Origin of the sequence: Halorubrum sp. GN12_10-3_MGM (assembly GCF_005435235.1) — an archaeon.
Classification (GTDB): Archaea; Halobacteriota; Halobacteria; order Halobacteriales; family Haloferacaceae; genus Halorubrum; species Halorubrum ezzemoulense.
On the sequence record NZ_SGUB01000028.1, the window covers coordinates 1 to 41871 of the forward strand.

Genomic DNA, 41871 nt, shown 5'->3' on the forward strand with positions numbered 1-41871 from the left:
TCGGCGGTTCGGTTCGCGCAGTACAGGTATTGCTGGGCGGTTCGGTGGAGTGCGTCGCGTTGCTCGTCGGAAACGGCGAGTTTCACGACGGCGGTTCGACGCACGCCCATAGTTTCAGAGAGTACCCGACGGTACTTATGTGGTCGGGAGTCAGTCGGTCGAGGTGTGGTGGTTGTGTCGTCCCATGTCGGTTTCCTCCCCGACCTACTCGCTCACTCCGTTCGCTCCTTGAGGTCGGGGGCTCCACCTCGAAAATGCTGAACGGCATCTCTGTGTCTGTGGGCAACCGGGTCGGCCCCTTCAGAAATAGGTGTCGTCTCTCCCTGGTTCGAAGACGCTTCTTCAATGAGTTGTTCCATCTTGTCGAGAATTTCGTCGGGGCTGTCCTCTGGCTCAACAACTGCTTTCCCGTCTTTTTCGCGGATATCAACCTCTGTTCCCGGAGTAATACCAAGTCGGTCTCGCACTTCTTGCGGGAGGACGATTAGCCCTTTTGAATCCACTTTGGTCATATTCCCACTCAGAGTGGGAAGAAGTATATCGTTTTGATTATTACTATAATTCCAACATCATCTCTGAATAAATAAATTGTATTACCAACTACTGGTAAGAGATGCGAACAGCAAACACATTATGTCAGAAAAACGATCATTCGCGAAACCCGAAAACGGCCTGTTAATCTGATGAGAAGTATCTATCTATCTTTATTGTCAATTAGAAGTAATTTATAGCTGGCACCCAGGGAAGCAACAGCGTGTTTTCTTGCGGTGTCCCCAACAGAATGTCAAAGAAAAAACCAGAACGGACGGGTTCCGATAGACAATCTACCGGAACCGGTAGCGGTTTTCGTCCATCGGTCAAACTGTGGCATCGCATACGAAAAGCCTGTATTTTCCTCCAACTCGATATTGTAGGCATGGGGATCGCGGGAACACTTGTCACGATGGTGATCTTGTCGCTCGAGCCATCCCTGGCACCCGTCGTCGTTGGATTGGTCGCTTACGGTGTCTACGTCGGTGACAGAATCAGCGATGTGCGATACGACCCACAAGCGACGTCCGAGCGAAGTGCGTTCATCGGGCGACACAGGCGTCTTCTTTCGATCACGTCTGCTGGAGCATACGGACTTGCAATTACTCTCTCGGCGCTTGGTGGCCCACTTGCGCTTGCGGTCACCCTCATTCCAGGCGTTACTTGGATCTTGTATGTAGCAGATCTGTCTGAACGATCGCTTGTGCCGGTCCAGCGACTGAAGACCATCTTTGTGCTTAATTCTACGCTTGTGGCACTGGCGTGGGCGACAGCAATGGTAGTCCTGCCAATTGTGTTTGCCGATGCCGCAATCACGCCACTTGCCATTGTGTTGGCGGTTTACTTTTTTGCCGATATTTTCGTCAACACTGAAATTCCGAACGTCCGCGACATCGAAGATGATGTCAAAAATAATGTCTCAACGTTCCCGACTGTCGTCGGCGTCAAGCGGACACGGCATCTATTGTACATCATCAACATGCTCTCAGTTCTCGTCGTCATTGGCGCGTTTCTTAGCGGATTCCTCCCAGCACTTTTTGCGTTGGTCCTTCTTGCTGGACGAGTGCTGGCGGTTTTCCTCAATAGTCGAATTGGGCGTAGTAACGACTACCGTCGCCTGGAGTTGCTCGGTGAGATGAACTACGTGTTCGTGGCGTGCGGACTGTTCATCGCTATCATCGGGTAATCCACGGCACTCTCTTTTTTATTGACCGTGGAAAGTTAAATTTCTTAGACATAAAGTTAGTATACATAGATGTCCTTGTAAGACTGTGTCAAATACTATCTTTCTGCTGTCTGTGTTACACATCTCCGTCGTTCTTGGCTCAGCTTCGGCTATTTTAGCGTGGAGAGAGGGGCAATCTCCGGGGGCGAGACCTCTCGTACTGTTGCTGGCCGGGCAGGTGTTCTGGTCGCTTATGCTTATTTTTCGACTCCGAGCACCTGGTGTGGAGGCAAAGCTATTCTGGATGTACCTGATGTGGATAGGCGTCGTTGCAATCCCACTCGGGTGGATGCTGTTTGCGTTATCATACACTGGTCACGATCGTTTTTTGAACTGGAGATATGTATCGGCACTTACGGTCGTCCCGGTGGTGACCGTGATTTTAGCCATTCTCGGGCCGACTCAGGGACTTCTACAGATCAGTATCGCACAAACACCAGATCTCAGCGTCGCCCAGAACGACAGCGGAGGCATCTGGTATTGGATTGTTGCCGCTTATACGTATTTACTGGGTGGCGTGGGTAGTGCCCTGTTAGTCCGGTTGGCCCTGAGCCAGATGGCTGCGTTTCGGAAGCAGGCGTATACGCTGATTGGGGCGTTGATCATTCCCTGGGGTATAAACCTATGCTACCTCACAAACGTGCTTAGCACGCCTATTGACCCGACACCAGTCGCATTTTCAGTTTCTGGCGTCATCTACCTGACCGCCATTCGACGGTACAGTTTACTGCGAACGAATCCGGCACCGAACACTACCGCTCGAAGACTCGTATTTGATAGTACCCAAGAGGGGATACTTGTTCTTGATTTGAATGACAACGTGATTAACGTCAATGGTCCAGCACTAGAGATGCTTAATGTACAAAGAGACGAACTGCTCGGATCATCTGCGCCAGAGACGATTCCTAAGTACGAGGCATTTCCAGATTCTGGAGTATTTGAAGACTTCCTTACGATACAAACCCACTCAGGTAAGCGGGACTTCAAGATCAAAACTGTCGAGATTACTACCCAGCGAGGGCAGGTCATCGGGAGCATGGTGACGTTACAGGACGTGACTGAGTTCTTGCGCCAAGAACAGCGTCTACAGGTTCTCAATCGCGTGCTTCGCCACAACATCAAGACAGAAACTAACCTGATACTTGGGTATAGCGAGGACCTGCCGACGGAAGCAGCCGAGCGCGTAAAACAAAGCGCACTTCAAATCGATGAGTTAGGACAGAAAGGTCGCGAGGCAATCCGGCTTTTCAGTCGCGCTCGAGAAGAATCCGACGTCAGATCGATAGAGATGATACTTGAAGAGCGGCTGAGAGAGGTTAGATCACGCTTTTCCGACGTTACATTCGAGCTTCAGTGTCCTGACCAAGATGTACCCGCCGATGTGCTTGTTAGTCCAGTGCTTTCGAACGCTATCGAAAACGCTGCTGAACACAATACCAGTGACAGTCCACATGTTGAGATTGTCGCCAGCGTAGGCGAACAGGTACAGATCGAAATCCGCGATAATGGGCCGGGGATACCCGAGCACGAACTATCCGTACTTTCTGAAGGAACCGAATCTGTGCTTCACCATGGAAGTGGGCTCGGGCTCTGGATCATCAAGTGGGGAACCGATCTCCTCGGCGGTCGTGTCCAGTTTGGCGAAAATGAGGTGACCGGAACTGTCGTCAGCATCTCACTCCCACGGAAGGAGCCGTCAGCGAACTAGAGCGGAAACGTGGGATGAGACTGTTCGTCTGTCCGATCACGAGACATCTACCTCAGACAGACGTGTTCATGACCTCTGCGAGTTCGCGGTCAATTTGTTTGACCTGCCGGGTTAGCCCCGCGACCATCTCTGTTTGATTGTCGTTTTCGTCAGCAATCTCTGTGACTTCTTCACTCACGAGGGCAGCCCGTTCAGAGACATCGTCGACAGCGCTCGATATCCCTTCGGCCACGCTCGCCTGCTCATCCGTTGCGTCTGCGATCTCGGTGATCCCGCTTTCGGTTTGCTCAACCACCGTTAGAATCTGTTTCTGGTTTTCGAGGAGGCCTTGGATGTCGTTTCTCGCGGACTGGATCTCGGCGTTTCCTGCTCTTACTTCGGTAGTCGCCGTCGCAGCCTTCTCTTTGATCCTTGCGACGATTTCTTCGATCTCGTCAGCTTGATCTTGTGAGCGATTGGCGAGGTTCTTCACTTCGTCGGCGACGACCGCGAACCCATCACTGTCGCTGCGTGCCGCTTCGATGTTGGCGTTCAACGCGAGCATGTTCGTCTGTTCGGCGATATCGTTGATCACGCCGACGAGCTCTTCGACTTGTTCGATCTCGTTTTTCAACTCAGCGACGTCGTCTGCGACCGAAGCTGACTTCTCGGCTGTGTCGTCCACTTGGTCGATAACCTCCCCCGCGGTGTCGACGGACTCTTCGGCGAGGGTTCTCGATTCCGCGCTTTGGTTGCTGACTTCCTCGGCACTGGACGCAATCTCTTCGATAGTGGCGCTGAATCCGGAGATCTCGCCTTGGGTACTCTCGAGCTCGGCTGCCTGCTCGTCGACGAGCTGGCTGATTTCATTCGAGCGATTCGCAACTTCGGTTGTCGACTCGCTCAGCTGTTCCATCGATGTCTCGACATTGTCCGAGAGCTCTTCTTGGAGGTCGGCGAGCGTCTCCCGCTGTTCGACGACGGTGGTGACATCGAAGAGCAACTCGACAGCCCCAACGACCTTGCCAGTGGGTGTCTGTATCGGGGTTCCAATCGCGCGCGCATGTGCTTTCGTGCCGTCCGGTCGTTCTGCGGATCGGAACTGGTCTTCACGGATGGGGGTTCCAGTACGGAGGACTTCTTCGGCGAGGGTTTCATCTTCGCCTTCAGTGCCGAAGACATCGTATGCGTTCATGCCGACGGCTTTGCTTGCGGGAAGGCCGATGAGGCCGGCTATTGCGGTGTTCCACTGGGTGATGTCACCATCGGCGTCGACGACGAATGCTGCTTCAGGAAGGTCCTCGATGAACTGCTCGAACGACTGTCGCCAGAAGTCCCCGCCAGATTCGGCGCTACTCTCTTGTAGCTGGTCGTTGTCTGTGGCTGCGGCCATATCGGGAGGCGTCTATCGGGGTTAATATGGGTTTTGACTGTATTACTATATTTGATAGAGATGTGTAACAAATCCGCCTCATACGATGATCATGAGTCTTATATCACCGGCTATTTTACCAGCTGGTAATGTCTGAAACAGACACCGACAGCACAGAAAAACCAGCTCTTCTTGGCCGAGTACTGTTTGGATCTGGCCTTGTAGCGCTTGCCGTGCGGAATCTCACGAATCTTGATGGACGGGTTGCATACGCCGATGCAAAAGGGGTGCCTGAGGCAGAGACACTTGTGCCGGCAGGTAGTGGTCTTCTTCTCGGCGGTGGTCTCGGAATTAGCGTGTGGAAGGCTCCAAAACTCTCTGCGAGCGCTGTAGCTGCGTTTTTGATAGGTGTGACGCCACTCATACACGACTTCTGGGCAGTCGACGAGGAAGAGCGCGGTGGGGAACTCACATCGTTCCTTCAAAATATCACACTCCTTGGCGCAGCACTCGCTTTCTTCGGTCGTGCCAGAGAAGAATGAACTACCCTACTTCACCTGAAGATAGGCGCTAAGGCCCTTTCCCCAGCGAGCGACCGAAGGGAGCGAGCAGGGAGGGGATACAGCGCCGTCATCACCTTGACACCCTCCCCGCGCTGAATTCGGCACGTCTCCGAGAGACCACCACTCAGTAACCGACCCCATCCTACTTCGCTCGCACTGACAAGCTCGCTCGTTGAGGGTGGAGCTTTGATGTGGTCCTCGCCGTCAGTTGACGCGACGGGGCGTTTTGTGCGCTCCGCCCACCGAACGCCCTTCGGGGTCGGTGAACCCACCATTTGGGGCCGGGCTACTGCGGCCCGTACTGCGCGGGACTTGTGCCAGCACAGCACTAGTTGCCAGTACGGTGGGATGTAAATTAACACTTGCTCAGTAGTATGTCGGTTTCCTCTCCGGCCTACTCGCTCCCTCCGGTCGCTCCTTGAGGTCGGAGGCTCCACCTCAAAGTATGCTAGGTATTTCAATAGAATGACAAAAAAGAATGAGCGAAATTAACGCGGCCGACTACAGGTAGGACAGCCGTCGTTTCGCAGATACACCGACATCTCGGTGTTGGTCCCGCATGTCTCACAAATACATTCCGTCGTAACCTCTATTTGAGGCTCTGCTCCGTATACTTGGTTGTGGGATACAGACCGTGAGATAATCCCCGTAGCAATCGTCTCTGTCTTTGTTTCGATCTGTCCTAAACTCGCAACTCGCGAGTGAATATCATCGACCTCACGCTCATACTCAGTATCACGATACTCTGTCAGATACGTATATATCGATTGATATGAAACCATGTCTCCGCCGACTTCGTCGGTGTCTACTCCCCTACTATCGAGATCATATCCTGTCAGCGATTTATCCTTATTTTTGATGATCGCGGCACACTCCTCAACAAGTGGTCTATCCCAGATAATACCCGCTTCGCGGAGTGCTGCATCGAGTACACGGATGTTGAAGAATTCCGCGAGTTCACGACAAGAGCGCCGGGTACTCTCGGGCTTTGTCCACTCCGCAACCATTTCGTCGCCAATGCCGTCGAGGTCGTACTTGTCGATTACTCGAACAATCTTCGGTCGTGTACTTGTGGCGTTACGCATCGTTAGTGGACACGGTGAGACACAGGCGCTGATTCCGCTGTTCGACGCTAGACGTGAGTTGAGATGAGGCCTCTTCACAGCGGGCGACGCGGATGTGTGTCTCCTCTTTGGTGGGCGAGCGCTCGCAGATGGCGTCGGTTGTACGATCGCTTGCTGAGTGTCTCATTGGGACACACCCCGTGGTAAGAGGAGACGTCGGTGGTTGAGAAGCGATACGGTCGGTGCGTAGTATTGTGGTGTCATGCGTGGTTCATCGGTGATGGTTTCGAGCGCTGCGGCTGGTCGGTGGCTGTGATGAGTTGGTGCGTCGGTGATTGCGGTACAGTCCTCCCGGTGCGGTCCCCACTGGTTCACCGGAAGGGCGGTGTCAAGGGAGGTGACAGTCGGGGCGTGTTGATCCCACGTGGGGATTCGATGTGGGTGTCGCCAGCCGACTCGGAGTGGAACCCACAGGGTGGGGGCGAGAGCGATTGAATGTGTTCGTGAGCGATGCGTCAACAGCGGGAGCCAGGAATGGGGGTGACCGAGGCACGGCGACGGCTGTGGTGACGGGTGACTGGGTTCGTCGGTGGTGACCCAGCGTCGGTGGCCATCTATCTGGACGGCCTGTACTCGGTCAAGCGCTTGGACAGTGCCAATCCGGCGATCATAGCTACTGGCCGCAATGTCGGCCCGCTCGAGTAACGCTGAGCGGCCGAGCGGCTCGTCGGCTCTGAGTAGGGTCGCATACAGCGCCGTCGCCGTTGGTACGAGATCGGGACGGAACCGCGCGACAGAGAGCGTCGCCGCCGCGCGTTCAACCGCAGCCACGGTCGGGGAGTGAGACTCGTTCAGCGCGCGCAGGAGGCTTACCACGACATCGTACGGGCACGCACGCCGCGTGGTGTCCGACAGGCCGAACGAGCGGAGACAGAGCCGCACGAGCCGCTGTCGCTCGTGGGGTGTCCACTGGGCGTCGTGGGTCATCGCGATCTCGTCAATCACCCGCCGGATGGCGGGGTAGGTCGTCCCGTCGACGACCGGGATCGAGAGCGTGGGGGCAGGTTCGGTGCCATCTGCGATCGCCTCTCGCACCGCGGTGAGCTCTGTGGTGAGTGCCTCTTGGATCGCATCGCGGAGATCGGTGATCGTCGGGCCCGCAAGTACCCACGACATCGTCAGATCCATCGTCGCGTCAGGCTCGACGTCGTAGGGAAGCCGCCGCCGCAGTTTGGGCGGGCGCTCTTCGAACAACATGCGGTAGCCCGAGTGAACTCCGTAGACGGATTGTTTGGGCACCGTCTTCGCGAGGAACGTACAGAGCTGCCGGCGTTGCGTCGAGTTTCTGATGAGCGCCTCGGTGTCCGGGAGTCTGATTGTGGTCGTCAAATCAACGCCGATCGCGTGATACAGGTGGGTAGCCGAGGCGACTAACCCGTGGAGGTCTTCGAAGAGTTCGCTTCGGGCGGCACCGTTGGTACTGCTCGTGTGTTTGGCGACACGAGCGAGGAGCGTATCGCGAACAGTCGTGATGCGCTCACGCCACGCCGCATACGTGTGCTCGTCCTCGCTGTACCAGCCAACCTGGTGACCACGACACAGCACTCGTGGGGCGTCTTGTTCGAGATCACCACGGTGGATTGCCTCGAATGCGCGGCCGAACCGCGACGGCGTCAGGACCTTCGAGAGCGCCTTATGGCTGAGTAAGACAGCCGCGAGACGTCCCAGGGTGGCTAAGGGCCCACCCCACTGGAGGACGACCTGCGCCTCGCCGGGGGTGTGGCTCAGATACCCAACCCGGCCGTCATCGAACGGGGTTGGGGTGTCATCGACGAGCGTGACGCTATCGTCTTGGGCGGGGGTTGTGAACCGGTCGTGTAGGTGGGTTTCATCGACAGTGTCGGGTCCCCTGAGCCACTGGACAAACTCTCCGTCGGCGTCGGGGTCACCCGTCGCCGCCAGCCACTCCTCGAGTGGGGGTGGGGTGTCACCTGTGGGATCCCCCCGGCGGGGCGACACTGTACTTGTGACATCGTGAGTGGTCGCAGTAAGATCGTCAGTCAGTCGGCGTTGTTCGGGATGGACGAGGTCGCCGGCAGCGTCGAGATACCCAGCCACGGCCGTCTGACCGCGTTCAGAGAGTGTGACGCTGTGGTGAGTGCCTCGACGGTCGACGTCGACGAGCCCACGCGTCTCGAGATCAAGGACGTACCGGCTGACCGTCCCTGCCTCAATGTCGATCGCATGATCGTGTTCGAGATCCTGGTAGGTTCGCCCAGTGGTAGCGTCGAGATTGGTGAGGAGGCGTCGTTTCCCCGGTGTGTGTTTGAGCCCATCGAGCGCTTGCCAGGCGGGGTGGCGCTCGTCGGTGGTCGGCTCGTGGGACTGCCCGCGGTGGGGATGCGGGTGGGACCGATCCCGGCCATGGGTAAGATCGAGGTGGATTTCACACCACTGTGGGTACCGCTGGGTGAGGTGGCGTTTGAGCGCCGGAGAGACGACAACGCGAACGTCGAACCCGGCTGCGAGCACGGCGATGGTCGCGAGCGCGCGAACGCCAGTTCGGCGGTCGGTGAGGTCGGTCCAGGCTGGGCCATCGAGCGCGAGGGTGATCGCTCGGGGAGTCGCGTCGAACTCGCGGTGGAGCGCGACTGGTCCCTTTGCGAGTGCGCCAAGCCCGGCGTTGACCGCGCCGCGGCCGGTGCCGACTGTATGAACCGTGTCGCGTAATTCGTCGTGGCGTTGCGTGTGATATGACGACTCGGTGTCGCCGTCGACGAGCGCCAACTCGGTAATTGCCTGCGTGTACGCGACGGCCTCGGCGGTCGCATCATCCCACGTGTCATCGAGGGAGTTCCACTCCGGAAGGGTGGTATCGAGGAGTGACGTACTCGCCCGCCACGGGTTGGTGTGGGGTGTCTGGGTTCGGACTGTTTCTGTACTCGCCTCACGAAGCTGGTCGAGGAGTTCGGGTATCCACTCGGTCAGCCGGGGCGAGACGCTTCCACAGTGGCTGCCGGCGGCGTCATACTGTGTGGTTGGACCCACAAGATGGACGCCACGCTTGTGGCCCTGGTTGGCGGGCTGTGCGTGCCCGCAGCGGGCCTGCTTGTCTGCTGGCATCACTTGGATGGCTCCCAGTAGTTGACCACCGCGACGAGCCGCCGGAGCAGCTCTCGGATGTACTGGCGGACTGTTCGCGAGACAGGATCGACACTGCGGGCGGTTCGGATCGCGGCCGCGATGTCTGGATGGTATGTCTCGTCGATAGTCCGCGTCGCTCGGAAGAGCGCCGCCTTCACGCCGGCTGCGTCACTGGCGGTACTCGCGGTGAGCGCCCGCCGAAGGTGTGCGATCGTCGCGAGGGTGATGTCCGAGTCAGTCGTTGGTGGTCGGGTGGACGGACGCGTTCGGTAGTGCTTGGGCCGTCGTTGTTGAGCGGCCTCGGTGCGGGATGGTAACCGCATTAGTCATCACCCTCCGTTGCCGCTGGGTTACTGACAGTCACCTGCGCCCGGGCCTCGCGCCGTCGCTGCCGGTGAGTCGCTGTCGGCGTGACCCGCTCGGCGAGGGGTGTCTCGGGCGGGAGCCAGCGGATCGTCGTCGTCGCTGGTACGCTCACGCCTAGCGGGACTGGCTCGACGAGAATCGGCCACGTGGATTGGGTCGCGGCGTCTGAGGCCATCCCGATACGCCCGGCGACGAGGAGTTCGTGGACGCCGAGCGTGAACACCTCCTGCTGGCGGTGTTCGGTATGTGCGCACACGCAGTGGCCGACCTCGTGGGTGCGCTGGTCTGCCGGCTTGTAGACGTACGCGACGACATTATCGCCCTCGGTGAACGTGCGCCCGCAGTGTTGACAAGCCCCCGACGTGGACGCAAGCGACAGCTGATCGAGGCTTGCGATGGTGTCGTTCGTGAGGGTGCCTGTTAGCGTTGCGTCGGCGGACTGCTGGTTGTCTCGACTCATGGCCCCCGATTCACGCTCGCGATCGATTGGCCACAGTACCACCCACACCGCGGGCAGACCCACCCGTTCACGAATCGGTTGACGAGTCGGTCACACTGGCGGCACCGCCAGAGCTTCTTCATCATACGCGGCCCTCGACCGCTTGTTGAACGGTGAGATCGTCGAGTTCGCCGGTGAGGGTCTCGCGAGCGTCGAAGCGGAGATGCGGTGGCTGGGTGTGATTCACGCGGCATCACCCTCCGCCTGCCACGCGCGGCGCGCTTCGAGGGCGCGGCGGGCCGCCTCGGTGAGGCTGTACTCGTTGGTGCGCCGATCGCGTGCCCGCTTGGCAACGAGGTCACACTCGACGAGCGTGTCGAGGTTCTGGTAGAGGCGGCTGTGGTTGATCGCCTCGCCGTAGTAGTCAGAGAGGTCCGCCTTCAGGGCCGTCCCTTTCCGAGCATTCTCGTGGGAGAGCGCCCAGAGGAGATCGCGCTGGAAGGCGGTGAGGTCGGCGAGCGCGTCGCGGTCCGGGGCGCACTCTGCGCTCATGCGTCGACCTCCGCACAGGAGTAACAGACGGGAATGTCGCGCTCGGCGTCGAAGCCGTCAGCCGGCGCTGGGCAGCACGCGCAGCCGCCATCGGTTTCGCTCGATTCTCTGGTCGTCGCGCAGGGCTTAAACCCCGCAGTTGCTATCGTCAGCATGGTTCTGTGTCACGACACAGAACCCGACCCGGCCGGGTGCTGATGACACCGCGACCGGGATTCCTACATTCTCTCACTAGCCGAGGGTTCGTCGCTCGGGCTCCGTAGTCGTTTCAAAACACCGCAGTCTTATCAATGTAACGCTGGTACTTTGAAAGTCAGAAGACTATCTCAAGAGATAAGCGACCGTAATATAGGCAAAGGCACACCAGTGTTGGATATGAGATATGCAGGAGAATGGATGACTGCGGCTGATGATCGGATTCTAGAGTATCTCTCTGAACACGAGGCTGGTTCTCCAACGAAGATGAAGCGTGAAGGACCGATCCGATATTCGCGTCAGCAAGTCCACCGTCGGTGTAAGAAATTGGATGAAAATGGTCTAATCAAACATCTCGGAAACGGCGTCTATGTGATTACTGACGACGGTGAAGCGTACCTCGACGGTCGGCTCGACACCGAGAATTGGACCTACATCGACGACGACAGCGATGCCGTTGAGGCACACGATCCGGCAGACAGTGAAGCCTCGAACGGGGGAGCGACCTGAATGCGCAACTCCGTCCCGTGGATGGGCGGTCTCGGCGAGAGAATTTTAGAGCGGCTCGCTGACGGCGGTGACGCTGGTGCGTGGGAGATCGCGTTCGATATTCGCGGGCGTGTCAGTCAGAGTCGGGTGAGTGATCGGTGTGAGGTTCTGGCGGATGCTGAACTCGTTGAGCAGTACGAACGGGAGATCGTTGACGGGCGCTACGAGACTTACTGGCCAATCACGACGTGGGGTGAGCTCTGAGTGAAGATGTCGACCCGAGTCTTGATGTGCCCGTGCTGAGTCCGCGGCCACCGCATGCGACTAGATCAGATTGGTGGGCTGGTTTCTAGATTATTCTCATCTCGCTGCTGACTTTTGATCCCGGAAGAGTATCTGAACTAATTCTGGTCAGCCAACTTCATGATGAGAGTCAGATATTTGTATTCTGACTATTGATTAGAAATTAATCAATATGGCCAACGTTCAAGACGGAGTCAGTTACCCCGACAACGAACCGGACCCAGTGATGCGAATCGGAATGGAAGTTCTCGAACATCTCGGTATGAACATGTATAGCTCTCTTCCTGCTGTCATTGCCGAATATGTAGCAAACGGGTGGGACGCAGGTGCTACGGAGGTTTACGTTAATATTCCAGAAGAGACGATGAGTGAATCTTATGAGATTACTATTAGAGATAATGGGATTGGCATGTCCCCAGAAGAACTCAATGAAAAATTTCTCATGGTCGCGCGAAAGAGAAGAAAGAACGACGAGCCAGGTGGTATTGCTACTGTTTTAGGAAAAGAGCGTCGGGTTATGGGCAGAAAGGGTATTGGAAAACTAGCTGGCTTTGGGGTGGCAAAATCGGTTGAAGTTGAAACCATTCGGGAAGGAACTCGGGTCGCTATCCGGATGGATTATCAACAGATCCAGAGCGAAGCAGAAGACGCAGATATTGAGGAAAAAGGGACTTATGAACCAACTATCACCGCTTATGAGGAAGGTGTAGATGAGGAAAAACACGGCACCCAAGTCAAACTCACTCGGTTAGATCGAAAGCAAAGACCAGCGGTATCCAGGGTCAGAAGAAAGTTATCTAGAAAATTCGGAGTTCTGGACCGTGATGACTTTGACCTCTACGTAAACGGAGATGAGATTTCACCTGAAGAGCGAGATCTCAAACGGACATGCCAAGATGATTTTATTTGGACTATTGGTACTGAGGAGGACGATGACATAGATGGTACGGTTGATGCTGAAGAGGGCTACTTTGTTGATGGATGGATCGGTACCAGAAAGTCAACTGTTGATGATCTCGAAAACGGCGTTGCTGTCATGGCTAGGGGGAAACTAGCGCAGGAGCCAGCGTTCTATGGAGTAGAAGGCCAAGGGGTTACTGGCCAGCACGCTCTTTCCTATATGCTTGGAGAGGTTCATGCCGAGTTCATTGACGAAGATGTTGACCTAATTGCGACGGACAGAGGAAGTGTCAGGTTAGAATCTGGAAGGGGGAAAAAGCTACAAGAATGGCTATACAGTGGCATTAAACAGGTTTGTAGCGAGTGGGCTAAAAAGCGTCAAAAAGAACAGATGGAGGAGGTAAAGCAGTTCGATGTCTACGAAGAGCGAATTCAGGACTTGTCTTCACGTGAGAAACGACTCGCAGACGATTTCTTAACCGAAATTGCGAAGATCGATGGGTATGGTGAGGAGGCACTCAAAGACACCGCTGATTACGTCGCAACAGCTGTAGAGCGGAAAGCCTTCGCTGATCTATTGGAAGATATCGAAGAAAGAGATTATGAAGACCCTCGGAAAGTAATTGAGCTGTTCGAAGAGCTGGAAGTTCTTGATGCGGTAGAAACCTTCCGCAGAGCGGAAAATCGACTCCAAGTCATCCGTGAACTCGATCTTCTCATAGATATTGAGGTCGGGGAAAAGGACCTACAGCGATTTCTTGGTAGAAATCCCTGGCTTCTTGACCCACGATGGGATTCTTACGAAAGAGAGGTCCGATTTTCAGAAGCACTAGAAGAAAGATTTGGTGACGACGAGGAACGTGAGAGTAGTGATAAACGCATAGACTTCGTGGCACTTGGCGATAGCTCCTCAATCAAAGTGATCGAATTAAAACGGCCAGAAGCGTCCGTCGGATTTAGTGAACTCTCTCAACTAGAGAGATATGTCTCTTACATCCGGGATCTTGAGTCAAGCGATACCGAAAATGGACGTTCTGTCAGTGGCTATATTATTGGAGGGAAGATATCCGATACTAGGGAGGCACGCGACAAGGTACAAAGTATGGAGTCGGGCCCTCACGAACACATGACGTATGAAGACCTGCATCGAAGAGCGAAGAGGGCATACAGCGAATTTATAGAGGTTGTTCAGGAAAAGTATGAGGTAACGGGAGATAACCGGCTTAAACAGCGAATGGAGAGTCTTAAGCAAAAAGCTCACGAGGGAGAGAAATTGTATCCAAAAGAAGGTGGGGCAGAGGCCATTACCGACTGATTGGCTCGCTAATTATTCATACGCCTATCTGATTTCTCCTATAACAAACTCCCACTCCAACGTCTCTGAATCAATGCGTGCCACGCCAACTGTTGTCGTTTCGTCGATCGTGTTGATATCAATTTGATCCCGAACGTACGACTCCAAGGAGAGCTCTTCGAGTCGCCACTCCTGCGTATCTAACTCCGGCGGAATATCCTCTCCAGACACCACATGTACCGATCGAAGTGTTCCGTACCGTTCCGGTGTGACCTCTACTTCGACCGGGAACTCAACGAGGTCACGGCTCATACGTCGACTTCAACGCCCCACGATATGAAATTTGCTCAGGTACATCCGGCTCCGTGGCGAGGCTCTCCCAGACAAGTCGCCTCTCCAACGGTTCTCCCAGTACCAACGATTAAATACGGTTGAGCGGCACTCTCCGATAGATGAGTCAGCAGGACCTGACCTACGTCGATCTGTTCGCGGGAGCTGGCGGCCTCTCCGTCGGCCTCGAACGCGCCGGCTTCGAACTCGTCCACGCCGTCGAGGTCGACGACGACGCCCGCGCCTCGTTCGCGAACAATCGCGAGGGTCTGGAACCGGACGAGCTGACGCAGGATATCCGCGAGGTCGACAACCAGGATGTCACCGAGGTCGTCGGCCGCGACACCGTCGACCTCGTCGCCGGCGGCCCGCCTTGTCAGGGATTCTCCGAAGTGGTCAGCCCCGACGGCAGCGACGACCGGAACCACCTCTTCGTGAATTTCATCTCGTGGGTCAACGAGCTCGATCCGAAGGCGGCGCTGTTCGAGAACGTCCGCGGGATGCAAAACACCGCCGACGGGAAGTTCCTCGACGCCGTCGAGGAGTCGTTCGGCGAGATGGGCTACGACGTCAGCTACCGCGTCGTGAAGGCGTCCGACTTCGGCGTCCCGCAGCAGCGCCACCGCCTGCTGGTGCTCGCGACGAAGCGCTCGACGACCGAGTTCCCCTTCGACGGCTTCGAGTTGGACCCGATCGAGACGCCCGGCGTGATCGCCGGGATCGGCGACCTCCCAGAGGTCGGGCCTGGTGAGGAAAAGACCGAGTACGACGCCGAGCCGACCACGGTGATTCAGGACGACCTTCGCGGCGACAACACGGAACTCACCCACCACCAGGCCGCAAACCACACCGAGGATATGGTGGAGATGATATCGCACATCTCCGACGGCGGAAACCGGACCGAGATCCCGGACGAGCTCCAGCCGTCGTCGGGCTATCACAACTCCTACTCCCGACTCGACTCGCAGGAGCCGGCCGTCGCGATCACGTCAAATATGTCGAAGCCCTCCAGCGCCCGATGTATCCACCCGTTCCAGCACCGTGGACTCACGCCGCGTGAGGGAGCGCGGCTACAGACGTTCCCCGACTGGTACCGCTTCGACGGCGGGCTTGTCTCGGTCCGGAAGCAGATTGGGAACGCGGTGCCGCCGTACCTCGCGGAGTCCGTCGGCTACTACCTCAAGCAGAGCGTCTACAGCCAGACGCTGACCGACGAGGAACGAGAACGTATCTACAAACTTCGGTGCGGCGGGATGGAACTCTCGGAGTTCGAGGAGGAGAAGTCCGATATCGGTGGCCACGCGCAACAGGTCACGCTCGACTTCGCTGATTAGCGCGATAGATCTCCCGGTCCTGCTACTCTGTTGTCCGACGCTTCCCACGAGGTACTGTAATATGAGCATCGCGAGCACGATCTGAAATGCCTCTGAGAACAACTTAGACAACCACCTGAGCGCAATTACAGCAAGAGATGTCGATAGCGTGTATTCGTAGTTGATGAGGAAGATACAGAAGCAAGGTACCGGGAACCGCGTCACAATCTTCAAAAGACCGAATACGACCAGATTTTTGTGAGGGTTTTATATGCCGCGTTCACCGTTTTGCGCCGACTCCTTCCTTTCAGGCCTGCTCGTGCCGTCCTGGATTAGGCAGGACGACACGGGTTGTGGAGAGATGACGCATGCTACTTCTTCCCACTTTCACGTTATGGTTTCATCATAATACGAATACTGACGGGACATCCGCAATGCGAACTTTTCTAAGAGTGTCTGCTAAGTGGACAGTATATCCAGATGAGCAGATGGAGCGACGATCGCGCTGATCACGAACACGAGGCGATCGAGGCGTTTCTGCTGGGTCACTTCCCGAGCACTTACTTCGAAAATCAGTCGGACCTGTCCGAATACGACGACTCAGACGAGGAAATCTCTGACGCGGAGCGTGCGATAATCGAGGCGCTCGTATCGGAGGCGGAGACGCAGTTCGCGTCCTCCAAGGGAACGCTCGGGCTTGCGATCGACTTTGTCGTTCTTGCCGAGGAGCTGGCGAAACACGACGATTGGCTCGCCGGCTTCGACCCGGACATCACCGTCAACGACATCCTCGACCGATACAAGAGTACAGCGAAGTCGTCGCTGACACTGAAACGCGGCAGTACTCGAGAAGGGATTCGAACGTACCACAACGAACTGATCGAATTGTTCCGGGAGGACCTGAACCGGACCAATTTCCCGAGTTCGCCCGGCCACCACACCGGCGAGTGGGAGCGGTACGACGACATGCTCGAACTCGCGTTCCGGCTCTCCCGCGACAGTCGCTTCGTCGCCGCACAGGAGCTCTTCGACCTCGGGCTGGATCGGTTGGAATCGAGCGAGTACGAGCGACGTGACCCACCGTTCGAAGAGCCGTTCCTGAAGGTACTCCGAGACTACACGCGCAAGGCGCCCAACGAGCAGGGCGGATCGGCGTACCAGGCTCTCTGTTACGGGTACGTCAAAGCGGAGTGGCCGCACCTGTCTCTCCGCGCCAGCAAGGTTCGGACCGGTTCCTCGCGCCAGCAGCGGTACGGCGACATCGACGGGTACCACGGTCCCGACCTCATGATCTCGGTCGAGGTCAAGGACCGCGTCATCGACGAGTCGAACGTCAGTGCCGAGCTCGGCACGATGATGAAGGTCGCACAGAACACGACCGCCATCGCCATCGCGATCTGTACGGAAGTGGGTCCGGAGGCCCGCGAGACGCTCGAAGAAGCAGATGTTCGTGTTCTGGATGATGAAGATCTCGCCCGGCAGCTCCGCTTCTGGGACTACCACAAGCAGAACCGCGCCCTTCACGGGATGGTCCACTTCTTCGCGAACATCGAGGAGAACCCCGATGGCGTTCAGCGACTCCTACGATTCGTTTCGAGCATCGACTCGGACAACCGCGTCCTCGACCATCTCGCGGATTCAGACGTACAAATGGGGCTCGACGAAACATGAAGCGGCCGGAAGTTCAGGAGCGATTCGTCAACCATGATGCGGAGCTCCCCTACGGACTCGAAGTCCCACAGGTCGTGAACGCGATCGAGAGCTTCTACGAGTACTGGCACGAGGTGAACGAGTGGCACCTCGAAGAGGGGTACGGACGGTTCCACGAGCAGTTCCGCGCGAACAACGCGATTGGTGGGTTCGTCAGCCATCGTCTAACGACCCGTTTCGCAGAGGAGTCTCCGGACTTTGTTCTCAACCGTCTCGATGACGGGTACCCCGACTTGCTCTATGATGGGACCGACCACGAGTGGCCCGATAACTACGCCGTCAAGGACTCGGACAACGGTCCCGGGTTGGAGGTCAAGGCGTCGATGGGGAACACGTTCTACGCGCACCACAACGTCGAAGGCTGGCTTCTCGGGATCCATTATCGAATAAACGCGCGAAGTGATTCTCCCACCGAAGATGCTCCCGCCCCGGACGACACGCCGCCCATCGAGGTCACGCAAGTCCTGTGCGCGAGTATGGACCACGAGGACTGGGAGTACCGAGACGCGGAGGGCTCGAACCGGACGAATACCAGCGAATTAAAAGCGAAAGTCGGGCTCCACGAGATGCGGAAGAACCCAGTAATTGAGATGGAGTCTGCGATCACCGGAGTAGGGGACCTACTTCAAGAGTACAAGCGGACCCACGCTGAGTTCGACCCAGGCTACTCGGTGTATTGACCTCCTCCTCCGCGTAAACGGGGAGGAATCCGACCATCGGATTCGGGCGGTCGTCGCCGTCTGGTTCCAACCCGCACTCGGAGGGAACCTGCGACACACCGGGGGAACTCTCGTTTGTTTTCCTCGTAGGGCTGTGGCCCGGCCAATGAGGCCCCGTCGGAATCCGTGTCATTGCCGTGTGAACCACCGCTGGTTCGCCACCCCTTGTGGTTCGGGGACGGCCTCTCACCGATTCCGTAACACCCGTGATTACTGGAGGCCACGGAGTTCAAACTGCCGGGACAAACGAGCCGAGTGTCGCTCGACCTCCGCCTGAAGACGGAGGTATGCGCTTGTATCTCTAACACGCCGATGGATTTGATCGAGACGATCAGCGTCGGTTGCGGGACGCGGCTATTGAGCTCACAGAATAGAACGTCTCAGTTCTCATTTCGAATTCACCACCGGTCACAGAGTTGTATGAGGAGCATGACGCGTTCTCAGTGACGTACGTCGATGCGACGCGAGCGATTAACAGCGACGCAAGTAATCGTGGCGAGGTTGCTGAAATCCTGATAACGAACGTCCAACCTGAGAACCGGCGGCGGAAGACGCTCGCAGATTTCACTGAGTGACGACCTCTTCTAATCACTTTCACGCCGCTCTTCGAAGATTAATATGCTCCCGGGTCAACGTATCAGTTGAGATGACCGACGAGCCGGATTCTGCTCGGCACTCCGACTCCACCCGTCCACCACGGTTGAGTACTGACGGTGGGGAGACGGGGCCGCAACTGCCGGTGTTGCCGCCTCCGGATGAGTCGCCGACTCGAATCCTTGCGCTTTCTGGGGCCGCTGTGAGCAGCTCTCACCGCGATACCATCACCGCGATGGTCGATAGCTTGGATCCTGATGTGCTTGTTGCGACGGAGCCGCAGGCGAGCATCGTTGGCCCGGCTCTCAATCGAGAGTTCGATTTCGATATGCTTGAAGTTGGCACCGGGATGCGGCCGGACGTGGCGGTTACAGACGAGGATCGGTGTGTTGTCATAGCGTTGCCGATGGGTGAGGAGTCGCTCGACCCGGAGCGGATTGCGAGCAGAGTCGGGATATCTTCAGTGGGAGAAGATCTGGCTGATGTAGCGACGACTTCTCAGATCTGTCTGATTGACCAGTCTGTTTCGTTATCTGTGGATCCGTATGCCCGGTCAGCAACACTTGAGGGGCTCCGTACCTATCGCGGTCGCGTTCCGGACAACTGGTGGACGGCGCGTACGGTTCATCTTTCGACGGCGTTACGAGCTGGGTTCACGACGACACGGAGTCATGGAGACGATGGTGACTCGCAGTTTGTTGGTGTCGGGACGTCGAACGCCGATCTCGGTGTTGGTACGACGGCGGATACGACACAGGCAACGCTCGTTGCCCTCTGTTCGAATGGAGCAGTTGATGTCTCCGAGATTGATCCGCAGAAATTCGGCTTGCGCGGTGTTCCGGAGATCGGTCCGACGCGGTTTGAGACGTTGCGTGAGGCTGGCATCACTACTGTCGATGGGCTTGCCGACACTCCGCTCCGGCAACTCACCGAATTATCTGGGTTGGGGCGAACCTCTGCGAGCACGATCCAGACCGCTGCGGAGGCACAGTCCACGAACACTGTCCGCCCGACGGGTGATGATTCGCTACCGAATCAGGAGCCGGTGTTCATCGACATTGAGACGGATGGGCTGAATCCATCGGCGGCGTGGCTAATCGGGGTGCTCGACGGCGGCCCTGAGGATGGGCACTACATGAGTTTCCGTGAGCAGGCGGTCGGTGACGGGTCCCATTTGAAGGCGTTTATGACCTGGCTCACTGGTGCCGCAGCGAGGCGGCCGGTCGTCGCATGGAACGGGTTCCGATTCGACTTTCCGGTCATCACCGAACAACTCCAGCAGCACCACCCCGATCTCGTGGAGGCTTGGACCGATCGCTATCAGTTCGATGCGTTGTGGTGGGCTACGAAGAAGAACGGCGGCAACGCAGCGCTTCCTGGGCGAACGAACAAGCTGGAACACGTCGCTGACGCGCTCGGCTGGGAGCCGTCGACGAACGGGATCGACGGGGCCACCGTTGCCAAGCTGTACACGGCGTATCGAAGCCAGGTTGCTGGGGAGGCGAACGCGGGAACCGTTGTTGAACCGGACTGGGACCGGTTGGAACGGTACTGTGAAGACGACGTGCGAGCGCTCGCTACGATCTATGAGCATCTCGAAGCTGCTGCGCGACGGGACTCGGAAACGAAGACGCCGACCGGTGAAAACAGCTCACAAGGCTCGCTCGCCGATTTCTCCTGACCATGACTGACAACCATTCACCTCGATCCGAAAACGGGAATTCAACCGACACGCGGATGCTGATGCCTGACGGAGGGACTGCTCGTCACCGCGAGGTACTCTCTGAGTCGGAGCTGAAAGAGTCGTTCCCGGACTGGCGTGAACAGATCCGGCATAGCGAGCGCCTCAACGCGCAGTCTGCTGAGACTGTCGCTCCCGAGGACGTGCTTCAGGATCGGCTTGCGTCACGGCTCGGCCATGATCTGTACTCACATCAGGCTGAGGCACTAGAGTTGCTTGCGGCCGATGAGAACGTGGTGATTACGACGTCGACCTCATCGGGGAAGACGCTGATCTACCAGCTTCAGATCGCACGGAATCACCTCGCTAACGATGATGCGACCGCACTTTGTCTGTTCCCGACGAAAGCGCTCACAAACGATCAAGAACAAGCGCTGAACGATGGGTTGCGCGGTGAGTTGGATCTCGATACTCACATCGGGACGTATGATGGTGACACCAAAGATGAGCGGAAGCGGACTGTTCGTGAGAATGCGAACGTTATCCTCACGAACCCGGCCGGGTTGAACGTCTACTTACCGCGCCACAACAAGGATCGCGGCTGGCATCGCTTCTACAGTAATCTTGAGCTCGTGGTGATTGACGAGGGCCACGAGTACGGCGGCGTCATGGGGACTCACGTTGCGTGGATCTTGCGCCGGCTTCGGCGCGTACTCGCCCACTACGGTGCGGATCCGCAGTTCGTGATCACGACTGCGACGATCGGTAATCCGGCTGCTCACGCCTCCACATTGACCGGGGCCGAGTTCAGCGTCGTCAGCGAGGATGGGTCGCCGCGTGGGAATCGTGATATCGTGTTGTGGGAGCCACCGCTCGATGACGAGGCGCTCGAAGGGTATGATGATGGCAGCGGCGACCTGATGGAGGGGTTCGAACAGGCGCGTCGGTCCAGTGCGCGTGAAGCGTCCTCCGTGACGGCGCACTTGGCGGTCAACGGGATCCAGACGCTACAGTTCACGACAGCCCGTCAAGGAACCGAGATCGGCGCAAAACAAACGGTACAGGCCGTTCGTGACCACCCGCGTGATGGGTACATCGACGTTGAACCTTACCACGCGGGCCTTGGCAAGCGGAAGCGTCGATCCGTCGAAAACCAGTTGAAAAGCGCTGACCTCGATGCGGTCATCTCGACGAACGCGTTGGAGCTGGGGATTGACATCGGGTCGGTGGACGCAACGGTGACGGACTCATATCCGGGGACCAAACAGTCCTTCTGGCAACAGATTGGGCGGGCGGGCCGCGGGACGAGTGACGCGCTCTCAGTGCTTGTTGGGGGGACAGACGCGATGGATGCCTATATTCTCGATAATCCAGGGTATCTATTCGATGACGACACCGTGGAGGATGCGGTGGTCTCTATCGATAACGACCGCGTCTTCGCAGACCACCTGCTCGCGGCGGCCGCCGAACGTCCGCTCACGGCTGAGGACGCGCCGTATCTCGGTGGTGAAGACCGGTTCCGAGAGATGACAGCCATGTGGCAAGACGCCGGGTTACTTGAACAAGCGGGGGATCTCGACGCTGGCGGTATTACCTACGCCGGCGACCGACGCCCGCAGAGCCGGATCTCGCTGTACGGGACGACGGGCATCGATTACGAGGTGGTCTGTACCAACGGCGAGATTGAGCACGACCCGGTCGCTACGGAACGAGCTTACCGTGACTACCATGAGGGGGCGTTGTTCCTCCATGCGGGCCAACAGTACGAAGTGACAGAGGTGGACCACGACCAGCCGCACCCGCGAATCCACGTCGAGGAGGTGGCTACCACGCACTACACGCAGACGCTGTCAACCAAGCAGGTTCAGGATCTCGACGTCAAAGACCACACTTCGCTGGCAGGTGACTATGATATCTACTTCGGGACAGGGACGGTGCGGATCACCTACGGGAGCTACATGGTCCGTGACTACCGAACGGGCGAACTCATTGACGGACCGCTTCCGACCGAGACACCACCGCTTGATTTACAGACCGAGCTCCTGTGGGTCTCGCTGCCCGAGGACCATCTACGGACGACGATCAATGCCCTTGATGCGCCGCTCTTGGAACCGACGGAACGCGCAGGCGATGATCCGCGAGTGCCGATGGAACAAGCGCGGTACACGTACGCTGGCGGGCTCCACGCCGCTGAACACGGGATCATCCAGCTCGCACCGCTGGAGCTGATGATCGACAATCACGATATTGGCGGGCTCTCAACGCCGTCGTACCCACACGAGACGATCCCAGGGCCGACATGGTTTGTTCATGATGGAATCGACGGTGGGATCGGCTTCTCAAAGGCGATATACGAGCACATCGAGACACTAGCGGACCGGACACGCGAACACATTGCTGACTGTGAGTGTGGCCGTCGCCGGGGCTGCCCGCTCTGTGTCATGAGCGAAGACTGTGGGAACAACAACGACCCACTCGACACTGCGACTGGGACGATGATTCTTGATGACTTGTTGGCAGCGTTCGATACACAGTCAGAGAGGTAGCGAGGTATTCGACGCGGAACAATCCGTTCACAGACGGACCTAAGCCGGTGGGTGCGTACAGTTCTCCGTTGAAACTCTCTCCTGGGTCACCGTGGTCCGGATGCGCTACCAACCGCTTGCTCTAACCGCCACGTGTTGCTCAACACGGTCTTCTTGTCGTCGGTGCCGCCGGTGGTGAGGATTCCGACGTGGTAGAGTTGGTATTTGAATTGGAAGTGAATGCCAGACTTGTACACCGTCGGATCAGTCAGCACGGCTTCATTGATGTCGCCGTCTGCGGTGAGGACATCGTCCCGTCGATGCTGGGTGAAGAACACTTCGACGGCGAGTGGTTGGTTGATGCGTGCGGCTTCGAGTGCGACGTCGGCGAGCGTTGCGTCTCGCGTCCCGCTCTGATGGAGCCGTTCGAGTGCGCTGATGATGAGTCGAGTCGGCTCGTATTGGATGGCGACGGAGCGTGCGAGCTGTGCCCATCGTGGGGCGAGCTCGGTGAACCTCGTTGATCTGCCTGTCCACGTGTCGAACTCGGCGAGCGCCGCTGTTACACTGCCGTGCTGGTCGCGGCCGAAGCGGACGACTTCTGCGCCGAGGTGCGTGAGTGAGTCGCCGTTTGGCTGGTCGTTGACGAGGTTCAACAGAATCGCGCCGCGCCGCCCACCAGAAATAGCGTTGATGACGTTGTCGACGTACACGGTCTCGGTGTCGCCGTCGACAGCAACCGCAAGCGCGTATCCGAGGTAGTTTTTCGGGTGATTCACCGGGAAGCTTCCGTCGGTTAGTCGATGCGTAGTCGCCTGAAGCCGGACCGCATCGATTGTCGTCGAGAACTCACCAGCCCCCGTGACGCGAGCGGGTTCGATGACACGTGCCGAATCCGAATCATCGACGGCGATGACACCAACGTTGAGATTCCGCGCCTGGGCACGTGCTGTGTCGGTGATACTGGGCGCCGGCGCAGCGACGTAGCCAAGGTTGACTTCAGGGAGATGGTTGTGCGCTTGGGTGATACCGCGAGCGACGTCCGCAGCGGCCGGGTCCGAGTTGTGGCCTTTCGCCTCGATCACTGTGACTGGTGTCGTGGCCGCATCACCGTTGAGCACCTCAGTGGCCGGCATCCCAACGCCGAGAAGATCTGGTTCCCCAGCAGCGAGTCGAATCGTGTTGTACGGCGCAAGCCGCTCTCGTAGCGCCTGCGGAATAGTCCACCCGCCCCACGTGGATTGCGTGAACTGCGTTTCTGTGACCGCGTACTGATCGGGGCTCGTCTCAATATCAGGATACAGCGTATCTTTCGCAGCAGCAAGCACCGTAGGTTCAGCGAGCGAGGCTGCCATTACACTGGCTATCACTCGTGGGAAACATAATTGGGGGGTTTAGAGATCCCGAATCAGAGGCGTGGTGTATCTATTTGCCATGAGTTCTAAATTTACCGTTGACACTCTTTGATGGCTTCCGTCGATCGTACAGCCTGAGGCATCGGCAGGACGACCAAATCTCAACGCTTATCCCTCACACAAGTATTCTTCAAGTATGTCCCAGAGCATATCGAAAGATGACTCTAAGCCGATCGATCTCGCTGAGGCAGGCCAACGAACACTCCAAATCGGAGCCGACAACCCCATCCGAATCAGCTCGGGCCATCGAATCCTCCATCACGATGGGAAGTGCTCGCGGCCACATGGCCACAACTACGAGATCACCGTGGAAGTGACGGGGGAACTCACCGAAGAAGGCTGGGTCGTCGACAAAGGCGACGTCACGGACGTCATCGACGCGTGGGACCACCGGTTCCTCGTTGAGGAGGGCGACCCACTTGTCGATGCCTTCGAAGCGTCGGGCGACGGCGACGCCCTCGTCGTCCTCGATCACCCACCGACAGCCGAGGTCATGAGCGTCCTCCTCGAACAACGCATGCTCGATGCGTTCCCGGACACCATCTCGGACGTGTCGGTGTCGGTGAGCGAAACCGGTGAGCTCTGTGCGAGTTACTGATGCCGGTCGCTAGCGATATCGAGGAACCCGCAACGGACGCTGACGTGACTAGTGAGGGCCTCCCGATCAACGAGGTGTTCTACTCGTTACAGGGTGAGGGAACGCTCGCAGGTGTCCCTTCTGTCTTCGTGCGGACGTCTGGGTGTAACCTCCGGTGTTGGTTCTGTGATTCCTACCATACGTCGTGGGAGCCGACCGGGGCGTGGCGCGACGTCGATTCGATCGTCGAGGAAATACAGTCCCACGAACAGGCTGGCCACGTCGTGCTCACAGGTGGGGAACCACTCATCCACGAGGAGTCCGTCGAGCTCTTAGAACGGCTTGACGCAGAGGGGTATCACACGACGGTGGAGACGAACGGGACGATCCATCGGGACGCGCCGATCGATCTGGCGAGTATCAGCCCGAAGCTGGCGAACAGCACGCCGACACCGGAGCGTGACCCGAAGGGGGAGGGAGAGTGGGAACAGAAACACGAACAGAACCGGATCGACATGGATGCGTTGTCCCAGATGGTCGATGCGTACGAGACCCAACTCAAGTTCGTCGTGACCGACGAGTCGGACCTCCCGGAGATCACGGGCCTGGTTGACCGAGTGCGAGAAGCGACGGCGACGACCGTCGCCGATGATGACGTCCTGTTGATGCCGGAGGGCATGACGCGCGAGCAACTCGACGGGACGCGAAGCGAGGTCGCCGAGCTGGCGATGGAGTACGGCTACCGGTACACGCCACGACTCCACGTGGACCTATGGAACGACGCACCGGGTACATGAGTACGTCACTCTCAGAGACCGGTCGGAAGAGCGCAGTGCCGCGAGTGCGGTGTGGTGAACAGAGTGACAATCGATTCGACACAACTGGGCAGACATGAGCAACAAAAGCGCGGTGATTCTGGTGTCCGGCGGGATGGATAGTGCGACGGCTGTCTACGAGGCGATCGAGCAGGGGTACGAGCCGTACTTCCTCCACACGTCGTACGGGCAGCGAACTGAAGACAAGGAGTACGAGTGTGCGAAAGCGCTTGCTGAGGAGGTCGACGCGGCCGACTTCCTCCATATCGAAACGGGGCACCTCTCGCAGATCGGTACATCGAGTTTGACGGACGAAGAGATGGACGTGGCTGACGCCGACATGGAGAGTGACGAGATCCCGACGTCGTACGTGCCCTTCCGAAACGCGAATCTGTTGTCGATGGCGACGTCGTACGCGGAGGCGACTGATTCAGAGGCGCTGTTCATTGGGGCGCACTCCGAGGACTTCTCCGGGTATCCCGATTGTCGCCCCGCCTTCTTCGACGCCTTTCAGAACGTGATCGACGTCGGGACGAAACCAGAGACGGAGATCGAGCTGAAAGCGCCGTTCGTCGAGTGGTCGAAGACGGAGATTGCGGAGCGGGGGTTGGAGCTCGGGGTGCCGTACGAGATGACGTGGTCGTGTTACCGCGACGAGGAACCGGCGTGTGGGACGTGTGATGCGTGTGCGTTCCGGCTTGAGGCGTTTCGGAATGCCGGGTCACGTGACCCGATTGCGTATGCTGAGCGGCCGGAGTTCTCGTAACTCGCCGGTCGTTACGCTTTGTCCGCGGCAGACGACCGGTTATCGCTCCGCTACATACATCACACGTATTCGGCGAACCCGAATGAATGTTTCAGTCTTAGAAGATTCCAAGACGACCTGTCGTAATCACAGCATGATCTGAGATAGATTGTGACTCCGGATGCCGAGACGACGTAGGTGAGGCTCCAATCTAGCAACTGGGGTGCTGTGCGATACGCTGAAGAGATTCCTCTGCGAATACGAGCGTATGCCGAAGGTCAGCGTTGAGATCCCCCAAGAACTGCTTGATGACCTCAACGAACACGTCGGTGACGAGGGAAAATTCGTCAATCGAAGCGACGCGGTTCGGGCATCAATCCGAAAGACGCTCGATATGCTTGATGAGATAGATAGACGGCACGGACGAGCCGAGAGTGGGGAAAAGGGCCAGCCACGTTAACCAACAAAAAGGTCGTTTTTGGAGTGGGTTTGTTGGTTAACTACAATCCACGCGAGATCGTACCCCCACACCCCGTGTGCGATATAAAATGGTGAAGGCGATGGGAGGAGTCAAAGAGGGGGCAACGAAACTGATTCACAATCCTCAGCGTCACTAAATATTCCATCAATTGCGGACACACCGGGGGGTGTGCGTATCGGACTACTGCCGCCGCGACTGGGGCTAGTTCAGTGTCTGCTGTTCGTTGAGCCAGCTTTTCGCAAGTTCATTGAACTCAACCGATTCGAATCGAGAAACGGCCTCCAGTACCTCAATCGCTGTCGAGGGCTCAACGCGGAGTTCAAACGTATAGGCTTCACCACCAACCGACCCCGAGGCAGATTTTCGTGCTCGAATGATACTCAACATATCGAGCTCGATAAGATGATCACGCATTCGACGTTGAGCCAAACGGTCAGCACCGATGTGGTCTGAAAGGGAGGTGTAGACATCATAGACATCGCGGGTCCGGATCCCGGAGGAGCCTCCGAGCTCAAGAATTGTCACCGCTGCGAGCGCGAGGTGCCCCTGAGTCGTGAGCTGCTCCATCCCTTCAATGATGAGCTCGCGCTCAGCTTCGCTTTGAGCGGCTCGGACGTGTTCTTCCCCAACTCGCGTATCACCCTCAGATTCAGCAATCGCTGCGGCTTTCCGGAGGTACTTGATTGCTTGGCGGGCACTGCCTTTGTCCTGAGCAGCGTACGCAGCACAGAGCGGAATCACGTCATCAGACAGAATCGCTGAATCAATACGAAGCAGTGTACACTCGGATCGGTCGACATCTATCTGTTCGAAGGCTTTGGCAAGCGAGCCATCGTCATCATCCAAGTCGACATCGGCCTCAAACTCTTCGCCGGCGGGAGTCTCATATACAAGTGAAGTGTCACGGAATGCTTTGCTCGCACGGCGAGAAAGGATATCACGGAGTTCATGTGCGTCGTAAGGCGCAAAGAAAATCGAATCATCGTAGAGGCTATCTTTCGCGGCCGGATCGAGGTTATCACGCCACTGGAGGTCGTTGCTGATGCCAATGATTGACGGATAGACATCGTCGTTGACGTAGTCTTTATCACGTGCACGGGGGAGCGAATAGAGGATCTTATCGTCCGTACCGAGGTTGTCAATCTCGTCGAGGACGATGATGATTGTGCCACCAATCTCGTTCATTCCCTCCCAGAGGTGGTCAAGAACCTTCTGCATCGAGTGGCCGTTAGGATTCTCGCCACCGATTTCTTCACAGAGTCCACAGGCGAGTGTGTAGCTTGAAGAAATACCCTCACACGAGAAGAACACCGTTGTTAGGTCGAGATTCTGGGCGTTAGCGAACATCTCCAACTCGGCCAATTCTGCTTTTGCGGCTGCTGTCTTTCCCTGGCCGGCTTTCCCTGAGAGGAACGTGTTTTCAGCGCCGGCACCGCGAGCTGCTGGCTTCAACGACCGTCGTAGCTTCAAGATCTCGTTTTGGCGTTCTGGAAGCGTTGCTGGCGTGTGGCCTTCTTTGAGGTAGTCCTCGCCGCCGACCGCAAAGATCTCGGAGGTCGTTGAATACGGGGACGAGTCCACTACCATATTTCGTGTATTCATACCACATAAACCCCCGTGTCCGTAATGTCTGACTTGTCTGTATAACCCCCCGCCCTGTCCGGGATTGTCGTCAGTTTGGTAACAGACGGTCGTGTTGTGACTCAATACGAACTATACCCCCGCCCCCGGGGTTGTCCGCAATTATCCGAGAAACAGTACCCCTATTATAGCTATCTTCATCGGCCTAACTAGACGTAGAATTCGTGAATTTGCCACGATTAGCAATAGTCACTAACGTATATAATAAATCTTTTTATTGGTATGTGTAAGTAGCAGATAGAAGGATTCTTACGCTTGTTCTTATTGTGTTTAGTATTTGTTTAAGTACTTTGGCTGCTGTCCGACTTAGACCGGCAGACAGTCTGGACTCAGAATTGCGGACATCCCCGGGGGCGGGCGGTAGATATATCGACTCTTTGCGACCGTCACTGAAACATAGTTTATTAGATGGTTTCTATACGAAATCGTGACTACTGAACCCGTGAAGGCTATTTTCAGTCATTAGCGGGTCATTCTAAAGTACACGTGAACTGAGTCTCTCAGTTTCGTTTTGAATCTGACTTCTTCTTTCCTCCGTGAATTGCGGACGCCCCCGGGGGTGGGAGAGGTAATCCTCAAACGGCTTCATCATTCTCGATTAACCGACGTTGGCTCAAACATAGACTCCTATCGGGGAACCCACTACCCCCGGCCTAACGAGCCGTGTAGTGAGATCCAATAGTAACTCACGTACTTTCACAGCTAAACCCGTGGTCTCCTGTTCGAACCACTACACCTCCGAGGCCACGTGAAATACTCGCAACCAAGATTACTACAATACAGACTTGACAGCGTAGTTTGTCACTATATCCCGTGAAATTGCGGACATCCCCGGGGGTGGGTGAAGTAGTAGTGTTTTAGATTTTGAATTGGCGAGTGAGGCGGGTCCCCTGCGCCACCATGTGCGGGGCTCTTGACTGGGAACATATTACCTGTCCTGTTCTGAAGATCAGCGTCAAACCAGAAGCCTCTGATTGACTCAGCTTTGAACGTTGTCGTGTTGACACTATTAGGCCCGAAACCGGAGGGAAAGACGTCCTACGAGGAGTTTACGGTATCGGTCGAACAGGAGAGTGATTCACAGAGGGTAATGAAGACAGCGTTCACTGCGTTTGAACCTCTAGTGGAGAGCGGAGCGTCTGCGGCTGAACTCTCTTTTCCATGCTCACACCGTCTCAGCCGCCATTTTCGGTCGATTAAGTGTTAGATACTCAACATTCAAAGCTGAGTACTACAAACGAACTGCTTATCGCTGATAGTGGTCACAGCCTGCGGGGTGTCACTTCCACTTTCACCGCCCGTCCATGGCTCACCCCTTTTACAGGCGGTACGAGGCGAATGCCCCGGGGCTTGACCCCGGGGTTGAAGCCGACACTCCGTGACACTAACAATTAACTACCAACACGGCGATAATCACGGTACAGCGATGTGGTACGACTACCGCTTCCGCGCCTACCCTGACCGAACAGGCGTGACTGCGGAAGTGGAACGTCACATTGACATTCATCGTCAAGCCTACAACCACACCCGCTACGAATACCAAACCCTCGACACCGACGAGGACAACATCGGTTCGGCGTACCAACACCAGAAGCGCCTCACCGAGTGGAAAGACAAATGGCCCGTGTTCTCTGAAGTCTACTCGAAGGCGTTGCAGAAGACCGTCGAACGCTTCTACGACAACCTCTCAACCCTCTCCGAGAAGAAGCAGAACGGGCACACCGTCGGGCGGCTCAAGTGGAAGGCACCAAGGGAATACCAGAGTCTAACGTACTCGCAGTCCGGCTTCGAACTCAAAAACACGAGTGGTCGGACTGCCACGCTCTGGCTCTCCAAAATCGGTGACATCCCTATCCGCTACCACCGAGAGATTCCCAGCAACGCCACCATCAAAGAAGTCACCCTGAAAAAGGAGACGACGGGTGAGTGGTACGTCACGTTCGGCCTCGAAGTCGAAGACACTGCACTCCCCGAGAAACCTGACGTAGACGACTTGGATGTTGAGGACTGCGTTGGCATCGACCTCGGCATCACCAACTACATCTACACGTCGGACGGTGACAGCGTGGACTGGCTCGACCTCTCCGACGAGTACGAACGCCTGTGTCGGGAACAGCGCAGTCTCTCCCGGAAAGAACACGGGAGTAACAACTGGGAGAAACAACGCCGTAAGGTCGCCAAAGTCAAGCGAAGGATCAAGCGGAAAATCGAAGACTTCCAGCACAAGCTCACGACGTGGCTCGTCAAAGAGTATGACGCCGTGTTCGTTGAAAACTTGAACGTCGCGGGGATGCTCCAAAGCGACGGAAATGCACGGAACAAGCAGGATGCCGCGTGGCGTGCATTCATTGAGATGCTGGAGTACAAGGGCGACTTGTACGGCACGCACGTCGTCCAAGTGAACCCTGCGGGGACGACCAAGGAGTGCGCCGAGTGTGGTGTCGAGACGGAGAAGCCGCTGTGGGTGCGAGAACACAGTTGCCCGAGTTGTGGGTTTGAGGCGGACAGGGATGCGAATGCGTCGTACAACGTTCTTTCTCGTGGTCTTCAGGAGTTAGGTCTGGGACAGGCCGAAGTGACGCCCGTGGAGACTGCGACCGCTGTGGAAACCGATGGAGGCTCTTCTTCGTCGGTTCCTGCAAGTCGCGTCATTGAAACGGGAAGCCTCGGGGCTTGACCCCGAGGCGGTTCACCTAATTCCCCGTCGGCCCTACCATGCCAACTCGTTCCCGACGACCGACCGGCGACCTCCCGGACCTCTCGCCGGGCGTCACGCTCGTCGACGTCGACGACGAACTCGGAGTCACGCCCGTCCAAGCACTCCTGCTCGACCGCGTCCTCGGCGCCGACAGCCCCGCGTTCTGGGCCGACGGCGCGAACCGAGCGAACACGAGCCGGCTCCGCTCGCTGTCGACGAGGCCCGTTGCTCATCGGTCAGCCCCCCCGAACCAGATGATCCCGCACGGTTCGTTGGCACTTCTGACACGTTTCATCGAGCGTCGCCACCGTCGCCAGCACCGGATGGTCGACTGGGAAATCCTGATAGAGGTACGGCATGAGGCTTCGGTGGCGGACGCCGACGTCAACACCGTTGTTCGTCGTTGCCTCGAGGAATGCCTGCCGGTCGTAAGCCATCTCCTCACAGCGGTCGCGATGATCGGTAAGCGTTTCGTGGCGCTGTTGTAGCGCATCGAAGCCGAGGTCGGTCAACGGCGTCTGGTTCGCGTTGACGATCCAGGCGATGATGTCGTCGACCACCACACCCGCCTCGTCGAGATGTGCTTCCTCGCGTTCGAGCGCTTTCCGTAACGCCGTGGCTTCCGCCCGCCGAGCTTGTGCTTCGGTGAGGACCATCCGTTTCAGGTCGGGAGTGAACGAGGCCTCTGTCGTCGGGGCGAGTGCTACTGCGATTGCGTCAGTAAACTCCTCGCGCATCGTTTCCAGCAAGGACTCGGTCTCGTCGAGATCGGCGACGCTGTGGGGGCGAATCGTCTCGGCGAAGGCCTTTCGGACAGGCCGACAGCCATCAGTACTGGAGGAGTCTGCGGAGAGGTGAGTGACTCCCCCGGCTGTTGTGAGGCCAGCAGCCGATGATGGTGTCTGCTCGGGCTGTTGTTTCTGTACCCGACGGATGAATGCCTCGTAAGCGTCCCGCATCTCAGCAATAGCATCCTGCTCGGATCGAGCGCACGTTCGCGCTTGCTCGATGTAGGTGTCGACGACCATCTCACACCTCCCCGTCGATCGGCGCACTTACGATGCCGTTTTGGTCTCCCGTGTCCGCGAGGCCGAACATGAGCTGCCAGCCGCCGTCTCCGGTGGTCACCTGAATAGATTGTGGGGGATGGTCCGTGTGATGGCGGCAGAGTTCGAGCGTGACCGGCAGTACGGGAAGTCGGTCGTTCTGTGCCGAGAGTGCGTAGCCGGAGATCTGCACGACAACGGCTTCCGCGCCAGTGTCGAGATCGACCGAGTCCGGCGAGCCCGTGTAGCTCTCGATAACGCCTCGCTGCTCGAGTGTGTCCAGCGTCGCGTCGAGAGGATTGGTTTCGTCGGTGGGTGGTTTGAGTCGCGCTGCGGCATCGGTAAGGACTTCAGCCTGGTCAGCAGGAGACAGCCGCTCGTGGAGTTCAGCAGTTATGCTTTTGAGCAGGCAGAGACAGAGTTCGTCGGGTCCACCGACGTTCTCGGCGAGCTCGAAGTAGGCGTCCATAACAGCAGTCTCGATGTCGTCGTACCCCGATTCAGAAAGCGTCTCGAAGACGGCGCCGGCGACGCGGTGACAGAACTCGACGAGATCGCCGTGTCCGGGAGTGGGAGTCTTGGTGATCACGGGCTCGGAAAGCGTGTACTCGTCTCGTTCGGTCATCGAATCGTAGCGGTGTCCTTTCGTCGAACCCATTGGTGGCTCCTCACAGACGATCAGGTCGTAGTAAGGGACCTGCGGGTCGTATCGTCGCAGCGCCGAGCGGTACTGTTTGGTGGCCCGAGCGGCGGCCCGTGCGGTGGCCCGGTCCGGGAACCGAGTGCCGGCCGCCGGGACCGGTCGGTCGCCCGTGCGGCCACAGCGGACGTAGTACTGGCCGCCTTTGGTCCCGAGGCCGTCGATGTGTTCCCTGATGTCAATAAGTGTCGGGCCGACCATACTTACTCTGAAACCCCATTTGATGGCCTTTTTGAACCGGAATCGGGACTGTTTGAGGGTCCGACAGACCACTCATAGTCAGTCCCGTAGCATTGTTTGTCGACTGGGACGCTGCGCATATCGAGTGTCGTTTTCGGGAATGGCAAATGCGCACCCCACTCGGGAAAGCGTCGATTCCCTGGTCTCTCTCGGAGAGGCGTCAGCCGGTCACCTCTCGCAGGGGGCCCCTCATCGGCGGCCCCTCGCTTAGATGCTTGTTCGCGACGATACCACGTGGAATACGACGGTACCATCGCTTATTCGACAATGACGGAACCGACCATCCCTGCAGCCTCATGAGGAACACAGAAATACTCGTGTGTCCCGGTCGCTTCGAACGTGTGGACGTACGATTTGCCGGACTGAACGGCACCCTCACCATCCTCCCAGCCCTCGCGGGCGGCCTCCTCGCTTTCGAACCCACCGGAGGCCCAGTGCTCCGCGTCCTCTGGAATTTCACCCTCATATGCAACGACGTTGTGTGGTTCCCCTGCAGCGTGCTTCCACGCGACTGTATCGCCCTGCTGGATCGTCAGTTCCTCCGGCTCGAAGGCGACAGCCTGCATATTGACCACGTGGTCGGCGTCGTCCGGCACCCCATCCTGAATGTTGGGGCCGCCCTGAAGATCCGTTTCCTCACTCCCGCCGCCCGACTCGCCGCCGCTACCCTCGCCGACGGGGGCTTCGTCGACGGCCCCGACGACGGCGAACTGCGCACGAATCGAAGCGTCGGCGTACGCCGACGCTGCGCTCCTGACGCCCGACCCTGACTCGATCGCGCCGATATAGTCGTTCAGCGCGGACTCGTATCTTTCGTAGGCGCTCTCGTCGGCCTCCTCGAGCATCTCGTGGACTTCTGCCTCCTCGAAAGCAGCGAAGGTGTCTTGCATAATCGATGTCGCTGCCCCGCCGAACGACCCGCCACCGGATTCAACGACCGCGTAAATCGCCCCGACCGCCTCGTCATTGAACGCACGGGACTGTTCACCGGCGTCTCCGCCTTCTTGTGCAGCGCTCGATGCGTCGCTGAGGGCGGCCTCAAAGGACTCATAGCGGTCGTGGTCGGCCTCTTCGAGTGCCTCGTGGAACCCGCCGGCACCCGCCTCAAAGTGCTGGAAGGCCGCCTGAACCAGCGACCCGGCGCGCTCGTTTTCTCCGAGAACGTCGAGAACGCCTGCGTCGAAGACCCGAGCGGCCATATAGCCGCTCTCGACGGCGCTCACCTGCGCGGTCGATCCAGCGGCCGTCTCGAAGGACAGCAGCGTTTCGCGGATGCCGCTCACGTGTTCGTCGACGGCCGCGTCGTTGCCCTCCTCGAATGCCGTGATCAATCCGTTGAGGTGTTCTTCTTCGAAGGTCTCGTACAGCGATTCGTCGGTCTCTTCGAGCGTCTCGTGGAAGTCGGCCTCGTTGGTCTCGAATGTCTCGAATAGCCCACGGACTGTCTCGGCAGCGGCCGGCTCTTCGCCGAGACGGTACCGTTCGTGAGCGTCCTCGATTCGGGCTTTGAAGTAGCCCGCCTCAAGCAACGCCGGCTCGGCGCCACTTCCCAGCGCCTCAATGCCCTCGACCAGCGAGCCGTTGATTGTCTCGACCGCTGACGCGACGCCCTCAGCGTCGTCGTTCTCGATGGCCGCCGAGAGCGCACTCAAGCCGCCGTCCTCGAAGCGGGTATAGGCGTCCTCGCTGGCCTCTTCCAGAGCCTCGTGAGCACGGGCGCCTTCGAAGTGAGCGAAGACGTTCTTGACGCGCTGTCGCGCCGCCTCGGCGTGCCCACGCTCGTAGAGCCGGGCCGCGTCGTGGACTCGCGCCCGGTAGATCGTCAGGGCCGCCGCGTGGACAAACTCCGTCGAGGGGCCGCTCATCGACGCGAGCGCCGCGGCGTCCCAGCCCTGACCCTGATAGGACGCGATTTGCCCCGCGCCCGCGAGTTCCTCGTTCGTAGCGACGGCATACGCTCCAGTAGCCGACGCGTTCAACGCCGTACTTGTTGCACTGCGGAGCGACTCCATGTCACCGGATTGGGCGGCTGAGATCGCGTCTTCCATCCCACCTTCGAGCGACTCGTAGGCCTCACTATCGGCGCTTTCGACCGCATCATGAGCGGGCGAGGTTTCCCACCAGCCCAGCACCTCTTGGCCGACCGACGCCGCGCCCTCGGTGTCGCCGGCGGCGGAGAGCAGTTCGATGTTGTTGACCGCCGTGCCGAACCGGAGGACTTCCAGCGCGTTCGCTCCGGTCTCGCCGACGCGTGTGACGGTCGCCTCGCGGAGGTTCGTGTGTGCCGCCTCCCAGCCGCCGCGGGCGGCCTCGACATCACCCGCGCTCAGCCCCTCGTTCATGACGACCAGACCGTCCTCCTCGAAGCCCTCGTAGTTGTCCTCGCTCGTCGTTTCGAGGAACTCATGGGCACCGTACTCGCCGTTTGCGCCCTCGAAACGTGCGAAAACGTTCTGACCGACGCTCGCCCCCGCCCCGGCGTGGCCGGCAATGCTGAAGGTAAACGCGTCGTCAAGCCGCATCCGCATCGTGTTCCATTCCGCGGCGACTGCGGCGTGCGTCGGATCCGATTGGAGCGCTTCCTCATCGTCCGAAGCGCCGTCTGTTGACTGTCCTTCATTAGCACCGGGCGTCGACTCTTCATCGCCGGACATCCCGTTACAACCTCCGAGGGCAACGCCAGCTATTGCTGCGCCTGTTCCCTTTAGCCAGGTTCGTCGTGTCTCTTGCACATATTTTAGGCCAGCCTAAAAGAACTTAAAGACGTTGATTTTTTGGCCGGCCTAAAATGGAAAATGCCCCTGTTTTTCACAGAGAGGCAGTCGTTGGTCGGTCAGTGAATGGATCTTCGTCATACGTGGACCAGTCTCCGTCTCCACTATTCGTGACGCCTGTCGGATCGAACTCGCCGCGCTGGATACCCGCTCTGACTGGCTCGGGTTCGGCGTCGCTTGGCGGTGGTGCCGTCACGAGTAATACTTCGAGCCTGTATTTCATACCACTCGTATTCTCCCGACTTACGTCCTGCCCAAGACCCATTGTGACTGGATAGCGAATCGGTGGCCTGATGTTGACGACGAGCTCGGCAGGCGACCACTCGTGTCGACATCAAACGGACGTGCGCATCGATCGACGCTTCGAGGGGATTGTTACAGATACACAAGCCCCTACGTTTCCACTGGAGAGTGTCCGCATGACCGTGATCCAGATGAATGCGGCGTAATGGAGTATACCGCCGCATTTGACTGCCCCTCGAGCGTGAGTCCGCACGCTTTCCGGCGTGGTGGGATCACTCACCATTTGAACAGTGATGTTCCGAAAGAGGTTGTCGGTGACCGCGCGAACGTGACGGCGGGTGTTTTCGACGAACACTACGACCGGTTGAGTCAGTACGAAAAGATGTGCTCTGTTGAATCCGCAGAAGGCGTCGGAATCGGGTCACTCTGAGTTGACTCAAGAGCGCTGTCGAGAGAATTTAGAGATATAGTAGACGTTAGAAATAGTTGCTCACTTTTGGGATAGAGATTTGGTCAAGAGCACTGTCGATCGCTGTTGTCAGCTCGTCGAGTGAGTCGAAGAACCGGTTGCTGAGCGCTGCTTGAAGTTATCTCCAGCATTCCTCAACTGGGTTCAGCTCCGGTGAATACGATGGGACCGTCACAAACGCGAGGTCGTCACGGGACGCTATAGTAGACGTTAGAAATAGTTGCCCACTTTTGGAATGGAAATTTGGTCAAGAGCGGTATCGATCGCTGTTGTAAGTTCGTCGAGTGAGTCGAAGAATCGGTTGCTGAGAGCTGCTTGGAGCTGTCTCCAACATTCCTCGACAGGGTTCAACTCCGGCGAATATGACGGGAGCGTCACAAAGGCGAGGTCGTCACGGGCCGCGAGGTCCGTGACGGCCGATGCCTGAAAATACGGTGCGCCATCGAGCACGACGATCAGATCCTCTTCAAATTCGTCACATAGTGCTAAAATGAAATGTTTTGCGTGATCGGCGGTGATGTACTCGGGAAGCCGTGAGAAAAAGCGATCGCCGTCCTCGGTGATTGCGCCGAGCAAGCATGTCCACTCCCGTTGACCGGATAATTCGACAGAAGGCCGCGTGCCGCGCGGAAACCACGCGGCACGCGGCTCGACTTGGACGGATTTTTTGGTTTGATCGATACAGACTACTGTGGCGTCCATCTCTCGCCGCTTTTTTTGATCTCGTCGTGAAACGCTTCTTGGTCGTCTTCGTCGGATTCAGCGGCTGAACGGCGTGGTTTTTGATAACTCAATCCCGCTTCTTTCAACAACCGCCGGCAGCTTGGGATTGAGTAGTCGACGCCGTACATTTCTTCAAGATATTCTTGTGCGAGCGCCGGCGTCCACGCCGGCGCGTCAACGCCGATCTCTTCGGGTGATTCGTGGACTGTTTGTTCAAACTCTTTTTGCTGTTTTCTGAGATTTTTCGTTTTCGACCAGATCAGTGAGCATTTGTAACAGCTTGTTCAAGCGGTTCGTCGGTATCGAATCGGTTGAGCCAGTTATAAATCGTTTTTCGCTCTGTGTCGTACCACTCGGCAAGTTCGGTTTACGTGACGCCGTTTTTGTACGCGATCGCAGCTAACAGCCGTTGAGTCGGCTTGTTTCCATCAACATTGTCAAGCGCCTCTTGGAGTTCTTCGACGGAGATCTCGTTGAGCTGATCTATTACAGGCAACATACCTTTCTGAGTAAAAACTTCTACCGACTACTATATTAACCGCACACTGAAGGAGGATAGTACTCTCGCCTACACTTATAATCATAGTGATGAAAAATCGTGGGGAGAACTATTGGAATCTCTCTGTGAAAACGACTTTGAGGTGACAGCGACTTATCCAGTATCTTCAGATGTTCAAAAATTCACCGATGAGAAGCTGTTGCTCTTGACATTGTCATCGTAGCCCGTCCAACTGATGAGCACAAGCCTATTTCTTGGAATTCGCTGCGGCGCCATATCGTACGGGCAGCTGTAAGGACTCGTGAAACTCTCGAAGAAAATCCGTGACTAAGCCAACTTTAGTGCTTTACAAAGTAGATTTTATTTTGTATTGTCGGGGTTTTTCATCGTAATGGTAAGCTTTGCCAAGCAACTGTTATGACGCAGAAGTCAGTATGATTAAGCAGATGGCTAGCAATAGTTCAAACGAGACGTTTACTGGAAAGTCGAATCAGGACTGGTGGCCTGAACGACTGAGCTTAGACATACTCGATCAGAATAGCCAGAAATCCGACCCACTCGATGAGAACTTCGACTACGGAGAGGCGTTTCAGGAACTCGATCTTGAGGAGGTCAAGGCGGACATCGAAGACGTACTGACGGACCCACAAGACTGGTGGCCGGCCGACTACGACCACTACGGTCCGCTTATGATCCGAATGGCGTGGCACAGTGCTGGTACGTACCGCGCTTACGACGGACGCGGCGGAGCGGCCGGTGCCCGGCAGCGGTTTGCGCCACTTAATAGTTGGCCGGACAACGCCAACCTTGATAAGGCCCGGCGCCTGCTTTGGCCTGTCAAGCAGAAGTACGGCCGTAACCTGTCGTGGTCGGACCTGATCGTCCTCGCTGGGAACGTCGCTGTCGAGTCGATGGGGTTCCAGACGTACGGCTTCGCTGGCGGTCGCGAAGACGACTTCGACACTGACAAAGCAGTTAACTGGGGCCCGGAAGACGAGCTGGAAACCCAGGGCCGCTTCGAGCAGCCCGGTGAGATTAAGAAGGGGCTCGGCGCGTCGGTGATGGGGCTTATTTACGTTAATCCTGAAGGGCCGGATGGACAGCCCGACCCCGAGGCGTCGGCAAAGAATATTCGCCAGACGTTCTCCCGGATGGCAATGAACGACAAGCAGACGGCCGCACTCATTGCTGGTGGCCACACCTTCGGGAAAGTTCACGGCAAAGACGACCCCGAAGAGGTACTCGGGCCCGAGCCGGAGGCGGCTCCCATGGAGAACATGGGGCTCGGCTGGCAGAATGACGCCGCCGTTGAGGACGGCGAAGTCACCACGAGCGGGATTGAGGGGCCGTGGACCCAGTCTCCGACAAACTGGGACATGGGATACGTCAATAACCTCCTCGATTACGAGTGGGAGCCCGAGAAGGGGCCGGGTGGTGCCTGGCAGTGGACGCCGAAGAGCGACGAGCTTGAGGACGCCGCGCCGGACGCCCTCAACGACAGTGAGCAGGTCACGCCGATGATGCTCACGACGGATGTCGCGCTCAAGAAAGATCCGGACTACCGAGAGATCATGGAGACGTTCCAGGAGAACCCAATGGAGTTCGGAATAGCGTTCGCCAAGGCCTGGTACAAACTGACCCACCGTGACATGGGTCCGCCAGAACGGTTCCTCGGTCCCGAGGTCCCCGACGAAACGATGGTCTGGCAGGATCCGCTCCCCGATGCAGAGTACGAACTTGTGGGTGCCGAAGAGATCGCCCATCTCAAGGAAGCGATTCTTGAGACGGACCTCTCACAGGCGCAGTTAATCAAGACCGCGTGGGCCTCTGCGTCGACGTACCGAGACAGCGACAAGCGTGGTGGTGCAAACGGAGCTCGCATTCGCCTGGAACCACAGCGCGGTTGGGATGTTAACGAGCCGGAGAAGCTGAAAACAGTCTTGGAAACGTACGAACGCATCCAGGCAAAGTTTAACGACTCGCGCGGCGAGGTGCAGGTGTCGTTGGCTGACCTCATTGTGCTCGGTGGGAACGTGGCCGTTGAGGAGGCCGCAGCCGAGGCCGGCTACGACATCGACGTGCCATTCGAGCCCGGTCGGACCGACGCGACTGCCGGACAGACTGATGCAGACTCGTTTGAAGCGCTCAAGCCGCAGGTCGATGGGTTCCGCAACTACGTTCCAGACGGTGTCGATCAGCCGGCTGAGGAACTGTTGGTCGACAAGGCCGACCTGCTGAACCTGACGCCTGACGATATGACTGCGTTAGTCGGCGGTATGCGGACGCTCGGCGCTACGTACGGCGACAGGGAGTACGGCGTGCTTACCGACCAGCCGGAGGCGCTGACGAATGACTTCTTCGTGAACCTCCTGAGCATGGAAACGAACTGGGAACCGTCCATTGAGGAGCAGGTGTTCGAGGGCTACGACCGCGACACCGGCGACCTCAAGTGGAAGGCGACCCGTACAGACCTGATCTTCGGGTCACACTCCCGGCTCCGTTCGATTGCCGAGGTGTATGCAGCAGAAGACGGCGAGGAGAAGCTCGTCGAAGACTTCGTTAACGCCTGGAGTAAAGTGATGCGGGCAGACCGCTTCGACCTAGCGTAATCGAGGAAGCACTCCGAAGACTTTCTTGACCACACGCTTTCCGTGGTTTACTGGATAACCAGTGGCGTCGAGAGCAGCGATTTATCCTGTCGCCACTGGCCCAAAACGCTGACTCCTAACCTAACTTTCAAATCAGTTCGGCGTCCCCGCAACTCATCTCTTCTACTCTCAACTTTCTTTAGTCTCTGGTTCCTACTCAAAATGTGTTATACTATCCAGTCAGTCCTGAAGTTGAGTGAGTTGGCTTATTTTTTCTCCCGCTCAGCCTGTAGGTCATCAATCTCTGCCTCAATATCCCCTCGCTTGTCCCGGTATCGCGTTAGTTCTCCCTGCGCTTGCGCTTCCTCTTGGCTCAGTTCTAACTCGCCAATCCTTTCGTCAATAGCAGTAACAACTTGTGAGACTCTTATTCTGCTCTATTGAAAATGTAAGACGGGAAGGCGATTAGAGCGTTTTAGCGAGTTTCTTGATGTTGTTGAGAGCGAAGAGAAGAACGATTTCACGGAACTGTCGGTACCAGAACCGCGAACGCAGGGCAGCGGCCTGCGTTCGCTTGACCGAGGAGTACGTTGTTTCAGCTATCCAGCGTTGCGTGTAGCCCTTTGCTCGGATGAGTGCGTTATTGGCAGTTGCCATTATCGAAGATCCGCGGTAGTGAACAAGAGACTCGACATTGAGCGCAGCAACTTGGTATTCGCTGTTCCAATCTTGGAACCCATTGTCGGCGGCGACAGACCGCAGGGTCGTCCGCCGGAACGCGGACGACCCAAGGCCCAGCCCTCGTGTCGTGTTCACGCTCGATACAGCAATGTACGTCCAGCACTGCTAACTACTCCGTATCGGTCAGCGTTGTCGCCTTGATCGTTTTTACGCGCCGGCCACAACGTTGGAGGTAGTGTTGAGAAGCTTGCTGTCGTTCGATGAATGTGCTGTCCAAGGCAACGTGGCCTGATTGTGGGAGTTGCTGCGCTGATAATGGTTAAGATAACATTCGAAAGTCAAGGAACTGTTCACACCACTTCTTTGCGAAGCTGACGCGTTTCGTTATTTTCTCAAAAGTTTCCTGAACGAGCTCTTTGAATTCCGCTTCGCTCTCAACGACGATTGGTGCCATCGTCCATTTGAGATACTTCCAGACTTGCTCGATTGGGTTGAGGTGCGGTGAGCCTGATGGAATGAAAATCAGGTCAATCCCGAGTT

Annotated in this window: 30 protein-coding genes and 5 pseudogenes; 18 read left to right on the top strand and 17 right to left on the bottom strand. The window is 57.4% G+C overall.

The window, feature by feature from the left end; genetic code table 11:
- Positions 1-212 precede the first annotated feature (212 nt).
- Complete coding sequence (locus EXE47_RS15680; RefSeq protein ID WP_094520693.1) at positions 213-512, bottom strand: AbrB/MazE/SpoVT family DNA-binding domain-containing protein; 300 nt, start codon at positions 510-512, stop codon at positions 213-215.
- Between the two features lie 269 nt (positions 513-781).
- Between EXE47_RS15680 and EXE47_RS15685 the strand changes: the two genes are divergently transcribed.
- Both EXE47_RS15685 and EXE47_RS15690 read left to right on the top strand, forming a co-directional pair.
- Positions 782-1717, top strand: coding sequence for a UbiA family prenyltransferase (locus tag EXE47_RS15685; RefSeq protein WP_049933543.1), 936 nt, complete (start codon positions 782-784; stop codon positions 1715-1717).
- Between the two features lie 112 nt (positions 1718-1829).
- Positions 1830-3464, top strand: coding sequence for a histidine kinase N-terminal 7TM domain-containing protein (locus EXE47_RS15690; protein WP_137703964.1), 1635 nt, complete (start codon positions 1830-1832; stop codon positions 3462-3464).
- Between the two features lie 52 nt (positions 3465-3516).
- Here EXE47_RS15690 and EXE47_RS15695 read toward each other — a convergent pair whose 3' ends face one another.
- Complete coding sequence (locus EXE47_RS15695; protein WP_137703961.1) at positions 3517-4836, bottom strand: methyl-accepting chemotaxis protein; 1320 nt, start codon at positions 4834-4836, stop codon at positions 3517-3519.
- 128 nt (positions 4837-4964) lie between these two features.
- On the opposite strand from EXE47_RS15695, the gene EXE47_RS15700 reads away from it, so the two are divergent.
- A complete protein-coding gene (locus EXE47_RS15700) occupies positions 4965-5357 on the top strand; it encodes a DoxX family membrane protein (RefSeq protein ID WP_137703960.1) in 393 nt (130 codons plus the stop codon).
- Between the two features lie 509 nt (positions 5358-5866).
- Here EXE47_RS15700 and rdfA read toward each other — a convergent pair.
- The 5 genes from rdfA to EXE47_RS15730 all read right to left on the bottom strand — a co-directional run bounded on the left by rdfA (position 5867) and on the right by EXE47_RS15730 (position 10943).
- Positions 5867-6463, bottom strand: coding sequence for a rod-determining factor RdfA (gene rdfA, locus EXE47_RS15705; protein ID WP_137703959.1), 597 nt, complete (start codon positions 6461-6463; stop codon positions 5867-5869).
- A 162-nt stretch (positions 6464-6625) separates the two neighbouring features.
- Positions 6626-9565, bottom strand: coding sequence for a plasmid replication protein RepH (locus EXE47_RS19065; RefSeq protein WP_241988292.1), 2940 nt, complete (start codon positions 9563-9565; stop codon positions 6626-6628).
- Entirely contained in the window at positions 9565-9909 is a 345-nt protein-coding gene (locus tag EXE47_RS15720; protein ID WP_137703958.1) for a hypothetical protein, read from the bottom strand. The genes EXE47_RS19065 and EXE47_RS15720 overlap by 1 nt, the downstream gene beginning before the upstream one ends.
- The gene (locus tag EXE47_RS15725; RefSeq protein WP_137703957.1) at positions 9909-10412 is read right to left on the bottom strand and encodes a hypothetical protein; all 504 of its coding nucleotides are present in this window, start codon (positions 10410-10412) and stop codon (positions 9909-9911) included. The genes EXE47_RS15720 and EXE47_RS15725 overlap by 1 nt, the downstream gene beginning before the upstream one ends.
- A 222-nt stretch (positions 10413-10634) precedes the next feature.
- Positions 10635-10943, bottom strand: coding sequence for a helix-turn-helix transcriptional regulator (locus tag EXE47_RS15730; RefSeq protein ID WP_137703956.1), 309 nt, complete (start codon positions 10941-10943; stop codon positions 10635-10637).
- 375 nt (positions 10944-11318) lie between these two features.
- On the opposite strand from EXE47_RS15730, the gene EXE47_RS15735 reads away from it, so the two are divergent.
- From EXE47_RS15735 to EXE47_RS15745, 3 genes are all read left to right on the top strand, one after another.
- Positions 11319-11648, top strand: a complete 330-nt coding sequence (locus EXE47_RS15735; protein WP_137703955.1) for a MarR family transcriptional regulator — start codon at positions 11319-11321, stop codon at positions 11646-11648.
- Positions 11649-11891, top strand: a complete 243-nt coding sequence (locus EXE47_RS15740) for a repressor phrH2 (RefSeq protein ID WP_241988291.1) — start codon at positions 11649-11651, stop codon at positions 11889-11891.
- Positions 11892-12102: 211 nt separating this feature from the next.
- Positions 12103-14145 carry an ATP-binding protein gene (locus tag EXE47_RS15745; protein ID WP_137703954.1) on the top strand — a complete coding sequence of 681 codons (2043 nt, stop codon included), beginning with the start codon at positions 12103-12105 and terminating at the stop codon, positions 14143-14145.
- A gap of 24 nt (positions 14146-14169) precedes the next feature.
- On the opposite strand, the gene EXE47_RS15750 is transcribed toward EXE47_RS15745, so the two are convergent.
- A complete protein-coding gene (locus EXE47_RS15750; RefSeq protein ID WP_137703953.1) occupies positions 14170-14436 on the bottom strand; it encodes a hypothetical protein in 267 nt (88 codons plus the stop codon).
- Positions 14437-14576: 140 nt separating this feature from the next.
- Between EXE47_RS15750 and EXE47_RS15755 the strand changes: the two genes are divergently transcribed.
- The 5 genes from EXE47_RS15755 to EXE47_RS15780 all read left to right on the top strand — a co-directional run bounded on the left by EXE47_RS15755 (position 14577) and on the right by EXE47_RS15780 (position 23017).
- Entirely contained in the window at positions 14577-15788 is a 1212-nt protein-coding gene (locus tag EXE47_RS15755; protein WP_137703952.1) for a DNA cytosine methyltransferase, read from the top strand.
- Between the two features lie 459 nt (positions 15789-16247).
- The gene (locus EXE47_RS15760; RefSeq protein WP_137703951.1) at positions 16248-17438 is read left to right on the top strand and encodes a hypothetical protein; all 1191 of its coding nucleotides are present in this window, start codon (positions 16248-16250) and stop codon (positions 17436-17438) included.
- Complete coding sequence (locus EXE47_RS15765; protein WP_137703950.1) at positions 17435-18157, top strand: hypothetical protein; 723 nt, start codon at positions 17435-17437, stop codon at positions 18155-18157. Before EXE47_RS15760 ends, EXE47_RS15765 begins: the two co-directional genes overlap by 4 nt.
- Positions 18158-18842: 685 nt before the next feature.
- Positions 18843-20471, top strand: coding sequence for a ribonuclease H-like domain-containing protein (locus tag EXE47_RS15775; RefSeq protein WP_137703949.1), 1629 nt, complete (start codon positions 18843-18845; stop codon positions 20469-20471).
- Between the two features lie 62 nt (positions 20472-20533).
- Entirely contained in the window at positions 20534-23017 is a 2484-nt protein-coding gene (locus EXE47_RS15780) for a DEAD/DEAH box helicase (protein WP_137708514.1), read from the top strand.
- A gap of 86 nt (positions 23018-23103) precedes the next feature.
- On the opposite strand, the gene EXE47_RS15785 is transcribed toward EXE47_RS15780, so the two are convergent.
- Positions 23104-24351 (bottom strand): hypothetical protein, encoded by a 1248-nt coding sequence (locus EXE47_RS15785; protein ID WP_137703975.1) that lies wholly within the window; start codon positions 24349-24351, stop codon positions 23104-23106.
- A 196-nt stretch (positions 24352-24547) separates the two neighbouring features.
- Between EXE47_RS15785 and EXE47_RS15790 the strand changes: the two genes are divergently transcribed.
- From EXE47_RS15790 to EXE47_RS15805, 4 genes are all read left to right on the top strand, one after another.
- Entirely contained in the window at positions 24548-25009 is a 462-nt protein-coding gene (locus EXE47_RS15790) for a 6-pyruvoyl tetrahydropterin synthase family protein (RefSeq protein ID WP_137703974.1), read from the top strand.
- Positions 25009-25785 carry a 7-carboxy-7-deazaguanine synthase QueE gene (locus tag EXE47_RS15795; protein ID WP_137703973.1) on the top strand — a complete coding sequence of 259 codons (777 nt, stop codon included), beginning with the start codon at positions 25009-25011 and terminating at the stop codon, positions 25783-25785. Before EXE47_RS15790 ends, EXE47_RS15795 begins: the two co-directional genes overlap by 1 nt.
- 94 nt (positions 25786-25879) lie before the next feature.
- Positions 25880-26569 carry a 7-cyano-7-deazaguanine synthase QueC gene (gene queC / locus EXE47_RS15800; RefSeq protein WP_137703972.1) on the top strand — a complete coding sequence of 230 codons (690 nt, stop codon included), beginning with the start codon at positions 25880-25882 and terminating at the stop codon, positions 26567-26569.
- A 247-nt stretch (positions 26570-26816) separates the two neighbouring features.
- Entirely contained in the window at positions 26817-27008 is a 192-nt protein-coding gene (locus EXE47_RS15805) for a ribbon-helix-helix domain-containing protein (RefSeq protein WP_137703971.1), read from the top strand.
- Between the two features lie 222 nt (positions 27009-27230).
- Here EXE47_RS15805 and EXE47_RS15810 read toward each other — a convergent pair whose 3' ends face one another.
- Positions 27231-28610, bottom strand: a complete 1380-nt coding sequence (locus EXE47_RS15810) for a Cdc6/Cdc18 family protein (RefSeq protein ID WP_137703970.1) — start codon at positions 28608-28610, stop codon at positions 27231-27233.
- Between the two features lie 1486 nt (positions 28611-30096).
- Between EXE47_RS15810 and EXE47_RS15815 the strand changes: the two genes are divergently transcribed.
- On the top strand, positions 30097-31347 hold the full coding sequence (locus EXE47_RS15815) for an RNA-guided endonuclease TnpB family protein (RefSeq protein ID WP_137703969.1): 1251 nt from the start codon (positions 30097-30099) through the stop codon (positions 31345-31347).
- Positions 31348-31604: 257 nt separating this feature from the next.
- Here EXE47_RS15815 and EXE47_RS15825 read toward each other — a convergent pair whose 3' ends face one another.
- From EXE47_RS15825 to EXE47_RS15855, 5 genes and pseudogenes are all read right to left on the bottom strand, one after another.
- Positions 31605-32396 (bottom strand): hypothetical protein, encoded by a 792-nt coding sequence (locus EXE47_RS15825; protein ID WP_137703968.1) that lies wholly within the window; start codon positions 32394-32396, stop codon positions 31605-31607.
- A 1-nt stretch (position 32397) separates the two neighbouring features.
- On the bottom strand, positions 32398-33315 hold the full coding sequence (locus tag EXE47_RS15830) for a hypothetical protein (protein ID WP_137703977.1): 918 nt from the start codon (positions 33313-33315) through the stop codon (positions 32398-32400).
- Positions 33316-33611: 296 nt separating this feature from the next.
- Positions 33612-36008, bottom strand: a complete 2397-nt coding sequence (locus tag EXE47_RS15835; protein ID WP_199237909.1) for a DUF5059 domain-containing protein — start codon at positions 36006-36008, stop codon at positions 33612-33614.
- Between the two features lie 839 nt (positions 36009-36847).
- Positions 36848-37033: pseudogene (locus EXE47_RS15850) on the bottom strand (transposase); the annotation flags it as partial.
- A 17-nt stretch (positions 37034-37050) separates the two neighbouring features.
- Positions 37051-38050, bottom strand: a pseudogene (locus tag EXE47_RS15855) (IS630 family transposase).
- Positions 38051-38096: 46 nt separating this feature from the next.
- On the opposite strand from EXE47_RS15855, the pseudogene EXE47_RS19390 reads away from it, so the two are divergent.
- Positions 38097-38383: pseudogene (locus tag EXE47_RS19390) on the top strand (DNA methyltransferase); the annotation flags it as partial.
- Between the two features lie 125 nt (positions 38384-38508).
- Positions 38509-40671, top strand: a complete 2163-nt coding sequence (gene katG, locus EXE47_RS15860; protein WP_089309007.1) for a catalase/peroxidase HPI — start codon at positions 38509-38511, stop codon at positions 40669-40671.
- Between the two features lie 444 nt (positions 40672-41115).
- Here katG and EXE47_RS15865 read toward each other — a convergent pair.
- Positions 41116-41647: pseudogene (locus EXE47_RS15865) on the bottom strand (transposase); the annotation flags it as partial.
- A 3-nt stretch (positions 41648-41650) separates the two neighbouring features.
- A pseudogene (locus EXE47_RS15870) lies at positions 41651-41871 on the bottom strand (IS630 family transposase); the annotation flags it as partial.

What these genes read in the sequence shown, in the direction of transcription:
- EXE47_RS15680 (WP_094520693.1), bottom strand. Translation starts at nt 512, where the DNA reads ATGACCAAAGTGGATTCAAAAGGGCTAATCGTCCTCCCGCAAGAAGTG.
- EXE47_RS15685 (WP_049933543.1), top strand. Translation starts at nt 782, where the DNA reads ATGTCAAAGAAAAAACCAGAACGGACGGGTTCCGATAGACAATCTACC.
- EXE47_RS15695 (WP_137703961.1), bottom strand. Translation starts at nt 4,836, where the DNA reads ATGGCCGCAGCCACAGACAACGACCAGCTACAAGAGAGTAGCGCCGAA.
- EXE47_RS15700 (WP_137703960.1), top strand. Translation starts at nt 4,965, where the DNA reads ATGTCTGAAACAGACACCGACAGCACAGAAAAACCAGCTCTTCTTGGC.
- rdfA (WP_137703959.1), bottom strand. Translation starts at nt 6,463, where the DNA reads ATGCGTAACGCCACAAGTACACGACCGAAGATTGTTCGAGTAATCGAC.
- EXE47_RS19065 (WP_241988292.1), bottom strand. Translation starts at nt 9,565, where the DNA reads ATGCCAGCAGACAAGCAGGCCCGCTGCGGGCACGCACAGCCCGCCAAC.
- EXE47_RS15720 (WP_137703958.1), bottom strand. Translation starts at nt 9,909, where the DNA reads ATGCGGTTACCATCCCGCACCGAGGCCGCTCAACAACGACGGCCCAAG.
- EXE47_RS15725 (WP_137703957.1), bottom strand. Translation starts at nt 10,412, where the DNA reads ATGAGTCGAGACAACCAGCAGTCCGCCGACGCAACGCTAACAGGCACC.
- EXE47_RS15730 (WP_137703956.1), bottom strand. Translation starts at nt 10,943, where the DNA reads ATGAGCGCAGAGTGCGCCCCGGACCGCGACGCGCTCGCCGACCTCACC.
- EXE47_RS15735 (WP_137703955.1), top strand. Translation starts at nt 11,319, where the DNA reads ATGAGATATGCAGGAGAATGGATGACTGCGGCTGATGATCGGATTCTA.
- EXE47_RS15740 (WP_241988291.1), top strand. Translation starts at nt 11,649, where the DNA reads ATGCGCAACTCCGTCCCGTGGATGGGCGGTCTCGGCGAGAGAATTTTA.
- EXE47_RS15745 (WP_137703954.1), top strand. Translation starts at nt 12,103, where the DNA reads ATGGCCAACGTTCAAGACGGAGTCAGTTACCCCGACAACGAACCGGAC.
- EXE47_RS15750 (WP_137703953.1), bottom strand. Translation starts at nt 14,436, where the DNA reads ATGAGCCGTGACCTCGTTGAGTTCCCGGTCGAAGTAGAGGTCACACCG.
- EXE47_RS15755 (WP_137703952.1), top strand. Translation starts at nt 14,577, where the DNA reads ATGAGTCAGCAGGACCTGACCTACGTCGATCTGTTCGCGGGAGCTGGC.
- EXE47_RS15760 (WP_137703951.1), top strand. Translation starts at nt 16,248, where the DNA reads ATGAGCAGATGGAGCGACGATCGCGCTGATCACGAACACGAGGCGATC.
- EXE47_RS15765 (WP_137703950.1), top strand. Translation starts at nt 17,435, where the DNA reads ATGAAGCGGCCGGAAGTTCAGGAGCGATTCGTCAACCATGATGCGGAG.
- EXE47_RS15775 (WP_137703949.1), top strand. Translation starts at nt 18,843, where the DNA reads ATGACCGACGAGCCGGATTCTGCTCGGCACTCCGACTCCACCCGTCCA.
- EXE47_RS15780 (WP_137708514.1), top strand. Translation starts at nt 20,534, where the DNA reads ATGCCTGACGGAGGGACTGCTCGTCACCGCGAGGTACTCTCTGAGTCG.
- EXE47_RS15785 (WP_137703975.1), bottom strand. Translation starts at nt 24,351, where the DNA reads ATGGCAGCCTCGCTCGCTGAACCTACGGTGCTTGCTGCTGCGAAAGAT.
- EXE47_RS15790 (WP_137703974.1), top strand. Translation starts at nt 24,548, where the DNA reads ATGTCCCAGAGCATATCGAAAGATGACTCTAAGCCGATCGATCTCGCT.
- EXE47_RS15795 (WP_137703973.1), top strand. Translation starts at nt 25,009, where the DNA reads ATGCCGGTCGCTAGCGATATCGAGGAACCCGCAACGGACGCTGACGTG.
- queC (WP_137703972.1), top strand. Translation starts at nt 25,880, where the DNA reads ATGAGCAACAAAAGCGCGGTGATTCTGGTGTCCGGCGGGATGGATAGT.
- EXE47_RS15805 (WP_137703971.1), top strand. Translation starts at nt 26,817, where the DNA reads ATGCCGAAGGTCAGCGTTGAGATCCCCCAAGAACTGCTTGATGACCTC.
- EXE47_RS15815 (WP_137703969.1), top strand. Translation starts at nt 30,097, where the DNA reads ATGTGGTACGACTACCGCTTCCGCGCCTACCCTGACCGAACAGGCGTG.
- EXE47_RS15825 (WP_137703968.1), bottom strand. Translation starts at nt 32,396, where the DNA reads ATGGTCGTCGACACCTACATCGAGCAAGCGCGAACGTGCGCTCGATCC.
- EXE47_RS15830 (WP_137703977.1), bottom strand. Translation starts at nt 33,315, where the DNA reads ATGGTCGGCCCGACACTTATTGACATCAGGGAACACATCGACGGCCTC.
- EXE47_RS15835 (WP_199237909.1), bottom strand. Translation starts at nt 36,008, where the DNA reads ATGTCCGGCGATGAAGAGTCGACGCCCGGTGCTAATGAAGGACAGTCA.
- katG (WP_089309007.1), top strand. Translation starts at nt 38,509, where the DNA reads ATGGCTAGCAATAGTTCAAACGAGACGTTTACTGGAAAGTCGAATCAG.